Origin of the sequence: Flavobacterium cheonanense (assembly GCF_039539185.1) — a bacterium.
Lineage (GTDB): Bacteria > Bacteroidota > Bacteroidia > Flavobacteriales > Flavobacteriaceae > Flavobacterium > Flavobacterium cheonanense.
Genome location: NZ_BAABCT010000002.1, coordinates 57,672 through 115,342 on the forward strand (window position 1 = coordinate 57,672; position 57,671 = coordinate 115,342).

The following is a 57,671-nucleotide window of genomic DNA, read 5'->3' on the forward strand; positions in this document are numbered from 1 at the left end:
ATGTAATTTGCTCTTCTTCTCTTGCTACAACTTGTGGCTCAACAACTTTAATCTCGTTTACCGCTGGAGTTGTAAAAGTAAAATCGATATCTTTTATAGGCGAAACGATTTCGAAAGTTACATCTAAATTACGGATGAAGTCGTTCATCGCAATTAGTTCGTTTTCGTTAACTTTTGCTACAACTGGTTCTTGTTTTACTTCATCTTCGATTAATTCGAAAACAATTTTTTCTTCTTTAACTTCGGCAGTTACTTCAATTGGAGTCTCTACCTTCGGTTGAAAAAAATCAACTGGCTTTTGAGTTAAGTCATGAACTAACTTTTGCTCATCTTCTAGTGAATGAATGATTTTTTTAACTTCTGTATTTACGATTTCGTTTTGTTGTTCTACGTTGAAACCTGTTGCAATAATTGTAACTGCAATAGCATCACCATGAGCTTCATCTTCACCAACTCCCATAATAATATTGGCGTTGTGACCTGCTTCTGCTTGAATGTGGTCGTTGATTTCTCCGATTTCGTCAATAGTAATTTCGTTAGTACCCGAAACGATAAGCAACAATACGTTTTTAGCACCTGAAATTTTATTGTCATTCAATAACGGAGAATCCAAAGCAGAAATGATAGCGTCTTTAGCTCTATTTTCACCACTTGCAATTGCAGAACCCATAATAGCTGTTCCACTATTTGCCAATACCGTTTTAGCATCTTTTAAATCGATATTTTGTGTGTAGTGATGTGTAATTACTTCAGCAATTCCGCGTGATGCAGTTGCTAAAACTTCGTCAGCTTTAGAGAAACCAGCTTTGAAACCAAGATTTCCGTAAACTTCTCTTAATTTATTATTATTGATAACAATTAATGAATCTACTTGTTTTCTTAATCTTTCAACACCTGCTAATGCTTGGTCTTGACGTACCTTTCCTTCAAATTGAAAAGGAATTGTAACAATACCAACCGTTAGTATGTCTCTTTCTTTAGCTAATTGAGCAATTACTGGAGCTGCACCTGTTCCTGTTCCTCCACCCATTCCTGCGGTGATGAAAACCATCTTGGTGTTGCTATCCAACATTTTTTCGATATCATCGATACTTTCGATTGCTGATTGTTGTCCAACATCTGGATTTGCTCCTGCTCCTAAACCTTCTGTTAAGTTTACACCCAACTGAATTTTATTTGGCACAGGACTGTTTTGTAATGCCTGAGAATCAGTATTACAAACGATGAAATCTACACCTTTGATTCCTTGTTTGAACATGTGGTTGATTGCGTTGCTTCCACCGCCACCAACTCCGATAACTTTAATAACATTTGATTGATTTTTAGGTAAATCAAATGAGATGCTTCCAAATTCTGAGTTGCTTATCATACTATTTTGGTTTTGTTTGATTTTATTCTGTATTCTAGTTTTGTTTTTCTTTAAATCTAATATTTGATATTTTAAATCTAATATTAAATTACTCTGCGTTGTCTAAGAAATCTTTGATTTTATCAACATACTTATCAAAAAATGATTTTCTGATTTTTCCTTCTGTTGTTTCCACTTCTTTTTCAACTTTATTTTCAATTTGTTCTTCTTGTTGTTGCGTTACCTCTTGCACTTCTTCAACAACTGGTCTTGCAATTGGTCTTGGCTGCGGAATAGCTTGACTTACTTCTAATTTATAGGCACTTTGCGTATTGTTAGCTACACTATTCATTACTAATCCAACTGCTGTTGCAAATAATGGACTTGAAATATCTTCGCTAGAATTTCCTGCCAAATGTTCGTTAGGATAACCAATTCTAGTGTCCATTCCTGTAATGTATTCCACTAATTGTTTGATGTGTTGCAATTGCGCTCCACCACCTGTAAGAACAATTCCTGCAATCAATTTCTTTCTTGGATCTTCGTGACCGTAAACTTTGATTTCTGTAAAAACTTGCTCAATAATTTCAACCACACGTGCATGAATGATTTTAGATAAGTTTTTCAAAGAAATTTCTTTTGGTTCTCTACCACGTAATCCTGGAATTGAAACAATTTCGTTGTCTTTATTTTCTCCTGGCCAAGCCGAACCAAATTTTACTTTTAATAACTCTGCTTGTTTTTCGATAATAGAACAACCTTCTTTAATATCTTCTGTAATCACATTTCCTCCGAAAGGAATTACAGCTGTGTGACGAATGATTCCGTCTTTAAAAATGGCTAAATCTGTTGTTCCACCACCAATATCTATTAAAGCAACACCTGCTTCTTTTTCTTCTTGACTTAAAACCGCATCTGCTGAAGCTAAAGGTTCCAATGTTAATCCTGACAATTCAATTCCGGAACTTTGGATGCATCTTCCTACATTTCTGATAGAAGCTGCTTGTCCAACAACAACGTGAAAACTTGCTTCCAATCGTCCACCATACATACCAATTGGTTCTTTGATTTCTGATTGTCCGTCGATTTTAAATTCTTGTGGCAACACATGAATAATTTCTTCACCCGGCAACATCGCTAATTTATTCACTTGATCAATTAACAATTGAATGTCTTTACCACTAATTACTTCTTCTGGATTACTTCTGCTGATGTAATCTGTGTGTTGAATACTACGAATGTGTTGTCCGGCAATACCAACAACGCAATCATTGATTTTGTATCCTGAGTTTTCTTCCGCTTCTAAAACTGCTTGTTGGATGGATTGAATGGTTTGTGTAATATTATTTACAACACCACGAGCCACACCTAAACTTTTGGCTTTTCCAAGACCTAAAATTTCAAGTTTGCCGTATTCATTTTTCTTACCAATCATCGCTACGATTTTCGTAGTTCCGATGTCTAAACCAACTGCAATGTTTTCTCTGTTCTCCATATTGTCAACTAATTTGCCCCACACAATATTAACTTTATCTCCGTTTTTTGAAATTTTACTATTGTTATTTTGTACAAACAACTTGATGTGTAAATCTCAAATTTATTTTCTTGTAATTATTTAGCATCGTATCTGAAACTGCTTTCTGAAAAAATGCTTTATAATTTTTAAATTTCTTTTCTTCATTCATCATTTTGCCAAACTCGATTTTAAAATCATAGTTCCTGTTGGTCATCATTAAGCTCGCATCAGGCAAAACTTGCACACCAATGATATTTTTTTTCAAAAATTCATCGTTGTAAATCATCTTCAAAACTTCGGATAATTTCTTCTTGTTTTTGTTGTCAATAACCCCCGAAATTAGCGGTACTCTAGCTGTACTTATATCAGAAAGTGGCATTCTATTTCCCTCATAATCAATATAGAACGAACCTTCCTCACTAAACACTCTTGCTATGGGTGTTTTTTGTTTCACCACCGCCTTTAGAACACCATCAACACTTACAAAAACTTCTGATTTTTCAACCATAGGATGTTTGTTGATAGAATTTTCCAATTTGTTCAAATTTAAGTCCGATTTTTCAATGGTTTTTACATCTGAACTATTTTCTATTAACAATTTATTAACCGATTCTTGTTTAACGAAATTGTTATTATCTCCAACAAAAATCACTTCTGATTTCTTTAATTTACGATGTGAATTTCTATTTGACGTAAACGAATACAGAAAAACTACCAATGCAAACATTAGTATTAATCGGATATTGTTCCATTTTAGAAATTTCATAATTGTTTTAATTTTTTAATATTTCGTTTTTTGTTTTTCTATTTTTTATTTTTTTATTTTTTTTATTTTTTTTATTTTTTTCATCGGACTAAAGTCCGAAGCTATTCAGCTAAAGCAGTTTTTATTGATGGTACTAATTCGCCAATATCGCCTGCTCCTATCGTTACAATTATCTTTGCATCACTTTCCAAAATTGCGCCAATTAGTTCTTCTTTTGAAACTAATTTTTTATTATCATTTGTCATTTTAGACATTAACCAAGAAGTTGTAATTCCTTCCATTGGTAATTCTCTTGCAGGATAAATATCTAATAAAAGAACTTCGTCAAATTGAGATAAACTTTTAGCAAAATCGTCTGCAAAATCTTTTGTTCTACTAAACAAGTGAGGTTGAAAAATTGCCAAAACTTTTTGATTTGGATATAATTCTCTAACCGCTTGATGCACGGCATTAATTTCTGTTGGATGATGTGCATAATCATCTATATAAACGCGATTTTCTGATTTTATTTGATACGAAAATCTTCTTTGTACACCTTTAAATGTAGCTAAAGCATTAGCAATGGACACGGTTGGGGTTCCATAAGTTTTGGCCATTGCTAAAGCCATTAGCGCATTCATTAAATTATGATGTCCTGGTAAACCAAAAGCAATATCTTTTATTATTTCTGTTGGTGTTTGAACATCAAAAACATAAGCACTATTTTCTATTCGAATATTAAACGCTTTGAACGTTGCTTCTTCATTAATTGCTATGGTCAAACCCTCTAAATCCAATCCTTTAGGAACAAATATTTTGGTTTTATCTTGAACTTTATTTGCAAATTCTCTAAACGATTCTTCGATTGCAGAGGCATCACCATAAATATCTAAATGATCAGCATCCATTGAGGTTACGCAAGCAATATTCGGATGCAAATGCAAGAACGATCGATCAAATTCATCGGCTTCAACAACGGTAATTGTTTTTCCACTGCCGATTAAATTAGAATGATAATTTTCTACAATTCCACCAAGGAATGCTGTAACATCTGCTCCACTTTCATACATAATATGACCTAGAATACTTGATGTAGTTGTTTTTCCATGCGTTCCTGCTACTGCAAAACAGAACGTATCTTTTGTAATCAAGCCAAGAACTTCAGCTCTTTTTTTAATTACATAATCTCTTTCTACAAAATAATTCCATTCTGAATGCGAAACTGGAACCGCTGGCGTAACAATTACCAAAGTATTTTCTACAAAATAATCCGAAGGAATTGCAGCAATTGAATCTTCAAAATGAATGTTCATTCCGCCAGCAATCAATTCGTCGGTTAACATAGTTGGTGTTTTATCGTAACCCGAAACATTCTTTCCAATGTTCTGGAAATAGCGAGCCAAAGCACTCATTCCGATGCCTCCAATTCCGATGAAATAGACGTTATGTATTTGATTTAGATTCATTTTCTTTTTTTTGACACAAATTTCACGAATTTTCACGAATGATTTTGATTGCGAAAATTGCACGAATTTATTTTATCAATTTTACTATTTGTTCAACAATATCTTTTGTTGCGTTTGGCTTGGCTAATTTTTTCATGTTTTCGCTTAGACTTTTTTGCAAATTCTCATCATGAATTAGTTTATTGAAAACTGATTCGAATTTTTCGTCTAACTCACTTTCTTTTATTAGTAAAGCACCATTTTTATCTACAATTGCTTTCGCATTTTTGGTTTGATGATCTTCGGCTACGTTTGGTGAAGGAATAAAAATCGTTGGTTTTCCAACCAAACATAATTCTGAAACTGACGAAGCTCCGGCACGAGATATCACGAAATCTGCTGCAGCATAAATCAAATCCATTCTATCAATAAACGAAACTACTTGAACATTCTCTATCTCAGAAAAATGTTTGTAATCTGCCATATATAAATTACCACATTGCCAAAATATTTGCAAGTTATTGTTTCGTAAAAAATCAAGCTCTTTTGCAATTAATTGATTGATTCTTCTTGCACCTAAACTTCCGCCAATGATTAGTAATGTCTTTTTGTTTTCATCCAAATTGAAATAAGACAACGCTTCACTTCTTTTAGAATCAATATCTAAAATATCTTGACGGACAGGATTTCCTGTAAATACAATTTTATCTTTTGGAAAAAATCGTTCTAAATTTTCATAAGCAACACAAATGGCATTGGCTTTCTTACTCAATAATTTATTGGTAATTCCGGGATAGGAATTTTGCTCTTGAATTACTGTTGGAATATTCAAACTATTGGCAACTTGCAATAATGGTCCGCTTGCAAATCCGCCTGTTCCGATGACAACATCTGGCTTGAACTTCTTAATTATTTTTCTAGATTTCCATAAACTATTAACTAATTTTAATGGAAACATGGCATTCTGCAAAGTCAACTTTCTTTGTAAGCCTGCAATCCAAAGTCCTTCAATAGCATAACCTGATTGAGGTACTTTTTGCATTTCCATTTTATCTTGCGCACCTACAAAAAGGAACTCCGCATCTGGAAAACGCGATTTTAATTCGTTGGCAATAGCGATTGCAGGATAGATATGTCCACCTGTTCCGCCACCACTTAATATGAATTTTAATTTTTTCATTTTTATCTTATTGCCTTAAAAGGCAGTTCAATTTATTTTTTTCGCATTCCTTTTATGGCTAGCATTGGATTTTCTTCAATTGAAAAATCTTCCTCCATTATTTTGCCTTTGATGGATGCTTTCATTTGGTTAACCTTTTCTTGATTTTCATCAACTTCCTCTTCTACACCATTCAATTCTCTATCAATAATTCTTTGTAAAACTTCGTCTCTTTTTTTCTTTTCTTCGAGTTCTCTTTCGGCTTCTTCGAGTTCTTTTGCAATTTCTTCTTCTTTTTTGGTAACGCTTAGAATAATTCCGAGAGCGATACATGTCATCCAAACAGAACTTCCTCCTGAACTAATTAATGGTAAAGTTTGTCCAGTAACTGGCAACAATTCGACTGCCACTGCCATATTGATTAATGCCTGAAATATTATTGGAAAACCGAGCCCGACGACGACTAATTTTCCGAAAAGCGAATTGGCTTTGTGCGATGCTACCACAAATCGGAATAGCAACATTAAATAGAAAAACAAAACTGTTAGAGCTCCGAAAAGCCCAAACTCTTCCACAATAATGGCGAAAATAAAATCGGAAGATGACTGAGGTAAGAAATTCTTTTGAACACTTTTCCCTGGTCCAAGTCCGTATAGCTCACCTGATGCAATTGCGATTTTCGCTTTCTCAATTTGATAATCATCTTCATCTGGTTTGTCACTTGTAAAATTATCTATACGACTAATCCAAGTATCAACACGATTAGGAAAAGCATCTGGAAATTTTTTAGCTATTAGAATGAAAAACAATCCACAAAGCAATCCGGTTCCAAGAATAATTCCGATATATTTTAATGGGTATTTACCAATAAAAGTTAGCATAATAACCATTGAAAAAATCAATGCTGCTGTAGAAAAGTTCGCAGGAAAAATCAATCCGACAGTTACAAATACTGGCAACCAAAGTTCTAGAAGCGATTGCTTAAAATCGGGTGCAACTTCTCTTTTTTTGGACAAATATCTTGCTACAAAAATATACAACACAATTGCTGCAAATGTTGATGTTTGAAAGGATATTCCAATGAATGGAATTTGAATCCAACGACTGGCATTTGCTCCATCAATTACAGTTCCTTTTACCAAAGTATAAATTAACAAAACCCAAACAATTGGCAATGCAATTCGTGAAATTCCTCTAAAATAATGATACGGAATTTTGTGAACTTGATAAATTATAACGAAACCAATAGTAATGTGAATAGCATGCTTTAGCAAATAGGTCAAAGCATTTCCTGAGCCGTGACGCATGTAAGCCAAATTACTACTCGCACTAAAAACAGGCATAAAAGAGAACAGCGCCAAAAGAGCAACAAATGCCCAAATGACTTTATCTCCGTGTAGTCTGCTTATTAATTGTTTCATTTTTTAGTTTATAAGTTTAAAGGTTTAGGAGTTTAAAAGTTCTATAAATTTCTTACTTCTCTTTTAAATTGATTTCCTCTGTCTTCGTAGTTTTGAAATAAATCGAAACTTGCGCAAGCTGGAGATAATAGAACAGTATCACCTTTTTCTGCGATGTGTCTTGCTGTATTTACTGCATCGTGCATATTATCTACTTCAACCATCATATCTACAACATTTCCGAAAGCATCAATTATTTTCTTGTTATCAACACCAAGACAGATAATTGCTTTCACTTTTTCGTGAACCAAAGGCATTAACTCAGCATAATCATTTCCTTTATCAACACCTCCAACAATCCAAATGGTTGGCGTTGTCATGCTATCTAAAGCAAAAAAAGTTGCGTTAACATTGGTAGCTTTACTATCGTTAATGTATTGCACATTATGAATTTTTAGCACTTTTTCTAAACGATGTTCAACACCTTGAAAATTTGACAAACTCTCGCGAATGGTTTGTTTTCTGATGCGTAAAATATTCGCTACAGAAGTTGCAGCCATTGCATTTTTCATATTGTGCTTTCCTTCAAGTGCGATGTTTGCCGTTTCCATTAAAAACTCTTCTTGGTTGATGTTGATTTCCATAGTTTTGTTGTTTAAAAATGCTCCGTTTTCAATTGATTTTGATATCGAAAATGGAATTAATTGTGCTTTTACTTTGTTATTTTTTAACCAATTTCCGATGGCTTCATCATCTGCATCATAAATGAGATAATCCTCTTCGGTTTGATTCATTGTTATTCTGAACTTCGATGCGATATAATTTTCATATTTATATTCGTATCGATCTAAATGATCTGGACTTATGTTTGTAATTATGGCAATATGTGGCTTATAATTTATGATTCCGTCTAACTGAAAACTGCTTAATTCTAACACATAAGAATCATAATGTTCTTCGGCTACTTGCCATGCAAAACTTTTTCCAATATTTCCGCCCAATCCTACATTCAATCCTCCTTCTTTTAGCAAATGATACGTCAACATTGTTGTTGTTGTTTTACCATTACTTCCTGTGATTCCGATAGTCATTGCTTTTGTAAAATCATTAGCAAATTCAATTTCAGAAATCACTGGAATTCCTTTTTCGATAAGCTTTTTTACAATTGGAGCTTTTTCTGGAATTCCTGGACTTTTCATTACTACATCAGCATTTAGAATTTTATCTTCTGTATGCTGTTCGTCTTCCCATTGTATTTCATATTGATTAAGAACGTCTCTATAATTGTCTTTAATTTTTCCGAAATCAGATACAAAAACATCATATCCTTCTTTCTTTCCTAGAATTGCTGTTCCAACTCCACTTTCTCCTCCTCCAAGAATTACTAATCGTTTCATTATCTCAATTTCAATGTTACAATTGCTACAATCGCTAACAAGATGGTTACAATCCAAAAGCGAGTTACAATTTTACTTTCATGGTATCCTTTTTTCTGATAATGATGATGTAATGGCGACATTAAGAAAATTCTTCTTCCTTCGCCAAAACGTTTTTTGGTATATTTAAAATAAGATACCTGAATAATTACTGAGGCGCTTTCGGCAAAGAAAATGGCACATAAAACAGGAAGTAACATTTCTTTTCTAACAGAAATTGCTAAAACCGCTATAATTCCACCAATGGTTAAACTTCCTGTATCACCCATAAAAACTGATGCTGGATAAGAATTATACCAAAGAAATCCGATTAAAGCTCCAACGAAAGAAGCGATAAAAATGGTCATCTCTCCTGAATTTGGAATGTACATTACATTCAAGTAATTTGACAAAATGATATTACCTGAAATAAATGTAAAAATACCGAGCGCGAGTACTGATATTGCAGACGTTCCTGCGGCTAAACCATCAATTCCATCAGTAAGATTTGCACCATTTGAAACTGCTGTAATAATGAAGATTACAATTGGAATGAATACCAACCAAGCCCAATTTTGATAATCATCTGTAAATGGTTTTAGGATTTGAGCATAATCCAATTCGTTGTTTTTTGTAAACGGAATTGTTGTCGTAGTTGCCTTTATTTCTTTAGCAGGTTGTGAAATTGTATTTCCAGTTTGGTTGAAAGTGATAGGCGTAGCTGACTTTTCACGAACAGTAACTGCTGGACTAAAATACAATACTGAACCCACAATAATTCCCAAACCAACTTGACCTATAACTTTAAAAATTCCTTTTAAACCTTGTTTGTCTTTTTTGAATATTTTGATATAATCGTCAATAAAACCAATAGTTCCCATCCAAAGTGTGGTCACAATTAGAAGAATGATATAAATATTATTCAACTTAGTCAATAACAAAACAGGAATCAAGGTTGCAAAAATGATGATTAATCCACCCATTGTTGGAGTTCCTGCTTTTTGAGTTTGACCTTCCAAACCTAGCTCACGGACAGTTTCGCCAACTTGTTGATTTCTCAAAAAAGTGATGATTTTTTTTCCGTAAATAGTTGACAGTGTTAATGATAACATCAACGCTATAGCCGAACGAAACGTAATATATTGAAACACTCCAGCTCCAGGAATGTCTAGTGTTTTGTCTAAATATTCAAATAAGTAGTATAACATATTGGTTAGGTATATTGGGTTATTTGTTCATTTGTTCTAAAAATTCTTTTACAATTTTCATATCATCAAAATCATGGCGAACACCTTGAATTTCTTGATAGGTTTCGTGACCTTTTCCTGCAATTAGAATAATATCATTGGCGTTTGCTAATTGACAAGCAGTTTTTATAGCCTGTTTTCTATCTTCAATGGAAAGTGATTTTTTGAAATTTTGTGGTTCAACACCTGCTTCCATTTCGGCGATAATCGTTGACGGATTTTCAGTTCGTGGATTATCAGAAGTGATGATAACTTTATCGCTCATTTGTGTTGCGATGTTTGCCATTATTGGTCTTTTCGTTTTATCTCTATCACCACCACAACCTACAACGGTTATCAATTGTTCGTTTTTTGTACGAATATCATTAATGGTTTTTAGTACATTTTCTAAAGCATCCGGCGTATGTGCATAATCTACAATTGCGGTGATTTTATCGTTGGAAACAATAAACTGAAAACGACCTGAAACGCTTTCTAATTCGGATAGCAATCTCAAAACTTCAAGCGATTCTAATCCTAATTCAACTGCAGTTCCATAAATTGCTAGTAAATTATAAGCATTAAATGTTCCGATAAGTTTTACCCAAACTTCATTTTCATTAACTTTAAGCAACAATCCTGAAAGTTGATTTTCTAGAATTTGAGCTTTATAATTAGCGTATGATTTTAAAGCATAAGTCAATTTTCTTGCATTGGTATTTTGAAGCATTACCGCTCCATTTTTATCATCAACATTGGTCAATGCGAAAGCTGATTTTGGTAAATGATCAAAAAACGATTTTTTAACATCTCTATATTCTGCGAAAGTTGGATGATAATCTAAATGATCGTGCGATAAATTAGTGAAAACTCCACCTTCAAACTGCAATCCTTCTGTACGCTTTTGATGAACACCATGTGAACTCACTTCCATAAAACAATAGTCGCAACCGATTTCAATCATTTCATTTAAAAAATAATTGATGGTTAAAGAATCTGGTGTTGTGTGTGTTGCTTTGTGTTCAACATCATTAACCATAATTTTTACGGTAGAAAGCAAACCAACTTTGTATCCTGCTTTTTTGAATAATTGGTACAAAAGTGAAGCAATAGTTGTTTTACCATTGGTTCCTGTGATTCCAACTAAACGTAATTTTGACGATGGATTGTCATAATAATTAGAAGCCATAAAAGCCAAAGCCGAATTGGTATCTTTTACTTGAATATAAGTAATTCCGGTAATTATTACTTCTGGTAATGTGTCACAAACAACTACAACCGCACCAAGATTAATTGCTTTTTCGATAAAGTCGTGACCATTAGAAACTGTTCCACGGATGGCTACAAAAACGTCATTTTCTTGAATTTTTCTCGAATCGAATTCGATTTTATTCACAGCGATTTCCGTTGAACCTTTGACAGCTTCAATAGCAACTTTATATAATATGTCTTTTAAAACGATCACGATAATTCTAGTGTTATGATTGTATTTTTGATAATAGGTTGTCCGGCTTGAATCGACTGATTTTTTACCTTTCCAATACCTTTTACTTTTACTTTAATTCCTAAATTTTCTAAAAGTGCCACAGCATCCATTCCTGGCATTCCTTTTAGATTAGGTATTGTATTTTTTACGTTTTGAGCTTTTGTAAAATACTCTTGATATTTAGTTTCCTGCTTGGCTACTTTTTTATCAAGATTTTTAATTTCATTTGTTGATGGTGCGTCAGTGAAAATCTTTTGAGCTATTCTTTTAAAAACTGGTCCGGCAACATCTGCTCCATAATAATTATTCATTGAAGTATTTGGTTTGTGAACTACTACAATGCAAGAATATTTAGGATGTTCCGCTGGAAAAAATCCAACAAAAGAAGAAATATAATGTTTCTCACTTCCGCCATTTTTACCATAATTGGCTTGCGCTGTTCCTGTTTTTCCTGCCATTGAAAAATCTTTAGAATACAACTTTGCGCCAGTTCCTCTTTTTACAACATTCGATAAAAGTGCTTTTAATTTTTTGATTGTTGCATCAGAACAAATCTTCGGATTGATAATTTGTTTATCATATTTCTTGATGGTTTTATTCCATTCTTTAATTTCAGAAACGAATTGTGGTTTTACCATTTCTCCGTTATTTGCAACAGCATTGTACAATGTCAACGTTTGTAAAGGCGTCATGGCTACACTATATCCAAAAGCCATCCATGGTAAAATATTAGGATTCCAATTTTCATCAGTTGTTTGATGTACAATTGGTTTTCCTTCACCTTGAAATGGTAATCCAAGAGGTTTATTCAAACCTAAATTATTAACTCTATTGATAAATTCTTGCGGATTATTTTTATAATTTTCCACAACTGCTTGAACTAAAATGGTATTGGACGAAACCTCAAAACCTCTTCCAAGAGAAATTTTACCATAACCACCTTCGTGAGAATCACGAACTTTATCACCTCTGTAAGTTATAACTCCACCACGACTGTCATAAACTTTTGACGTATCTACTTTATTATCATCTAAAAGCGCAATCATATCAACCAATTTAAAGGTTGAACCTGGTTCGTGTGATTCCGCAACAGCATAATTTATAGTTTCATAATAATTACCTGATTTTTCGTCTCTTCCTAGGTTAGAAATCGCTTTAACTTGACCTGTTTTGGTTTCCATTACAACAACGCAACCGTGTTCAGCGCCATATTCTTCTAATTGTTTTAGCAAAGCGTGGTGTGCAATATCTTGAATGTAAACATCAATAGTTGAAATTACATCGTACCCATCTTGTGGATCTACTTCGTTTTGGTCACGAATAGGTTTCCATTGTCCTTTGGCAATTTTTTGTTTTAAAACTTTTCCGTCTTTTCCGTTAAGATATTTTCCGAAAGCACCTTCTATTCCAACTCTTTTTTGAACACCATTTTCATCAATTCTATCATAACCGATGGTTCTCTCTGCGATTTTACCGATTGGATGTTCACGAACTGTTTTTTGCTCCACAATAATTCCACCTTTGTATGCACCTTTGTTGAAAAGTGGAAATTTTTTAATTTTTGAATATTCCGTGTAACTTAAATCTTCTGCAATTAGAGTATATCTGCTTTTATTAGCGCGTGCTTTTCTCAATAATGATTGATAATGAGAAGTTGGTTTTCCTAATAATTTTGACAAACTCATTGCTAACGAATCGGCTTTGCTTTCGAAATCTTCTGATTTTGGCGCAACAGCATCGAAACGAATGGTATAATTAGGAATTGAAGTCGCCAACAAACTACCATCTGATGAATAAATATTTCCTTTATTCGCTGGAATTACAAAAGTTTTCACCGTTCTATCTTTAGCCAATTTTCTATAATAGTCGCCTTCTACCCACTGTATATTAGTAAGTTTTATGGTTATCGCCAACGCCATCAAAAAGATGATGAACGCCATCAGATAAATTCTGTAAGAGATATTTTTATCTTCTACTGCCATATTTTTTTAAAGAAACTTTTTTCTTCTGGTTGTTTAACTTTTATTTTTTGTGGTGGAACCTGAGATGGGAAAATATTTCTAGCTTCCATCTTTTTTGAAACTGTAGATTCCATTTTTAACTTCATTAATTCCGAACGTCTGTCAACAAATTCGGAACGTAATTCTTTTACTTCATTTGTTAAATCAGCGATTTTGAATATTTTTTGTTCAAATCGATGCGTGTTAGCAATCATGATTATGGCTAAAACAATTAAAAACACAATGAAACGCCAATTTTTAGTAGCGTCTTCATTGACAAGAAATCTTGCTTTTAATATGTTGTAAATTCCAATTTTCATTTCTCAGTTGTCTGTTTTCAGTTTTCAGTTTTCAGTTACTTTGCAGTCTGAATTCTGACATCTGAATACTATTTCTTCTCTGCTATTCTCAACTTTGCGCTTCTTGCTCGGTTGTTTATTTTTATTTCTTCTTCTGTTGGAACAATTAGTTTTCCAATTAACTTGAAAGGCACTGAAAAATTTCCAAAGAAATCTCGTTCTGGTTCGCCTTCAAAAATTCCGTTTTTCATGAATCTTTTTACCAATCTATCTTCTAAAGAATGATAGGAAATCACACTTAATCTTCCTTCGGGCTTTAAAACATCAAGAGATTGTTCTAAGAATTCTTTCAAAACATCCATTTCTTGATTCACCTCAATTCTAATAGCTTGATAGATTTGAGCCAAAATTTTATTTTTAAATTGTTCTGGCAAAAAACGTTGCAAAATCAATTTCAATTCATCGGTTGTATCAATAGATTTTATTTCTCTTGCCTCAATAATTGTTCTTGCTAATGCTGGAGCAATTTTTAACTCACCATAATCAAGAAAAACTCTTTTCAAGTTAACATCATCGTACTCATTGATTACTTTGTATGCATCCAAATCGTTTTTCTTACTCATTCTCATATCTAAATCGGCATCAAATCGAGTTGAAAAACCTCTTTCTGGAACATCAAATTGATGCGATGAAACTCCCAAATCAGCTAAAATTCCATCTACTTGCTTGATTCCATAAAATCTTAAAAAACGTTTGATGTATCTAAAATTTTCTTGAATCAATGTGAATCTTTGATCTGGCAATGCATTTTCCCAAGCATCTTCATCTTGATCAAACGCAAACAATTTTCCGTTTGGACCAAGGCGACTCAAAATTTCTCTTGAATGTCCGCCACCACCAAAAGTGACATCTACATAAACACCATCTGGAATACAATTCAAACCGTCAACTGTTTCTTTTAATAATACTGGATTATGATATTCCATTGTCGTCGTCATTTACATTTCCCATTACGTCTTCTGCCAAATCAGCAAAATCACCAACAGAATCATCTATAGCTTTTTCGTATAAATCTTTATCCCAAATCTCAACAATATTTACTGTTGAAGACAACACAATATCTTTAGTAATTTGAGCAAAATTGGTTAAATCTTTAGGAACTAGAAGACGTCCTAAAGCATCGATTTCAACCACTTTTACTCCGGCTTGAAAACGACGAATGAAGTCGTTATTTTTCTTTACAAATCGGTTGAGTTTGTTCACTTTTTGCATCATTAAATTCCACTCTGCCATTGGATAAAGTTCCAAACATGGCTGAAAAACAGAACGTTTCAAGACAAAACCGTCTTGAAGCGAAGCCGCAAGTTGTTTCTTCAAAGGCGCAGGCAAAAGCAGCCTTCCTTTGACGTCAACTTTACATTCGTATGTTCCGATTAATGAGTTCAACTAATTAATTTTTAATGATAATGAGCAAAAATATAAAATAATTCTCCACATTTTACCACATAACTCCACTTTGTTAATAAGTTTTACCACTTTTAGATTTTTGTTAATTACTTTAAAACCAAACCAACTTTGAATAATAATTAACAAAACATTTGGAATCGTTGATTTAACGCAATAAATTGACAGTCAAACAGATTTAGTTGCGAAATATTTAATAAAAAGTTAGTTTTATAAAATTTGAAAAGGACATAAAATGATTTGTTGAAATGTTGATAATTGTAAAAATTCATGAAGAGAAAGAGCATTAAGAAATTGACAAATTCTTCCAAATAAAAGAGGATTAGTTTTGAATTAATATTTAAAAACTTATATTTGTAACAATTGAAAAAATGAGCCAAAGAATATGGATTTAAACGCAGTAAAAGACAAAAAATACAATTACATTGAAGTTGGAGAAGGAACTCCAATTGTTATTTTGCATGGCTTAATGGGTGGATTGAGTAACTTTGAAGGAGTTGCCAAACATTTTTCACAAAAAGGATATAAAATCGTTATTCCTGAATTACCACTTTACACACAAAATATTTTAAAAACTAATGTTAAGGCTTTCGCCAAATATGTGAAAGACTTCATTACTTACAAAGGTTTTGACCGAGTAATTCTTTTAGGAAATTCACTTGGTGGACACATTGCCTTATATCATACAAAAATGTATCCTGAAAAAGTTGCCGGACTTGTAATAACAGGAAGTTCAGGACTTTATGAAAGCGCAATGGGTGATAGTTACCCAAAAAGAGGTGATTATGAATACATTAAAAAGAAAGCAGAAGCTGTTTTTTATGATCCAAAAGTGGCTACAAAAGAAATGGTTGACGAAGTTTTTGGCGTTGTAAATGACAGAATTAAAGTAATAAAAACACTTACCATTGCCAAAAGTGCTATTCGTCACAACATGGCAAAAGATTTACCAAAAATGCATGTAAAAACCTGTTTAATTTGGGGTAAAAATGATGCTGTAACTCCACCAGAAGTAGCTGAAGAATTCCATAAATTAATGCCAAATTCAGATTTATATTGGATTGATAAATGTGGACATGCTGCTATGATGGAACATCCTGATGAGTTCAATAGATTACTTGAAATTTGGTTGACAAAAGAGCATTTGTAAGATTAAAATGATTCAGATTGAATCAAAAAAAATATCATGAAAATTAATACCGCCGAATTTATAATTAGTAATTCAGATGTGAGTAAATGTCCTTTAGAACGTTTGCCTGAATATGCTTTTATTGGTCGTTCCAATGTTGGGAAATCATCATTGATTAACATGTTGACCAATCATAAAAATTTGGCAAAAACATCAGGAAAACCAGGAAAAACTCAGTTGATAAATCACTTTAAAATTAATTCTAATTGGTTTTTGGTTGATTTACCTGGATATGGTTATGCAAGAGTTTCTAAAAAAACAAAAGAAGTTTTTCAGGAATTTATTACCGATTATTTTGAACAAAGAGAACAATTAGTTTGCGCTTTTGTATTAATAGACATTAGACTTGAAGCACAAAAAATTGATTTAGAATTTATAGAATATTTAGGCGAAACAGAAGTTCCGTTTTGTATTATTTTTACTAAAGCAGACAAAATTAGTAAAGGAAAAGTCGCTGCTCATATTGCTGCTTATCGTAAAGAATTGCTAGCAAACAATTGGGAGGAAATGCCACAACATTTTGTAACCTCATCTACAGAAGGAACCGGAAAAGAGGAACTTTTACAATTTATTGATGGTGTAAATCAAGATGTTTTTAAAGAAATGAATGAGTTTTAGATAAACAAAAAATGGTTCGCAATTGCGAACCATTTTTTATCCTTTTAATTCTAATTTCTCAGCAAAATAATCAGTGAAATCTCTCATGGTTGATGCCATTTTTTCATCTTGTGTAGCTCTTTCAAAAGTATCAGCCATTGCTACTAGCGTTTGATGGAAAAAGATTTTCATCTCATCAACAGGCATGTCTTTTGTCCATAAATCAATACGCAAAGTTTCTTTGGCGTTGCTATCCCAAATTGACAAAAGCATAGCTTTAGCTTCTTCAAGCTCTACGCCACCATCTTGCGCTGTCCAAGTTAGTTTATCTGGAACACGATTTTCATCAAGTTCGACTACAAATTTTATTTCTGATGTGATTTTATTACTCATTCTTTTTTGGTTTGTATTTTGATAATTCGAAAATATCTTTTTCGTTCATTTTAATTAAATCTTGGACGGTTACTTTTGGATTGTTCTCCATAAAAGATCGAACAATTTGCCATCCAACCCATTGCCCAATTCTACCTGGCGATTCGTTATCTATTTCTAAATAAAACTTAGAAAATGGAGCCACATTTATAAAACGATTAGCCAATTTAGAATCGGTGCTGTATAACAACTTATCGTTTACAAAATATTCCCAAATGTAACTTTCATTTTCTTTACTCCATTTTATTTGGTCTTCAGAATAGCCAATTCTTTCGGCATCTGAATATTCTGGAAGTAAAATATCTTTTAAGTAAAGTTCTTTTCCAGAGCTTATCATCATTGAAAGCAAATCTTTATCTTTTGGATTAGGCAAAACGCCAAAAGCAAAGCTAGAAACAATATCTGGAAGCATTTGTCTTTGTTCGAAATTTTGTCTCAAGTAAGCTGGAAACTCACTATAAAACTTATGGTCTTTTCCTAAATATAATTCTAAAGCAATTACTAATTTATCATTTGCATAAATCGCTTTACTATTATTATCCATTTCAGAAATAACCGTATAGATTGTTGGCGTTTTAATTGTTGGAAAATAATATTTGATATGTTTAAATAAATCTTCAATTTCAGATTGCTGCGAACTAAAATTTTTATATTTTTTCTTTACTTCTTGATACAATTCTCTCCATTGTGGATGTTGCATCTTATCAATCCAAACCGCATCTGGTGTGCCTTCAGGGAAAAATTCTGGATATTCAGCTTTTACATCAGCCAAATTTTCAGGTTTTGTATCAAAGAAAGCCTGTTCGAAACGAACTACTTTCATTTCGACTGGAATTTCTTCAACAGCTCTTTCGATTTTACTTTTTTTATCGCAAGAGAAAAATAAAACTCCAATTAAGGTGATATAAATATATCTTTTCATTTTTTTATTTAATATTTTTGCAAATATACATTACGAATTCTTAATTCATCTCCAAACTATGCCTAAAAAAAGTACAATTCAGGTAGAAAAAGTAAACGAACACATTGTTAGTTGGTTAAAAACTTATGCTAATAACGCAAAAGTAAATGGTTTTGTTGTAGGAATTTCTGGTGGAGTTGATTCTGCGGTAACTTCTACTCTATGCGCGCAAACTGGCTTAACAACATTATGTATTGAAATGCCAATTCATCAAGCTCAAAATCAAGTAAGTAGAGGACGTGAACACATTGAGCAATTGATGGAACGTTTTCCAAATGTGAGTCGTGCTGAAGCAAATTTAACTCCGATTTATGATAGCTTTAAAACAGAAATGCCAGTCAGTGAAAATGAAATAAAGTATAATTTATCTTTAGCCAATACTAGAGCAAGATTAAGAATGACCACTTTATATTATTTTGCTGGAATTCATGGTTTATTGGTTGCTGGAACAGGAAATAAAGTAGAAGATTTTGGTGTTGGTTTTTATACAAAATATGGCGATGGTGGCGTTGACTTGAGTCCGATAGCCGATTTGATGAAAAGTGATGTTTATGCACTTGGAAGCTATTTAGAAATCCCAAAGTCTATACAAAATGCAGCTCCGACAGATGGTTTATTTGGTGATAATCGAACTGATGAAGACCAACTTGGCGCAAGTTATGACGAATTGGAATGGGCAATGCTTGAGGACGAAAAAGGAAGTAAATCGGAAGACTTTACTGGTCGAGAAAAAGAAGCCTTTGACATCTATAAACGTTTAAATTTCTTAAACCAGCACAAGATGAACCCAATACCAGTTTGTGAGGTTCCAAATGACTTGAAATAATATTTTAACATTGATTCACAATTGTTTGCATTTTTTTTGTAACTTTACAGTAAGATTTTAAATCTTTTATAAAAAAATTAAAATTATGATAAATGTTTGTCTTGCCGATAATTATCCAGTGGTTCATTATGGCGTAAAATCATATTTTAAAGATCATCCAGAAATTAGTGTGGTCTCAAATGTTGGAAATTTCTTTATGGTTCCGGATGCTTTGAGGAATAAAGAAATTAATGTTTTGGTAATAGATCTAGAACTTGACGGATTGAAAAGTATCTACGAATTAAAAGCTATTATAAAAAATTTTCCTAATACTAAAGTTTTAGTTTTTACAAGCTTAAACGAGCAAATTTATGCTCCCAACGCTATAAAAGCTGGAGTTGCTGGATTTGTGCACAAATCTTCCAAATTAGAAACTCTAGGAACTACAATTATTAGAGTTCACCAAGGAATTGTAATGCTTAGTGATAGTATTAAAAGAAATTTAGCTTTGATTGCTAAACAAAATAAAAGCGAACGTCTTTACAGAAAATTATCTAACAGAGAAATTGAAGTACTGCGTTACTTGTGTGACGGAAAGAAAAATAATGAAATTTCGAAGGTTTTAGGACTAAACGAAAAAACAATTTCAACTTACAAATTAAGACTTTTACAAAAACTAAATGTTACTAATTTAGTAGATTTAGTTAATAAAGCGAAAACGTTAGATATCGTATAAAGAAATTCCAATATTTTAAATTCCAAATTCCAATTGATTGTTCGTTGGTATTTGGAATTTTTATTTTGAATACTTACTTAGTTATGTCTAGAAATTACTCTTCCTAATTTTTTGGAGAACATATTGGTTAATCCTAAATAGTCAACTACCATAGATAGTGTTTCTGAATTATCAACTTCGGTTTCTTGCGTTACAGATGATTTTAATTCGTCTATAATTTTATTTACTAAAAACCATCTTAAGGTTAGAATAGTTTCGGAAACGTATTGACTTATGGTTTTGTCTTTTGCTTTTACAAAAATGTTTTTAGCTTCCCAATTGTGCAATGCTTCTCGCTCATCATTCATAAGAATTGACGTTACTTCTTGCGATAATTCTGGCGGTAATTGTGATAAATATTTCTCCAATTCAAAGGTTTCATTCTGATTAAAATAGGTAATCAAATCATCATAAATACTTTTGAATAATGGATTGGCAAGTTCGGTTTCATCTTCTTGTAAACTAAGAAAAATGCGTTGATACACTTTATATCTGTTCATTTCTTTTACCTCAACCATTTCACCTTTCTCATTTGCTTTAAGCAAAACATCTTCAAATTCATCTTCTACATTGCCATAAATTAAAAGAATTTCGATGATTTTGTGTTCCAATTCATATTGAATATCAATGTTAGCAGCAACGACAGGATTTTCATTTTTTACGACTTCAAAAGCGGTTTGTTCTTCTTTTAGTTTTTTGCCTAAATCGGAAATGTCTTTTTTTACTAATTGTGCCAAAGTATTAAAAAGTACATCTTCTGAAATATCCATGATTCTAGAAGTTTCTTTAATGTAAACTTCTCTTTTAATTCTATCTGGAATTTTAGAAATACTGGCTACCATATCGCGAATTAAATCAGCTTTCTTGATAGGATCATTCTTGGCATCTTTCATTAAAAGTGATGCTTTGAATTGGATGAAATCCATAGCATTGTCTTCAAAATACTGAATCAAATCTTGTAAAGGCGTTTTTTTGGCAAAACTATCTGGGTCTTCGCCATCTGGAAAAGTACAAACTCTAACGTTCATTCCTTCCTCCAAAATCAAATCAATTCCACGAATAGAAGCGCGCAAACCTGCTGCATCACCATCAAAAAGAACAGTAACATTTTTCGTCAAACGATTAATTAATCGAATCTGGTCAGGAGTTAAAGCTGTTCCAGAAGAAGAAACTACATTTTCAATTCCGGCTTGATGCATTTGAATTACATCGGTGTAACCTTCTACTAAATAGCAATTATCTTGTTTGGCAATGGCTTGTTTGGCGTGAAATATTCCGTACAAAACTTTACTCTTATGGTACAAATCACTTTCTGGTGAATTTAGATATTTGGCTGCTTTTTTGTCGTTAGTTAAAATTCGACCACCAAAACCCAAAACTCTTCCACTCATGGATTGAATTGGAAACATCACACGACCTTTGAATCGATCAAATTGCTTGTCTTCACCTACAATTGTTAGTCCAGTTTTTTCTAGAAATTCTAATTTGTAGCCTTTTCCGAGAGCTTCTTTTGTAAGCGCATCCCATTGATTTGGAGAATATCCTAAGCTGAATTTCTTTATAGTATCATTAGTAAACCCACGTTCTTTAAAATAAGAAAGCGCAATTGCTTTTCCTTCTTCGGAATTGAGCAACATGTCTTGAAAATATTTAGAAGCAAATTCTGAAACTAGAAATAAACTTTCTTTTTCGTTTGCAACGACTTTATCTTCTTCAGATAGTTCTGTTTCTTCAACTTCAATATTGTATTTTTTTGCTAAAAATCGGATAGCTTCTGGATAGGTAAACTGCGAATGCTCCATCAAAAAAGCTATGGCATTTCCACCTTTTCCTGACGAAAAATCTTTCCAAATTCCTTTGGCAGGCGAAACCATGAACGAAGGTGAACGCTCATCAGAAAACGGACTCAATCCTTTAAAGTTACTTCCGGCGCGTTTTAATTGTACAAAATCGCCAATAACTTCCTCTACTCGAGCAGCTTCGTAAACTTTATCTATGGTTTCTTTGGTTATCAATTTTGGATTTTTAGATTTTTAGATTTTGGGAAATCATAAAAATTGTATTGTGTAAAAATACATATTTTTTTAAATAAAAGAGACGCGATAAATCGCGCCTCTACAAATATAACTAACCCAACAAATTTTTAATTAAAATCGAAACGTACTCCTAAAGAAATATTATTTTGTTTTACAACATTATCCTGAAATATTGGATTCAAATCGTATTTTAAATATAAACTTGTTTCTCCATAACCTAAATATGTACTCAATCCGTAGATGAAATTTGAGGCATTGAAATCACCTTTTGCTTTTTCATCATAATCAATATCGTCGATTTTATATTCTGTTTTTTGTTTTGATTTAATTCTAACTCCTGCATAACCTCCAATTCCAAAACGAAGCCTTTCATGAGTTCTAAAATAAGTTTTTCCATCTTTTTCTTTTTTCTTAGTAAAATCAAATTCTAAATGCAATGGCGCTACTAAATACACATTTCTAAATCGAGAACTTTTTAAATCAATTGTGCTGGTTTGCAATGTTGTTTGATTTCCATTTACAGCAAAAACTCTATTTTCTGTTGGTCTCAAATCGTTATACATTACTGATGCTCCATATTTTAAATGTAATAAGTTGTCATTTTTAAATAATCTTGAATTATAAGAGAAACCCCATTCGTAAAAACGTGAACCAGCAAATTTAAAATCTGAATTCTCTACAGAACCATCAGTAACTACATTGTTTAAACCTAGAGCAAAAACAAATTGTGAAGTTGTTCTTCGTTCTCTATATTCATAATGTTTCTTTCTTTTAACAGAATCGTTTTCATAAGTTAGAACCAATCTTTTACCTATTCTTACAGTTGATGAATCAGTAGTCTTAGAATCTGCTATTTTCCCATTTACTTTTTGCTGAACTAAATCTTTTAATTCTTCTTGAGCAACAGCAATACGGTTTTCAATAATTGTTGCTCTAGCTTGTGCTAAATCTTTCTTTTTTGCATCTGCTTGTTCTTTGGTAATTGAACCATTTTCTAATTGAACGTTGACTGCTTCAACCTCTGATTTAAGAGTTGCTTTTTCTTCTTTTGTAATGTTTTCGATTTTGTCAGCAATAGCTTTTGCTTTGCTTTCAAAAGAATTATCTACATATTTAGCTACGACTTCTTTTCTCTTCTCCTTAATTTGTTCTTTTCTTTCTTTAATTTGTTCTTTTCTTTCATTAATTTGTTCTTTTCTTTCATTAATTTGTTCCTTTCGGTCTTCTTGAGCTACCATTTTGCTCGCAAAAAGGCATAGTAATAGTGCTAAGTAAATTGTAAAATTTTTACTCACGCGATAATAATTGTCTTTTTTGTATTCGTGAATCTTCGATTTCATGATTTCTAATTTGTTAAGTGATTAATTGATGATTTTATTCTTGATTTCTATTGGCAAGTGCCACTTTTACTTCTTGGTAATTTTTACCGATTCTATTGATTACTTTTTGTCTGAATGTTTGTTCTAATTCTCCGTCGACTTGAGACAACAAACTGTTGGCGTTTACTTTAACTTTTGCGTTAGCTTCTTTTTTTGAAGTTTTTTCTACTGATGCCAATAAATCATCCACATTGACAGCGACTTTTTTTGGCATTTCAATTTTCTCTTGAGAAATGATTCTTGGCATATCTTTCTGAGCGATGACTTCAGTAGCTTGATATTCGATTTCTTTCTCTTTGTTGATGATTGGATTAACTCCTGTTTTTTGATTATTTTGATTGAAACTCTCTGATGATTTTTTGTTAATTATTTGTGGTTTATTATTTATTGCTGCAACTTGTTCTTCTTGTTGATTTGTTATCTCGTTAGTGAAATTTTGCTTTGTGATTACTGAATCGTTTTGTTCTTTATTGTTTTCAACTTCTTTAGTAACAATTTGGTTGTCAGTTCCAGAAACTTCTTCTTTTTGATTTATAAAAAACAAACCAACTGACAGAAAAACCAAAATGCTTGCAGCAATGTATAACCAGCCAAAAGAACGCTTTGTTTTTTTTTCTTCTGCAACAGAAAGCATAGCGTCTAGTCTATCCCAAGACATTACGCTGGGCTGTATTTCTCGAGAATTTAACTTCTCTTTTATTTGGGTTTCTAATTTATTCTGTGCCATTTTCATAATTTTTTAATTTGCTTATGCTGTTTTGCAACATTTTTCTAGCATGTGATAATTGCGATTTTGATGTTCCTTCATTAATTCCAAGCATTTCTGCAATTTCTTGGTGCTTATATCCTTCAATCGCATAAAGGTTGAACACCATTTTATATCCGTCAGGTAAATTGTCTATCAAAAATTGAATGTCTTCAACAGAAAACTGACTTTCTATGTTATTGAAACTTTCTTCGAAATAATTCTCATCCTCAATGAACTTTACTTTTTTCTGAACTCTGATATAAGAAATGCATTCATTTATCATTATTCTTCTTATCCAACCTTCAAAACTTCCTTCATGTTTGAAATTTTTTAAATTGGTGAAGACTTTCATAAAAGCAGTAATCATTATATCTTCAGCTTGATGTAAATCTTTAATATACTGCCTACATACACTTAACATTTTTGGAGAAAATTTAGAATAAATCTTGTGTTGTGCATGACGATTATTCTCGACAGCCAATTCGATTAATTCTTTTTCTTCTTGATGTAAGTTGATCACTTTCATTATTTAGTATTCAGTCTCAGTTTTCAGTTTTCAGTTATTTGCTTTAAAACAGTCTTCTATTAGCATAGACGAATGTAGTTGCAAAATGGTTGCATGATAATGTGAAAATTTATCAATTATTTAATGTAGCAATTAATTATTTGAAAAAACTTCATTTAAATTTCCATTTTCTAAATCAAAAATCATTATTTTTTGAACTTCACCCGATAAATCTTTTATTCCGTTTTCTTGTTCAATGAAAACAATTTTTTTTGTTTCATTATTGATTTCCCAATCTCTAATTGTAAAATTGGAACTTGAAATTTTAACTAATTTAAAATCATTAAGTGAGATTAAATATAACTCATTTACAGAATTTGAAGCTTTAGGGAGTGTTTTTTCAACTTCAGAATAACATTCTAAAACAACAAATTTAGAACCTAAATAATTGACCTCAATATTTGAAATAATTTTTCTCAAATTGGTGGTTTTAGGAAGAATTACTTCTTTAGTTTGACTGGATTTGGTATTAATGAATATAATTTTGGCATTTTCCTTTTTTATTGCAACTTTAGAGAAATTTGCAGTGTAAGTGACTAAAAAATCTGTTGATTCGATATTTTGTAATGTTCCAAAATTTGCTCTGTCTAACTTTTGAGCTTCAACAAAAACTGATACTAATAAAACCATTAAAGTGACTTTTTTCATGATGTTAAAGTTTAATTTCTATTAGCATAGACGAATGTAGTTGCAAAAAGGTTGCATGATAATGTTAAAATTTATCAATTATTTAATGTAGCAATTGTAAAACACTCAATTACAAATAATTAAATAGTTACATCAATCAATTGTTACATTAATTAATTATTACATTATTTCTTTCTTTCAATAACGTAGTTTACCATTAAGGTCAAACTATCTTTATAGGTAGAATTTGGGAAGTTTTGTATTAAAGCAAGAGCTTCTTGTTGGAATTGTGCCATTTTTTGTTCTGCATAAGTAAGTCCGTTTTTGTCTTTTACAAATTGGATGACTTCTTTCACTCGCTTTTTGTCTTTATTGTGATTTTTAATTGAATTGATGCACCAACTTTTTTCTTTATTAGAACAATTGTTCAATGCATAAATTAGTGGCAACGTCATTTTTTGCTCTTTAATATCAATTCCTGTTGGTTTTCCTATGGCTTCATCAGTATAATCAAACAAGTCGTCTTTTATTTGAAAAGCCATTCCGATAAGTTCACCAAACTTACGCATGGTTTCAACTTGAGCTTCATCTTCTGAAACCGAACGAGCTCCAAGTGCACAGCAAGCTGCAATAAGTGTAGCTGTTTTTTGGCGAATGATTTCATAATAAATATCTTCAGTAATATCGAGACGTCTTGCTTTTTCAATTTGAAGCAATTCGCCTTCACTCATTTCGCGAACTGCAACAGAAATTATTCGAAGTAAATCAAAATCACCATGGTCAATGGAAAGCAATAAACCTTTTGAAAGTAAATAATCTCCAACAAGGACTGCAATTTTGTTTTTCCAAAGTGCATTTATTGAGAAAAAACCTCTTCTACGATTACTATCATCAACGACATCATCGTGAACCAAAGTTGCGGTGTGAATCAATTCAATTACACATGCGCCACGATAGGTTCTTTCTTCAACACTTCCGCCAGAAATCATTTTTGCAGTTAAAAAAACAAACATTGGTCGCATTTGTTTTCCTTTTCTATTTACAATATAATAGGTGATTCTATTTAACAACGCTACTTTAGAAGACATCGATTCGTAGAACTTTTTCTCGAAAAGCTCCATTTCTTGCAGAATAGGTTGTTTTATTTGTGAAGTAATATTCATTGGTTTCAAAGGTAGTTAAATTGAAAATACTTCACAAAAGATGGTGTTAAGCTTATAAAAAATTTATGATTTGTTGGCTAATTGACCACAAGCGGCATCTATATCTTTACCGCGACTTCTTCTTACTTTTGCAACAATATCATATTTAGAAAGCTCTTTGATGTAAAGATTTATAGCTTCATCTGATGCTTGTTGGAATTTGCCATCGTCAATAGGATTGTATTCGATAAGATTGACCTTACAAGGAACGTACTTACAGAATTTTACTAAAGCATCAACTGCTTCTTTATTGTCGTTTATTCCTTTCCAAACTACATATTCGTAGGTGATTTTGCTTTTGGTTTTTTTGTACCAATATTCTAAAGATTCGCGTAAATCAGCTAATGGAAAATTTTTACTAAAAGGCATGATTCGCGCACGAACCTCATCAATTGCTGAATGTAAAGAAACTGCCAATTTGAATTTCACTTCGTCATCAGCCATTTTCTTAATCATTTTAGGAATTCCTGATGTTGAAACCGTGATTCTCTTTGGTGACATTCCTAAACCTTCATCAGAAGTAATCATGTCTATGGCTTTGATTACATTATTGTAATTCATCAAAGGCTCTCCCATTCCCATAAAAACTATATTTGAAAGAGGTCTGTTATGATAAATTTTACTTTCATTATCAATAGCTAGAACTTGGTCGTAAATCTCACCTGGTTCAAGATTTCGCATTCTTTTTAATCGAGCAGTCGCACAAAAATTACAATCCAAACTACAACCAACTTGCGATGAAACACAAGCCGTAGTTCTGGTATTTGTTGGAATCAAAACCGACTCTACAATTAAACCATCGTGAAGTCGGACGGCATTTTTAACTGTTCCATCTTCACTGCGTTGCATAGTATCCACTTTGATATGATTGATTACAAAATTTGCTTCAAGCATAGCCCTTGTTTCTTTGGAAACATTAGTCATATCTTCAAATGAATGTGCTCCTTTGCTCCAAAGCCATTCATAAACTTGATTTCCACGAAAAGCTTTATCGCCATTAGCAACAAAAAAATCACGAAGTTGTTCTTTAGAAAGTGTTCGAATGTCTTTTTTCTCAATCATGGTGCAAAGGTAAAACAATTTACGGAATAAGAAATTTGCTAGTATAGATTGAATGCTTTACTTTTAAATTTTATTTTGAATATATGAAACAACTTTCATTTTTACTTATAATCATACTGTTAATTAGTTGCAAGTCAACAGAAAAAACAAATGGTTATGGAGAACAAGACACAACTTGCAGAAAGTATGAAAACAATATTACCTTTGTTCACAATCGATTCAATCCTATTTTGAAAGTTGTAGGCAAATGGAGAGAGCTTTCTATGAATTCAGAATTTTATGTAAATTCAAAAAACAAGATTGCTATTTCTAATGAAAAAAATGAAGTTTTACATCTCATTGTAGCTAAACATCATTCTTGTAAACTTTGTAAAGAAGGAAATAAAGATATGCTTCACAAACATGATCCATTTTTATCGAGTCTCAAAAGAAAAATAGCTTTTTGGAAAAACTATGAAAAATATTCAATCGAATTGTTAGAAACAAATGATGAAAATTACGCAATTTATTTACTTTCGAATGAAAACGAAAAAAGAACAGTCCTTTTTGGGTTGAAAAACGAAACGTTTTATGATTTTATATTATTAAACTCTAAACTAGAAAAACAATCACAAGCTAAATTATTAATGGACTCTTACATATTAAATTAAAATCATGCATTTCATATCAGAAGAATTAGAAAATTACGTTGAGCAACATTCACAAAATGAGCCTGAATTATTGGTGAAATTATTTAAAGAAACACATCAAAAAATATTACAACCTAGAATGTTGAGTGGGCATTTTCAAGGAAGAGTCTTGAGCATGTTGTCAAAAATCATTAATCCAAAAAACATTCTAGAAATTGGAACTTATACTGGTTATGCAGCATTATGTTTAGCTGAAGGAATGCAAAAAGAAGGCACATTAGACACAATAGACGTAAAAGAGGAATTGGTGTCTATACAACAAAAATACTTTGATTTATCACCTTGGAAAGGACAAATCTTTGCACATCTAGGTGATGCTTTAGAAATTATTCCTACGTTAAATAAGAAATATGATTTGGTTTTTATTGATGCTGACAAAGAAAACTACATCAATTATTTCAACATGATTGTTCCAATAATGAACAAAGGAGGAATTATTTTATCTGATAATGTACTTTGGAGTGGAAAAGTTTTGGAAGAATTGAATCCGAAAGATATGAGTACCAAAATACTTTTGGAATACAATCAATTAGTTAATAAAGATGCAAGAGTTGAAACCGTTTTACTTCCTATACGCGATGGATTGACTGTTTCTAGAGTACTTTAATCCTTTAGAATATACTTCTGATATATTTTATAGAAAACAAATCCGAATGTAGCTCCAAAAGCGTATCCTGTTAGAATGTCTGTTGGAAAATGTAGTCCAAGATAAATTCTACTGAATGCAAATATTAGCGGAAATAAGAATAGTAACAAGGCATATTTGTAATATCTTCTAATTATTAAAAATACAAAAACAGTTGTAGCCATTGAATTCGTAGCATGACCTGAAAAGAAACTATAGGAATCACTTGGTTTAACAATTCTAATAATATTTTTCAAATCTAAGTCATTACAAGGACGTAATCTTTGAAAATGATTTTTAAATAAATTGGATGTTTGATCGCTTACTAAAATCAACAATGTGATGAATACCAATGCGATTAGAAAGTTTTTCCAGCCAATTTTCTTTGCTAAAAAATAAAAAACTAGAAGAAAATAAGGCGTCCAATAGACTTGTTTAGTTATTATCAACCAAAATCCATCAAACGATTCGGAGCCTAATCCATTTAAGAAAACCAATAAATCTTTGTCTATCGCAATGATTTTTTCGAGCATTACCTTTGTCTTTTTATAGGTCCGGTTAGACTTTCTAAATCTTCTTTAATTTCATTGATACCCGAAGTGGCATCAGTTAGTGCATTGGACGTAAAATCTGGTGAAGTAACCGAAACGCTTTCTTTTACTTTATCTACTTCTTCTGTGAAGGAAGAAGTTACTTGCTTAAAAGAGGAATTTATTTCTTCAACATCGGCACTCTTTTGAATTTCAGTTTTAATTTCATTCGTAGCGTGCTTTAAATTGGCCATAACTTTTCCAAAGGTTCTTGCTGCTTCTGGTATTTTGTCTGTTCCAAAAAGCATAAGAGCTATAAAAATGATGAAAATTAATTCGCCTCCACCTATTCCAAACATATTCTTTTCTTTTTATTGATTTGCAAAGTTACAAAGTTCTTAGTCAAATTTAGATTTTACTTCTGCTTTTGGCCAAGTATTATTTGCTGTATCAACATCTGCGGTTTCTAATTTTGGATCAAGAACAATTTTAGTAATTACTTTTTGTGTTGCAAAAGTTCTACTTACTTCTTTATCATTCATTCTCCAAATCTGTGCTGGGAATTTTTGAATTTCAGTTGTACCATCTTCAAAAGTTAATTCAACGATAATTGGCATAACTAATCCTCCTGGTTTATCAAAAGTTACTTGATAGAAATACTTTGGATCTTTCAATTTTGCTTTCTCTTCTGCAGAAAAAGTTTTATTTACATATTCATCAAGAGCTTGAAAATCTTTAATTTGAAAAGGTTTGTTCATTTCTGGCTTGTAATCTTCACTTCCATCAGCAACCATATAAACCATTGGTCCAGAATTTGAATTTCTACGACGTCTTTTCTTCATGAACTCTTCTACTTCTTTAGTTGGTTCATTGCTAACAAAGAATTTTTTAACTTCTTTTATTCCGATATCATTATTATCGGTTGTGTAGAACCATCCTCTCCAAAACCAATCTAAATCAAACGCCGAAGCATCTTCCATAGTTCTAAAGAAATCTTCTGGTGTTGGATGCTTAAACTTCCATCTGTTTGCGTAAGTTTTAAAAGCATAATCAAATAATTCTCTACCCATAATTGTTTCACGAAGAATGTTCAATCCAGCAGCTGGTTTTCCGTAAGCGTTATTTCCAAATTGGCGAATACTTTCAGAATTTGACATAATTGGTTCAAGACCTTTTTGATCGCCACTCATGTAAGGAACGATATTTTTTGCTGGACCTCTATCTGCTGGAAAGTTTGGATCCCATTCCATTAAAGCCATATATTCCATAAAAGAATTTAAACCTTCATCCATCCAAGTCCATTGACGCTCATCAGAATTTACAATCATTGGAAAGAAATTATGTCCAACTTCATGCACAATTACACTTATCATTCCGTTTTTAACTCTATCAGAATATTTACCATCTGCATCTGGTCTTCCCCAGTTCCAACAAATCATTGGATACTCCATTCCTTGATCTTGTGCGTGAACAGAAACCGCTTTTGGATAAGGATAATCAAACGTATGATTAGAATAACTTTTTAAGGTATGTGCCACTGCTTTAGTAGAATATTCACCCCAAAGTGGATTTCCTTCTTTTGGATAAACCGAAACTGCCATTGCTGTTTTAGAATTTAATTTGACAGCCATTGCATCATAGATGAACTTTCTAGAAGTTGCAATTCCGAAATCACGAACGTTTTCTGCTTTGAATTTCCATGTTTTTTTCTTGTCAGAGAAACCTTTTTCTGCTGCTTCAGCTTCTTCTTGAGTAACTACTACAACTGGTTTGTCAAAAGTTTTTTCTGCAATTGCTAATCTTGCAAGTTGAGCTGTAGTAAAAACTTCTTGTCTATTTAATAAAGTTCCAGTTGCTTCCATTATGTGGTCTGCCGGAACAGTTATATTAACTTCAAAATTTCCAAAAGGAAGTGTGAATTCTCCTGAACCCCAAAATTGTTGATTTTGCCATCCTTCTACATCATTATACACTGCCATTCTTGGATAAAACTGAGCTAGAATGTACAAGTTGTTTCCATCTTTATCGAAATGCTCGTATCCTGAACGTCCGCCATCTAACAAATAGTTATTGATATTGTACCACCATTTTATTGAAAAGGTAATTTTCTCTTTATGCTTTAAAACTTTTGGTAATTCAATACGCATCATCGTTTGATTGATGGTGTATTGCATTGGTTTGCCAGTAGCATCTTTTACAAATTCAATATTGAAACCGCCATCAAATTTTTCTTCTAAGTATTTTCTTGAAAATCCTTGAACTCCTATTGCAGGATCTGTTTTTTCTCCATTGACAAGTGGCGAAAGCGATTTTCTAGATTGTTGATTTTGATCCAATTGTAACCATAAATAATCTAATGATTCTTTGGCGTTATTGGTGTAAGTGATAGTTTCTTCACCATATAGTTTGGTGTTTTTATCATCCAATTCAATATTGATTTTATAATCGGCTTGTTGCTGATAATATTCTGGACCTGGTGCTCCAGATGCTGTTCTGTACATATTGGGAGTTGCCAATAAATCATACATTTGTTTGAATTTATCTGGATTTCTCTCAGAAGATGGAGTTGCTTTTGGTGCTTCTTGAGCAAAGCTACCTACTGTGAACAACAATAAACCAACATTTAAAATAGCATAATTAAATCTCATACCTAAAATAATTTAAGGTATAAAAGTAACTTTTTTTGATATAACTATAAGGTATTGGAATTATTTTAACATTCCTTTAAAGTTTTCTGAAGTTAGAAGCAAACTTTGCTTTTCTCCGTTGATGTTGGCTTGAATAATATTTTGTTGCTCCTCATTCAATTCCATTAAAGCACTATTTTCAATCGCTACTGAAGAAATTTTCGGTAAATCTTTTATACTAAAATAACATATTACAACATTGCCATCAATGTCTTTGCTTAGATAATTTAGAGTTTTAGAAACTCCATTTACTTTAATTATAAACTTTTCTGCAAAGTATTTTTTTAAGAAAACCTCATCTTCAGGAGTTTCGTTTTCTAAAGCAAAATAGGTTCTTTTTTTAAATTTTTTCTCCAAAGCATCGTTTACATCATCGATAAATAATCTACTTGTAATTTGAATCATTTTCTTTTTTGGAGCATAATTCACTTGATATATGGATACGTAAAATTTGTGCATTGCCATCGAAGACAAACCAAAGAATAAAGCCAAAAATAATATAGTCCTAAATGCTTTTATCATAATTCAAAAGTAGTGATTTTATCGTTCTATTTTTCTGAATGCTTCACTTTTTACAATCATAAAGTCTAATAATGATAACGAATTGCTAATTTCAAAAAGTTGCTTTTCATTAACTTCCTCTGAGAAGCAAAAATCTATAAATAGTTGTTTATCTGTTTTGGCAATTTTTAAAGTTTTTTCAAAAAAATCATCAGAAAATCTTTTCTTGATTTCGATTTGAAACTCCTCCAAATCTACTTTATGAACTTCAATTTTCTTTTTAGAACTTCCTCCAAATAAATCTGCTATAGCTTTTCCAACCTTAATCAAATCAACAGAAGCAACATTACTTGAAGTTGGAATAAACATATTGTCAACTCTAGGTTTCACTCCTGTAATTTCAACATTTGACCAATCAATCGGTTCTAATTCAACTTTAAAAGCAGGTTTAACCTTTATTCTCTTGGCATCATAAACCAAATCACCTGAAAGTTTGTATGGACCAATTTTTACTTCATCTAATTGATTTACTTTTTCTGTAATATGAATTTTCAAAATCATTTCTTCAAAATCGGAAGATTTCACAACAATTTGTTTAGTTTCAAAAGCTACACCAGTAATCATAATAACATCGTCTTCTTTTGCAAAAATGGTAAACTGTCCTAAATCGTCTGTAATTACAACTGTTTCGGCAGTAATATTGGTAACAGTTACTCTTTCTACTGGAATTGAATCAGAAACAACTAAGGCTCTCAATATTTTAACCCTTTCTTTTTGCGAAAAAGAAACTAATGAAAATAAAAAAAATACAATTAGTAATTTATTTCTCATAAGCAGAAATTATGGTTTCACAGCTATCAATTCTTTATAGGTAACGGCTAATTCATTCATAATAAAAGTAGCCATTGTTTTATTTTTAGCTTTTAATGCTTCTACAAATTTAGCATCTTCAACTATATAATATTGAAATCCTTTGACAAAATCTTTAGGAATCTTTAGCGTTTCTGTAAAATATTCTGCTTCATACAAATTTTCAATTTTTGATAACATTGTCTCTTTTTTCTCCACATCAACTTCCTTTTTAAGTTGTTTGGTTCTTCCTGTTATAGCATTCAATATTGGATTCAGCGGAACTAATCCTGAACCTGTTGTGGCTTCATGCAATTTTCTTTCTGCTGGAGTATAATGTTTAGTTTTAGAAGAAATTATACCAAGCGAAACTGCATTGATATCTTTATATTCATTGATCTTAACTTCATCTAAAACTCTAATAAAAGTTTCCATTTTAACAAATAAGAGCTCTTTATTGAAATCCTCTTCTTTCAAAGCAATTTTCACACTTTTAAACTGAACAGCAGTAAACATTAAAGTATCACCAACACTTGCATTAATTGAAAAATAACCGCCGCGTTCTGTTAAAGTTGATTTTTCTGTCTTCAAATTAACAATGTAAATGCTTTCCAAATCGTTATAATCCGCGGTAACTTTTCCATTGATTTTTTTAGACGCAGGAGTAACTTGCCCATTTGACAATTGCATCATTAACAAAAAGAGAAACAGTATTCTTATTTTCGACAAAACTATTATTTAACGTGAAAATCTTGGGTAAAAGTATTTTAAAGTCATCCAAAAAATTAGCCAACACAATTGTAAATTTATGTTAATTATTAATTTGAAAATTTGAAGAAAAAAAATAAAAACTAACCCAGCTCCGCAAAGTGTTCTAATTAAAATAATTGTTTTTATGAAAAGCTCCGCTAACATCTCCTGACTTTGCGGAATTTTTCTTATTTTTGATAATACTTTAATGTCTGAAAGAAGGATATGTTATAAGAGACCAAACATTGCCTCATTTTTTGACAGCTACCGTTGTTGATTGGGTTGATGTTTTTTCTATAAAAAATTATCGTGACGCAGTTAAGTTCTAAATTAAATTTTGAAATATATTAGTTATGATGATTAACTTAGCGCAAAGTCAGGAGACGTTTGCGCAGCGCAGTGCTAGAAAGAACTCTTTGCGGAGCTGGAGCAAAAACAAATTATGAGCAACAATAAAATGAAATATTTAAACAATTTAGTCGTATTTATGATGTTTATGTTTTTTCCCTATTATAGTTTTGGGCAAAGCAAAAAATCAAGCATTGAAGCCATTAAGGTTGAAAGTAAAATTCGCTTGTTTTCTTTTCAAGAAGTGGAATATGCGATATTAAAAATTTCATACCAAAACATAAGTGAAGATACGCTATATCTCTGGACTCAAAATTGGCGTGTGCATTGTTTAAAAGAGCAAGATTCGAGTATGTTTAATAATTGCTCTTTTGATATTAATGCAGGGTTTTTAAATGCAATAGTTTTTTTTAAAAGTGAAAATGTTAAAGCATTTAATTCAAAGTCTGCTAGATTTGATTATTTTGATGCTGGTGATACAATATTAAATTGTAGTTATGTTAAAAAAATATTGCCAGGAGAAACTTTTTGTACGAATATAATTTTTTCGGATATGGAATTTGTTTCATACATGAAAAAACACATGCCTGATACTCTTATTCTATACTATTCTTACGCGAGTAATTTTAAACCAAATATAGAATTAGAAAATAATTTTTATTACCAAGAAGATGAAATTTTTATTAACTATCTGCAAAATCCTGAATCCATAAATTGTCAAACAAATAATGTGGTTTCTAAAAATGGAATTCAAGAGAAAACTAATAGAAACAAGTATCAAGCTGTTTTTAACCCAAAGCGAGTAGGTTTAAAGTTGAATTGGTAAGTTTGTTGACCTGCTGTTTATAGTAGTACTTATAAGTATAAGTTTGGTGGAAAGGAACTGCAAGACGAACTAGGGCTTGGTAATGCTTCAAAGTTAGTGATGAGTTCTTTTCGAACATATAACAAATTGATAATCAATAAAAATTAAAAATAATTATAAAAAAGATGAGCTATATAGTTCATTTTTTTTTATGTTTAAAGCTTTTAAATCTAATAAAATGGTTATACCACGTTATAAAGCAAAAGTGTACTTTTTCATAGCAAATATAATAACCCAGCTCCGCATTCTATAATAAAACCAGCTGGCAAAATCAGGAGCTAGATCAACTAGCAAATGCAACTTTGTTGTTTATAAAAATTAGAGAAAAAATCTTTAGAACAGCAATAATTCTAAAGCTAAGTACTAATTTCTAGAGACTTTTACAACATAGATTATAGTCAAGAAAAAGAAAATTACGCTAATGTGCATTGATTTTAACTATTTTTGAGGTCAAAATATACTTTCTAAATATGAAAAATCTTATTATTGCAAGTACTTCAACGCTTCATGGAGGAGAATATCTAGACTATTTACTCCCAACTTTAGAAAATCATTTTAAAAATTGTGATACAATCATTTTCATACCTTATGCTCGTCCTGGTGGCATGACACATGATGAATATACAGAAAGAGTAGCAATTGCCTTTTCAAAAATTAATAAGAAAATTATAGGATTACATATTTTCAAAAATCCAATAGAAGCACTTGAAAAAGCTGGAGGAATTTTTACTGGTGGCGGAAATACATTTCTTTTGGTTACGCAATTATATGAAAACGATGTTATGCAAACTCTTTCCAATGTTATTGAAAGCGGAACACCTTATTTAGGCTCAAGTGCTGGTAGCAACATAACAGGAATATCTATGCAAACTACAAATGATATGCCTATTATATATCCACCAAGCTTTAAAACATTAGGAGCTATTCCATTTAATTTAAATCCACATTATTTAGATCCAAATTTACAAAGTAAGCACATGGGTGAAACTCGTGAAACACGTATAAAAGAATTTCATGCTTTCAACACAACTCCAGTCTTAGGATTAAGAGAAGGTAGTTGGCTTGATGTAAAAGGTGAAAAGATACTATTGAAAGGGAATTTAACTGCTAGATTATTTAGACAAAACCAAGTTCCTGAAGAAATAAATCCTGAAACAGATTTGGCTTTTTTAGGAAATTAAAAGAATAAAAAAAACCTCTAACGTTAATTAGAGGTTTTACAGAGCGGAAGACGAGGCTCGAACTCGCGACAACCAGCTTGGAAGGCTGGAGCTCTACCAACTGAGCTACTTCCGCATTACAAAAACAGAATATGATGTTCTTATTTTGTGAGTGCAAATATATAGCATTTGTTTGTTTTGATGCAAATTTTTTTTGAAAAATTTTTGTGTAGAAAAAATTTTACAAATCTAAGCTAGTCTAAAAGTTTTATTATTAATTTGTTATCATTTAATTTGCATTGAAATTTTTTATGAAAGAGATTAAAAAAATCAGCTCAAGAGACACTTTTTTGGTTCGCCATCCTATTTTAAGAGAAGGAAAACCAATTGAAAGTTGTCAATTTGATGGAGATGATTTAGAAACAACAACTCATTTTGGATTATTTATTGACAAAAATATAACAGGAGTACTATCTGTTTTTAAAAATAATAATGTTATATTTAGTTCTGAAAATCAATACCAAATAAGAGGAATGGCTATTCTAAAGGATTTTCAAAGGAAAGGCTTTGGTGATGAACTAATAAAACATGCTGAAGAGTATGTTAAAAGTCAGTTTGGAAAATTAATCTGGTTTAATGCTCGTGAAAGTGCTGTTCCGTTTTATGAAAAATTGGGTTACATTAAAATTGGAAAGCCATTTTTTATTGCCGATATTGGAATCCATTATAATATGAAAAAAGAAATTGGCTAATGCCTATGAATAAATTTTACATTTTAATTCTACTTATCGTTTTTTCAAGTTGCAAAAGAAACATTTCAAATGAATCTTCTGCAGAGGCCTCTTTTATTGACTTTTCTCTTTTTGGAGATGATAGAATTAAAATTGACTCCACTTTAATTAATACTTCTAAAGACGAAGATTTTAAGGCTTTTTATAAAAAATTCAACTACGAAACTGCTTGGAATACAAAAGAACACAGAGATTTCATTATTAATGAAATTAGCAAAGCCGAAAATGAAGGTTTAGAATCAAAAGACTATAATTATGAAACTTTAAAATCATTTGAAACTAAATTTGAAGACCTTCCAGATTCCACAATTGTAAAATATGATTTACTTCTAACTTCTAGCACACAACTTTATGTAAATCACATCAGTAAAGGAAAGTTAAATCCGAAAAAGCTTTATAAAGATTGGGATTTAGAAGAAAAAAAAATAAATATAAATGAGATACTTTATGATTGTATTGACAACAACAACTTCAGTAAAGCCATCGAAAACTGCAAACCCAATCACATCATTTATAAAAAACTTAAAAACTGCTTAAAATTATTACAACAATTTCCAGAGGAAACAACCTATGAATTGATTGATCTTAGAGAAAGAATTGTACCTAATAAAAAAAGCAAATACGTACCTATCGTAAAGAAAAGATTAATGTATTGGGGTGATATGGTTGAAAAAGACACAATATTATCAACTGTTTATGATAAGAAAACACAAGAAGCAGTAAAAATATTTCAAGCTAGACATGGGCTAAGACCTGACGCAGTAATTGGAAGAAGCACTATTGATGCCTTAAATTATTCTAGAAATCAAAGAATAGAACAAGTTGTAGTAAATATGGAGCGCTGGAGATGGTTTGCTCACGATTTTGGAAATCATTATCTCTTGATAAATATTCCTGATTATAGTATTGTTGCTGTAAAAGATAATGATACTACTCAAAGTCAAAAAGTTGTAGTTGGAAAAGACACTAGACCAACACCAATATTAGAATCTAAAATATCCAATATCAATTTAAATCCAAATTGGACAGTTCCTCCTACAATTCTAAAAGAAGATATTTATCCTGAAGCCGAAAAAGATAGAAGTGTTTTCAGAAAAAAAGGATTGAAAATTATTGACAGAAAAAATAATGAAGTAAGTCCTTGGTCCTGGAAAAAAGAAGACGCAAACAAATATAAATATGTTCAAGATCCTGGTAGAAACAACTCACTTGGATCAATGAAAATTAATTTCCCAAATAGATATTCTGTTTATCTTCATGATACTAACCATAGAGATTACTTTGCTTTCTCATATCGTTCTTTAAGTTCTGGATGTGTGCGTTTAGAGAAACCATTAGAAATGGCAAGTTACATAATAAATGACACTACAAAATGGTCGTTAAAAAGAATTAAAGACACTACAGATATTAAATATTACTATAAACTACAAAAAGCTAAACAAAAAGAAATTGACAAAATCAATTCTAAAATAATGGCTAAAAATCCAAATTTTGTAATTGAAAAGAAAAACCTTCCAAAACCAGAATTAAAAACCATTGTTATTAAAATTGATGAAGATATTTTTATTCATCAACTATATTGGACTGCATGGGAAACAGATGGAATTTTAAATTTTAGAGAGGATATTTATTGTCTTGATGCTAATTTGTACTCCAAATTAAGATATTAATTTAGAATTGTTTACATAACTTCTAGAAGGATGATAAATAAACAGACACGATTTGTTCTTTATTGTCTGAATAATTTTTTTACTCAATTCAACAGGAACTGCTGGACAACCCTGGCTTCTACCTAACCTTTTGTGATTTCTAATAAAAGTTTTAGACACATAATCTGCGCCATGAATTACTACAGCTCTTTTTCTTGCATTGTCATTTATTCCTTTTTCTAAACCATCTAATTTTAAGGACAAGCCGTGTTTTCCTCTATAAACTTCTCCAGTTGAAAAAAAACCTAAACTACTTCTGTAAGATTCATTCTTATTTGAAAATTTTCTAGCATAATCATTTCCTGAATTCTTACCATGCGCTACCAATGTATTTAGTAAAATTTCGTTAGTGCTCATATCAATAATCCACAATCTCTTTTCCTTTGAACTAAGACTAAAGTCAATAATAGTTAAGATATCTTTTTTGATCATTCCTTTATTTTTCAAAAGTTGATATCCTTCAAAAGCCTTAGAAAAACTTTCTAAATTTGGTAACTTAAAATTATTTGTTTCTAGAGAATTATAGACACTGACAACCTTATTGACTCTAGAAATTTTTGCATACCTTTTGGGTGCGATTTCTTTTTTATGGGGCGATAAAAAAGAAACAACAACAAACAATGCTGTGTAAAAAGCAGTAATAAAATTCATTCTTAAGTAGGTTATTTAAAAAGCAAACATACTAAACCTAATTTCTATTATCAAATTAATTTGACAAAAAATACCGATTAAATACATTTTTTTTCGATTAAAATATATTTTAATAATAATTTGTAGTAATTTTCTTTTATTTATGAATTTTTCAAAATTAATATTTAATTAGATAAGAATTCTATTACAATTAGTATTGCGTAACAATTATAAAGATTTATATTTGCCTAATTAACAAGAATATAATGTTTAAAGAAAAACTTACTTTTTCCTTTATATGTTTACTAGCAACTTTTTTAAGTTTTTCACAAGCTCAAAAAAAGACTTTGCAAACAAAATTTTGTTCTGAAAAAATTACCATTGACGGAAAATTTGACGAACCAATTTGGAAAACTGCAGCAATTGCTACAGATTTTATAATGATTGCACCCAATAATGGTGATCCAGAAAAAAATAATAGACGGTCAGAAGTTAAAATAGTTTATGACAATGAAGCTATTTATGTGGCTGCTACAATGTACGACGACGAACCTAAAAAAATTTTAAGAGAGCTCACAACAAGAGATGAGTTTGGATCTGCTGACCATTTCGGAATATTTTTCAATGGTTATAATGATGGTCAACAAGAATTTCGTTTTTATGTAAGTGCTGCCGGAGTTCAGCAAGATTGTGTTTATACAGAAGCAAATGGCGAAGATTTTAGTTTGAATTCTATTTGGGATAGTAAAACAAGTATTACAGATTACGGATGGACTATAGAATTAAAGATTCCTTATGCTGCGGTTCGTTTTTCTGATGAAAAAAAACAAACTTGGGGATTAAACATGTATCGTGAGGTATATAGAGATCGTTTTCAATATTCTTGGAATTTAATTGATATTAATTTACAAACAGAAGCCAACCAAGCAGGAATTCTTGAAGGCATTGAAAACATTAAAACTCCTACCAGATTATTTTTAATTCCATACACTTCTTATTATTTAAGCGGAAATGATTCTAACAAAACCAAAGGTGAATTTAAAGGTGGCTTAGATGTAAAATACGGTATCAACGATGCTTTTACACTTGATGCAATTCTTGTACCTGACTTTGGTCAAGCTGCTTTTGACAGAGTAGAACTTAACCTTGGACCTTTCGAACAGCAATTTGCAGAAAATAGACCTTTTTTTACCGAAGGAACTGATTTATTTAATAAAGGAAATCTATTTTATTCTAGAAGAATTGGAGGCGAACCATCGGTACAACCAACATTATCATCTGACGAAGATTTTATCGAATATCCTTCAACAGTAAATTTATTAAATGCTTTAAAAGTATCAGGTAGAACCAAAGGCGGATTAGGAATTGGAATTCTTAATGCTGTTACAGAAAAAACAGATGCTATCATAAGAAATAATATCACAGGAGAAACAAGAAATGAATTGATAGAGCCACTAGCAAACTTTAATCTTTTTGTATTAGACCAACGTTTTAGACAAAATTCGTCTGTTTCATTTATCAATACCAATGTTACAAGAAATGGTGAATATAGAGATGCAAATGTGTCTGCATTAATATATGATTTAAATACTAAGAAAAACACTTTTAATTTATCTGGTGATTATAAATTTAGCCATGTAAACGATTACCTTCTCGACAATAGAAACGGTTACAACACCTCAATAAACCTAGGAAAAACCAAAGGAAAGTACCGCTATAGTGTTGGCAGCCAGTATTTTTCCGAAAAATGGGACAACAACGATTTGGGAATAAACTTTCAAACCAATTATCATGCTGTTTATGGTAATGCAAGTTATAGAATTATAAAACCTACAAAGACATTTAACACCTTAAATGTTCAGACAAACTTATATTCTGAATTCAACAATACAACAGGTAGTATTCAAGAAGCTAGTATTAATATAAATTTTAATTCTACCAATAAAAGAAATGATTATCATGGATTTGGTTTAAATACTAGACCAGTTGCGGTCTATGATTATTACGAACCTCGTTCTGAAGATAATAGTAAATTCTTAATCGTTCCAAGAAGAATTGGAGGAAATTACTTTTTTTCATCAAATTATGCTAAAAAATTCGCTTTAGATTTTGGTCCGTCAATATCTTTTTTTGACGAAAAAGACCGACTAAACTTTAATTTACTTGTAAGTCCAAGATATCGCTTTTCAGATAAATTATTACTAATATATAGTTCTAGATTTTCAAGACAAGTAAACGATATTGGTTGGATAGATTTTGATAATTCGGATAACGCTATACTAGCAAAACGAAATAGAAATACCTATACTAACACATTGTCAGGAAAATATGCAATCAATGATTTAATAACTTTTAATCTTTCTATTCGCCATTATTGGAGTTACGCAATTAATAAAGAGATTTTAACTCTTAAAGACGACGGTACTTTTGAAACCAATACCAATTATAACAAAAACAGAAACTCCAATTTTAACACTTGGAATATGGACTTGTCTTTTTCTTGGTGGTTTGCTCCCGGTAGTCAAATGTCAATACTATATCGAAATAACTCTTCTTTATTTGCAAGAGAATTTAATAAAAAAATTGGTAGTAATTTTAGAGATTCCGTTAATCAAGAAAATCTTAATCATATTTTATCTGTCAGTATTCGCTATTTTATTGATTACAACTCTGCTAAAAACTGGTTTTCTAAAAAATAATTTCTTCTGAAAACACTAAATCGTTTTCGTTATTTTTCAAATAAATTTACCTCCAACTTTTCATTTCAGCTATTGCAAATGCATATCTTTGTGTAAAATACTATCACAATGAACAAAAAAGTAATACTGATGATTCTTGATGGTTGGGGAAAATCTCCAGACCCAAAAGTATCGGCAATCGACAATGCCAATGTACCTTTTATAAACAGTTTATATGCAAAATATCCAAACGCACAGCTAAGAACTGATGGATTAAACGTTGGCTTACCAGAAGGTCAAATGGGAAATTCTGAAGTTGGTCACATGAATCTTGGTGCTGGTCGAATTGTATATCAAGATTTGGCTAAAATAAATTTGGCTGTACAAAACAAAACTATGAATCAAGAAAAACCGCTTCTTGATGCTTTCAAATATGCTAAAGAAAACAATAAAAAAGTACATTTTTTAGGTTTGGTATCTAATGGTGGCGTTCATTCGCATACATCACATTTATTCGGATTATTAGATGCTGCACAAGATTATGGATTAGAAAAAGTGTTTGTCCATGCTTTTACAGATGGTCGAGATGTTGATCCAAAATCGGCAATTACAGATATAGCAAATCTTGAAAATCATATAAAAAACACTACTGCAAAAATCGCTACTATTATTGGTAGATATTATGCAATGGATAGAGATAAGCGTTGGGAACGTGTAAAATTAGCTTATGATTTATTAGTGAATTCTGAAGGTGAAAAATCTACAAATGCTTTAGAAAGTATCAAAAAAAGTTATGTTAATGATGTTACCGATGAATTCATACAACCTATTGTGATGACGGATGAAAATGGAAATCCATTAGCGAAAATTGAAGAAGATGATGTTGTAATTTTCTTCAACTTTAGAACCGATAGAGGTCGTGAATTGACAGAAACCTTATCTCAAAAAGATTTTCACGAGTTCAATATGCACAAAATGAATTTGTATTATGTTACCATGACCAACTATGATGATACATATAACAATGTTCATGTAATTTACGACAAAGACAACATCACTGAAACACTTGGAGAAGTACTAGAAAAAGCAGGTAAAAAGCAAATTAGAATTGCCGAAACTGAGAAATATCCTCACGTAACCTTCTTCTTTTCTGGTGGAAGAGAAATTCCATTTGTTGGTGAAACTAGAATTTTAAGAAATTCACCAAAAGTTGCCACCTACGATTTGCAACCCGAAATGAGTGCTTTCGAATTAAAAGATGCTTTAGTTCCAGAACTTAAAAAAGGTGAAGTTGATTTTGTATGCTTGAATTTTGCAAATGGTGACATGGTTGGACATACAGGTGTAATGGAAGCTGCTATAAAAGCTTGCGAAGCTGTTGATGCTTGTGTAAAAGAAGTGGTTGAAACTGCTTTAGAAAACAACTACACTACTATTATCATTGCAGACCACGGAAATTGTGAAACTATGATTAATCCTGATGGTTCTCCAAACACAGCTCATACAACGAATCCGGTTCCAATTATTTTAGTTGATAAAGAATTAAAAACTATTAATAATGGCGTTTTAGGTGACATCGCTCCTACCATTTTAGAGTTGATGGGAATTGAAAAACCTGCAGTTATGACACAGCATTCGTTACTATAACAATAAAAAAACAAAACTTGTTTTAATTAAGAGATTCATTTTTTGAGTCTCTTTTTTTTATGCCAAATATTATAAATAAAAGTTAAAATTTCATAATCAATAGTATTACTATTACATTTGTATATATTTGTATTAATATTAAATGCAAAACTTTTAAAATTTAGAATCATGAAAAAAATTGTAATTATTGGCTTGTCTTGTATTGCGGTATTATTAAGTTCATGCAATCAAAACAAAAAAACAGAAGAAAAAACTCAGGCAACTCCTGAGCAAAACAAAGAGGTTCAAAAAGTTATTAATGAACTAGGATTGATTTATGTAGAAGAAGGTGCACAAACAGTCATTACTTATGATGAAGTAAACAAAGCCCAACAAGATTGGTGTGATGCCTTGGTAAAAATTGGAAAACTTAAAGAAGAAGGTGGTGATTACAAAACATTTGCAAAGCAAGTTTTATCAGAAGCTTACAACTATGACAATGGTAAAGTTTTTTTCAAACCTACTTTGGCTTATGGCGATCAAACCTTTAGAAATGACAAAAAAGGAGCATTAGCTTATTTCATTGGAGGTGATCCCGACTATCCAAACGACAAAGGTTTTGCAATAACTCCATGGGTAAAAGCTAGATATGACAATGCAGGAAAAAATAATGAAGGCATACAGATTTATGGATCTATCGCAATAACCATGGGAAATGTTTGGGTAACCGATAAAAATGGAAAAGAAGTAATGGTTGATAAAACCTGGGTTTTCAAAAAAGGAGAAGATGGTAAATTGAGAATTATTGTTCACAAATCATCTCTACCATTTTCACCAACTAAATAGTAATTAACTTGGGCTGGTTCTTAAATGGGTCAGCCCAAAATTTTTAATATTATGAAATCGCCACAAACAAAAAGTTTGTTGAAAACAAAAACCAATGATTAAAAAGGCGATACTATATGTTACCTCTAACAAATAATATTTAAACATATGAATCTAAAATTTACATTTCTAATCATTATAATTTTCTCAATTAACAGTTCTTACGCTCAAAACACAAGAGTAAATGAGAACAACAATATTGGTTGGTACAATTATTTTGGAACATTTAAATTAAATGATAAATACAGTATTCATAGCGAATATCAACTTCGAAGAGATAATTTTATTACAGACAAACAACAAGGATTACTTCGACTTGGCTTAAATTATCAGCTAAATCCAAAGGTGCAATTTCGATTAGGATATGCTTGGATAGAAACTTACCCATATGGCGAAACTCCAATTAATGGTATGGGAAAAGATTTTACTGAACATCGAGCTTTTCAAATGATTACCATTACTGATAAAATTTCAAAAATTGATATCTCTCATCGATTTATGCTTGAACAAAGATGGGTTGGTCGCTATTCAAACGCTGCATTAACCAACGAAGATGAATTCCCTTTCTTAAACAGAATAAGATACATGTTTAGAATGCAAATGCCATTAAAAGGAGATAAGATAGAAAACAAAACACCATATATTGCTGCTTATGACGAACTATTTATAGGTTTTGGAAAAAATGTAAATGAAAATATTTTTGATCAAAATAGAATTGGACTGGTACTAGGATATAGATTTAGTAATAGTTTGCGCATTGAAGCAGGCTATCTAAACCAAACACTTCAATTAGGAAGAGAAATTAACAACAGAAATGTGTTTCAAAACAATAACGGTTTTATAATCAACACAAACTTCAACTTTGATTCAACATCAAAAAAAGAATAAAAATAAAAATAATCAATAACAAAATGAAAACAATCACCATTCAAATTATTGAAACAAGTATAGTATTATTTTGCTACCTACTATCCTATTTTGCAACTAAAACCATAATAAACAACGCTTTAAAAAACACTCAGTTACAAAGAGGTAGAAGAAAAATAATGATTAAAACTATTAATCTATTACTTTCATTAACGGCTATAATTCTACTTTCTGCAATTTGGGGTTTAAAACAAAATGAAATTGCCATTTTTGCTACATCGATCTTAACAGCTTTTGGAATTGCATTTTTTGCACAATGGTCATTGCTATCAAATATTACTTCTGGAATAATATTATTTTTTAATCATCCATTAAAAATCGGAGATTACATCGAGGTACTAGATAAAGATTATCCTTTTTCTGGCGAAATATCTGACTTAACCTATTTTTTTATTCATTTAAAAACAGAAAATGATAGAATTATTACCATACCAAATTCACTAATTCTGCAAAAATCAATCTCAGTTACTGAGAAAGTAAAAGGTTAAAAAAAAGTGAAAAATAATAGTTAAAATACAATTGTTGATAGTTTTACTATTATATTTGCAATTGAAAATTATTTCAAAATTAAAAAATGCATTATGAAAAAAATTAATCTACTCAAAATTGTATTGCTACTCTGTTCATATGCAGTATTTTCTCAAAATAACGATAAGATAAAAGAATATACATCTTTGTCTGAAGCGCTAAGAGAACCAGAAAAAGTATTAAGATTAAATCTTAGTAATCAAAATATAAATTTATCTAATGAGAATTGGTCAAAATTTATCAACTTAGAATATTTAAGTTTAAAAAATGATCATTTAAAAGAAATTCCATCAGCAATATCAAATATTAAATCACTAAAAACAATTGATTTAAGTAATAACGATTTTACAAACTTACCAGAAGGATTTTCTAATTTAACCAATTTAGAAGAAATCTATTTGAATGAGGAAAAGAATATGAATCTTCCTAAAACACTTTCTATTCTATCTAAATTACCAAAATTAAAATCGCTTCATCTTGAAAACGACAACCTATCTGTCTTACCAAATGAATTACTAAAGTTTAAAAATTTAGAATCATTGTATTTAAACAACAATAAATTTAAAGAAATTCCAAAGTTGGAAGCTTTAGACCATTTGAAATATCTAGATTTAAAAGACAACAACATAAACCCTGAATTACAGGACATGAAAAACCTAAACTTCGGATTTAAAATTAATTTCTAAAATTCAACAATATGATAGACGCTTTAATACCTTTAATTTCATTAATTGCTCTCGAAGTAATACTAGGAATAGACAACATTATTTTCATTTCTATTCTTGCCGATAAACTCCCAGAAAGCCAAAGAAACAAATTGCGCTATTGGGGAATTGGACTAGCGATGGTAATGCGATTAGCACTCTTAGGTTTTATTTCTTGGATACTAAAACTTGATAAAACATTATTTTCGCTTTTTGAAATTGACTTCACAGGAAAAGGTATTATTTTAATACTTGGAGGTTTATTTTTAATATATAAAAGTACCAAAGAGATTTATCACAAAACAGAAATCGCTAATTCACACGAAGCAGAACTTCCAAAAAAAGGAAATTTTAGAAAACTTCTAGGTGAAGTAATTCTGTTAGATTTAGTTTTTTCAGTAGATTCAATTATCACTGCGGTTGGAATGGTCGATGAGCTTTGGGTAATGTACACAGCAGTAATTGTAACAGTAATAATTATGCTATTTGCAGCAAAACCAATTAGTGAATTTATTTCTAAACATCCGTCTTTTAAAGTTTTAGCTCTTTGTTTTTTAATGATGATTGGAGTATCACTTATTGCAGAAGGGTTTCATTTCGAAATTCCTAAAGGATACATCTATTTTTCAATGGCATTTGCCTTTTTAGTAGATATCATTCAAATGAAAACCGTAACAAAAAAACATGTAAATTTACCTTAGTATTGTAATGAAAAAAATTAGTTTTTTATTATTTTTATTTACAAGTATTAGTTATTCTCAAAATGAAATTGGTTCATGGAATATTGTTAATTTCAATATTAAACTAAATTCTAAATGGAATACTTTTTTTGAGGCACAATTAAGAAGTCTATCTTTTTACGATCAATTTCATTATTACGAATATAAAGGTGGAGCAACTTATTTAATCAAAAAAAACTTTTCTGTAACAACAGGTATTGGTTCATATAATACCTATAGTGAAGGAGGAAACTTTGAACTGCCTGCAAAAAATCTAGAAACTAGAACATGGCTTCAAATAAATATGAAAAACCCTTTAGAGTTTGTTACATTTGAACATCGATATAGAGCAGAACAACGATTTACTTCAAACGGATACAGAAATAGATTTAGATATAGATTAGGAGCATTAGTGCCAATAAATAATAAAACTATAATGCCTAAAACTTTTTATTTAACGGCATGGAATGAAATATTTTTTACTGATAACGAACCATTTTTTGAAAGAAACAGATTTTTTATGGGTTGCGGATATGAGTTTTCAAAAGAGTTAACTGTTCAAACAGGTTATATTTATCAATTTGATTACCGTATTAATGATGAAACAGGAAAAAATTTTTTAAACCTTGCCATTTTGTATACTCTTGACTTAAATAAAAAAAACAAAGACTTTACACCAATAACAACAGATTAGTAATGCAAAATATACTTTCTAACATAATCATTTCTGTAAATGATAAATTATATGTCAAAAATCCTGAAACATCAGATTTAGGAAAGAAAATCATTGAACAAAGTATTCTATTAATAGATGAAATTGGATTTGAAAATTTTACTTTCAAAAAATTGGGTGAAAAAATAAGCTCGAATGAAAGTTCTATTTATCGTTATTTTGAAAGCAAACACAAATTATTGTTATACCTTTCCTCTTGGTATTGGGGCTGGATAGAATATAAGTTAGCATTTGCAACAACAAATGTTTCCAATCCTATGGAACGCTTGAAAAAAGGTATCACCATAGTTACAGAAAAAGTTGAAGATGATTCAACAACATTACATATAAATGAAGCAATATTAAACAAAATAATCATTCAAGAATTTACAAAAACTTTGCTTACAAAAGAAGTTGATGAAGAAAATAAAGAAGGTTTTTTTCTAGTTTATAAAAGAGTCATCAACCGAATTATTGAAATGATTAATGAAGTAAACCCTAACTATGCTTTTGCAAAAAGTTTAGCTTCGTCTATTGTAGAAGGTGCTTTACATCAACATTTTCTAAAAGACCATTTAAAAACAATTACAAATTGTAACGCTTCTATTTCACCAACCGATTTTTATATCAATTTAGTTGAAAATACATTAAAATAATAGTTATGAGTCAAACGCCTTTACAACGGTTTTATAATTTATTAAAATTAGACAAAAGAGATATTTCTCAAATCATTTTCTACGCCATTTTTGCCGGATTAGTAAGTTTATCATTACCACTAGGAATCCAAGCTATTATTAATTTAATTCAAGCAGGACAAGTAAGCATTTCATGGATAGTTCTTGTAGTAATTGTTGTCATTGGTGTAGCTCTAGTTGGAATATTATCCTTAATGCAATTACGTATTACTGAAAACTTACAACAAAAAATATTTGTACGTTCTTCATTCGAATTCAGCTATCGTTTGCCTAAAATTAAATTTGAAGAACTGTACAACCAATATCCACCAGAATTAGCCAATCGCTTTTTCGATACTATTTCTATTCAAAAAGGAACTTCAAAATTATTAATTGATTTTTCTACAGCTTTATTACAAATCCTTTTCGGAATAATTCTGTTGTCATTGTATCATCCTTTCTTTATTTTCTTCGGAATTTTATTGATAGTACTACTTTATTCTATTTTTAAATTTTCATACAATCCAGGACTTTCTTCAAGTATGAAAGAATCAAAATACAAATATAAAGTTGCAAGTTGGCTTCAAGAAATTGCCAGAAACAATTTCAGTTTTAGAAAACAAGACAACTTTGATTTTGCTTTAAATAAAAATAACATTTTAGTAGATGAATATTTAAATTATCGAGAAAAACATTTCAAAGTAATCAAAAGACAATTTTCGCAACTAATTGTTTTTAAAGTAATTATTACTGCTTGTTTGTTGTTTATCGGTGGATATTTAGTTTTGAATCAAAAGATGAATATTGGACAATTCGTTGCTGCTGAAATTATAATTTTATTAGTATTAAATTCTGTTGAAAAATTAATTGTTGGTTTAGAAAGTCTATATGATGTATTGACATCTGTTGAAAAAATTGGTCAAATCGTAGATTTGAATATCGAAGAACCGCAAACAAAAAATCAAGATTACTGTTTTACTAATATTACCTTAGAAGCAGAAAATCTTAGATTCAAATTTCCAGATTCTATGGATGATGTTTTGGACAAAATAAATTTAAAAATTGATCAATCAGAAAAAATATACCTTGAAGGTAGTAATGGTTCAGGAAAAACAACATTAATACGAGTTTTGTCAGGTGGAATGCAACCAACTTCAGGCTCATTTTTTATAAATGACGATACCTATCGTAAAATAGATTTGGCACAATATCGTTCTCAAATAGGAACTATCACTCAAGGTGAAACACCATTTGAAGGAACTATTTTAGAAAATATAACGTTCAACAATCCATTAGTTTCGCATGATGACATAAAATGGGCAATTGAAAGCGTAAAATTAGGAACGTTTATCAAAACATTACCAAACGGATTAGATACTCACATTTTCCCTGATGGACGACAATTATCATCATCAAATGCACAGAAAATTATATTAGCTAGAAGTATTGTAAATAAACCAAAAATATTGTTTTTCGAGGATCCTTTAGACAAAATGGATGAAGAAGCAACCAAAGAAATCATCGATTTTATTACAGATTCCAAAAACAAATGGACTGTAATTGTCTCTTCTAAAAATGAATATTGGAAACAAAAATGCAATAGAAAAATAAAAATGAAAGACGGAAAAATAATTGCTGACACAAAACAATAATTGCCATGCTAAATATTTCTAAAAAAAATCCGATAACCGAAAATATTGATCAGTATAGTACTGTAAAAAGTCTTGCCAATAGACCGCATTACAAAATATTGAACAAAATAATCCTATATGTATCCTTACTTGGAGTTGTAATTTTATTTCTTCCATGGACGCAAAATATCTCAGGTTCTGGTGCGGTAACAACGTTAAAACCAAATCAACGACCACAAACTATTCAATCGGCAATTGCTGGTAGAATAGAAAAATGGTACGTTCAAGAAGGTGATTTTGTAAAAAAAGGCGACACTATTCTTTTCATTTCCGAAATTAAAGAAGATTATTTCGATCCCAATTTAGTTGAAAATACTAAAAGTCAAGTTGATGCTAAAAAAATGGCAGGACAATCCTATGGTGGAAAAGTAACTTCGCTTTCGGCACAAATCAATGCCATTGAAAACGAAAGAATCTTAAAATTACAACAAGCCCAAAATAAAATCCGTCAAGGAGTTTTGAAAGTTCAAAGTGATAGTATGGATTTGGAAGCTGTAAAAACACAAATAAAAATTGCCAACACACAATTTAATCGTTCGGTAACATTGAACAAAGAAGGTCTAAAACCTTTAACCGATGTCGAAGAAAAAAGATTGAAATTACAAGAAGTAGAAGCTAAAATCATTACACAAGAAAACAAACTTCTAGCGAGTAAAAACGAATTAATAAACGCAAAAGTTGAAATAAATAGAATCAGTGCTGAATATGCTGAGAAAGCTTCCAAGGCTAGAAGTGACCAATTTACCGCTTTAAGCAGCCAATACGACACCGAAGCTCAAGTTAATAAATTACAAAATCAATATGTAAATTATCAAATTCGTAATGGAATGTATTACATAAAAGCCCCACAAGATGGCTATGTAAACCGCGCTATTCAATCGGGAATTGGGGAAACTATTAAGGAAGGAACTCAAATTGTAAGCATCATGCCTGCAAAATATGATATTGCAGTAGAAACTTATGTTTCACCAACCGATTTACCTTTAATTCACAAAGGCGAAAAAGTAAGAATTTGGTTTGATGGTTGGCCTACAATTGTATTTTCAGGTTGGCCAAATATGAGTTATGGAACTTTTGGTGGAAAAATTGTTGCCATTGAAAATTTTATTTCTCCAAATGGAAAATTTAGAGTTTTAATTGCTCCTGATGAAAAAGAAGAAGCTTGGCCAAAACAAGTCAGTATTGGTTCTGGAGCGCAAACATTGGCTTTATTAGACAATGTGCCTATTTGGTTTGAATTATGGCGAACATTAAATGGTTTTCCGCCAAATTATTACAAACCAAAAGGTGAAACATCAAAAGAGAAAAAGTAATGAAACAAGTTCAAATTATAGTCTTTCTATTTTTCTATAGCTTTGTTTTTGGTCAAGATAAAAACCTTCAAGAACTCACTTACAATGAGTATTTGGGATATGTAAAAAAATACCATCCAATGGTAAAAAGTGCTAATCTTGAAGTCAATAGCGCTCAAGCCAATTTAATGATGGCACGTGGTGGATTTGACCCAAAAATTGAAGTAGATTTTGACAAAAAACAATTCAAAGACAGCCAATATTATTCACTTTTAAACAGTAGTTTCAAAATCCCAACTTGGTATGGTATCGAAGTAAAAGCAGGTTTTGACAATAGCGAAGGCGTTTATTTAAATCCACAAAATACACTTCCTAATCAAGGACTGACTTCACTTGGCATCAATATTCCACTTGGTCAGGGATTATTGATAAACCAAAGAATGGCCGATTTGCGAAAAGCTAAAATCCAAATCCAATTAAGTCAAGCCGAACGAAAATTACAAGCTATTGAAGTTTTATACAATGCCTCGGTTGCCTATTTTAATTGGAAAAGAAATTATAGCGAAGTACAACTTTATACTGAGTATTTAAAAAATGCTGAAATACGTTTTAATGGTGTAGCAAGTTTAATAAAAAATGGCGACAAACCAGCAATAGATAGTGTTGAAGCAGGAATTATTGTAAGAAACCGAAAATTGAGTCTAGAAGATTCACAATTGAAATTAGCCAAATCTAAATTAGAATTGTCAAATTATTTATGGTTAGAAAATAATGTTCCTTTGGAATTACAAGACACTATTATTCCAGAGATAAAACTTGAAAACACTATCAAAGAAACCTTAAAAACTAACGAACTTTTGGTGGAAAACATTTCGATAGAAAACCATCCAAAAATTAATTCACTTCAAAGTAAATTGGATATTCTAGAAGTAGAACGCAAACTAAAAGCCAACAGTTTGTTGCCAAAAATTGATTTGGGCTATCATTACTTATCTGAACAAAGTGCTTGGAATAACACCAACTTCAATAACTATAAAGTAGGCATGAATTTTAGTTTTCCTATTTTTTTAAGAAAAGAACGTGGCGGATTGCAATTGGCAAAATTCAAAATTCAAGACACCCAATATTCACTTGATTTAGAACGTGTTCAACTTAAAAACAAAATCAACGCTCAACAAACCGAAATCAATTCGTTAGAAAAACAACGAAAACTAATCTCAGATTTAGTAAAAGATTACAACACCATGTTGACGTCAGAAGAGCGATTATTTTCTTTTGGAGAAAGTTCTATTTTCTTAATTAATTCACGAGAAAATAATTTGGTTAGCTCACAATTATCTGAATTGAGTTTGGAAAATCGTTATTTAATTTCAAATGCCGAATTGTTTAAAATTATGGCCAATCCAGATTGATAACTAAACAAAAGACATAACCTAACTAGCCCTGATAGTAGAGAAAATATAAAAAGCTTCCATCGTTTGGAAGCTTTTTATATTGAAACGAAAAGCAGGAAAATGGAAACCAAGAATTCCCAAACGATTCGCTCCTACTACATTTTATTAAATAATTCATAGTATTCTCTCTCGATACTTTCTTGGTGATTTGGATGCGCAATTCTTACCAATTCGGCAGCACGTTGTTTTAACGTTTTTCCATATAAATCGGCTATTCCGTTTTCTGTAATTACATAGTGAATGTGAGCTCTTGTTGTTACAACTCCAGCACCTTGTTTTAAGAATGGAACTATTCTGCTCAATCCTTTTTTAGTAGTTGATGGTAAAGCAATAATTGCTTTTCCACCAGGACTTAATGAAGCACCACGAATAAAATCCATTTGTCCTCCAACTCCAGAATACATTTGTGGACCAATTGAATCAGCACAAACTTGACCTGTTAAATCTACTTCGATTGCTGAATTTATAGCAACCATTTTTGGATTTTTTCTAATACGAGCTGTATCATTTACCATAGAAGATTCTTTCATTTCAATAAATGGATTGTCGTTTACAAAATCATACAAGCGTTTTGAACCCATTAAAAATGTAGCTAAAACTCTACCTCTTAAAGTTCCTTTATAATTACAATTGATAACGTCATTTTCAATTAAATCAATAACACCATCGGAAAACATTTCGGTGTGTAAACCTAAATCTTTATGATTAGTCAATTTGCTTAAAGCAGCATTTGGAATAGAACCAATTCCCATTTGAAGTGTGCTTTTGTCTTCAATTAATGAAGCAATGTAAGAACCTATTTTTTCTTCTTCTATTGAAAATGGAACAGGATCATGACCATAAATTGGCACATCAACCTCAACTAAATAATCAATTTCAGAAACATGAAGAATTCCGTCACCAAAAGTTCTTGGCATCTGCGGATTTACTTGTGCAATTACAATTTTAGCGTTTTCAATGGCTGCAACAGTGGCTTCTACAGAAACTCCTAGCGAACAATAACCATGTCTGTCTGGTGGTGAAACGTGAATAAACGCAACATCTAATGGCAAAACATTTTTACGAAACAAATGAGGTAGCTCACTTAGAAAAACTGGTGTATAAGAACCATTTCCTGCTTTTAAAGTGTGACGAACATTGGCTCCAATAAAAAACGAATTTACATGAAAACTTTCTGCTAATTCAGGGTTTGCGTAGCGCGCTTCTCCTTCTATATGAAGATGACAAATCTCGACATTTCTTAATTCCGATGCTCTTTCAGTTAGTGCGTTGGCTAATATAGTTGGTGCTGCAGCGGCAGCTTGAAGATAGACTCTATCTCCAGATTTTACGACTTTTACAGCTTCTGCTGCGGTAACATATTTACTCATACCTAATAAATTTTGTACAAAGTTAAAATTGGAATTTTTTAAAAAATATGATAAAACTCATAAAAGATGAAATTCCAAAAAAACAAAATCCAAATTCCAATACTTACAAAATGAAATACTAAACACTTTTCATTACTTTTGCAGTCACAAAATTTGAAAAATGATTATTCCAAAAACAAGAGAAGAAATTGAATTAATGCGCGAAAGTGCGTTATTAGTTTCTAAAACATTGGGCGAAATTGCAAAAGTGATTAAACCAGGTGTAACTACTTTACAATTAGATAAATTAGCCGAAGAATTCATTCGAGATAATGGTGGAGTTCCAGGATTTCTTGGACTTTATGGTTTCCCAAATTCTTTATGTATGAGTCCGAATGCTCAAGTTGTTCATGGAATTCCAAACGCAAAACCTTTGGAAGAAGGCGATGTAATTTCAGTAGATTGTGGTGTTTTGATGAATGAATTTTATGGAGACCACGCTTATAGTTTTGAAATTGGTGAAGTTGCTCCTGAAGTAAAAAAACTTCTTAAAGTGACTAAAGAAAGTCTTTATGTTGGAATAAGAGAATTTCGTGCAGGAAATAGAGTTGAAGATGTAGGAAATGCAATTCAAAAATATTGTGAAGGTCACGGATACGGTGTCGTTCGCGAACTTGTAGGTCACGGATTAGGAAGAAAAATGCACGAAGACCCAGAAATGCCAAATTACGGAAAACGTGGTCGAGGAAAAATGTTTGTGGAAGGCATGGTTGTTGCTATTGAACCAATGATAAACATGGGTACAAAAAACATAAAACAACTAAAAGATGGTTGGACAATTTTAACAGCCGACGGAAAACCAAGTGCGCATTTTGAACATGATGTAGCTTTAATAGACGGAAAACCAGAAATTTTATCGACTTTCAAATACATTTATGATGCTTTGGGAATTGTAAGTGATGAAGAAAAGGAGTTTAGAAATCATTATACATTATAAAGTTTATACAAATTTGCATCCAAAATAAATGAAAAAAATATTCAAGTTCATATTAAATACCATTCCTCGTCCGATATTGATTCGTTTGAGTATTGTGGTGCGTCCAATTTTGGCTTTTTTATTAAAAGGAAGTCGTTTCACAGATCCTATTGACGGAAAAAGTTTTCGAATGTTTTTACCTTATGGATATGGAAATCAGAGAAATAATGTGCTTTCTCCGAGCACTTTGTCATTAGAAAGACATCGTTTATTGTGGTTGTATTTACAAAATGAAACTGATTTTTTTACTTCAAAAGAAAAGAAAAAAGTCCTTCATTTTGCACCAGAACAAGAATTCTACAAACGTTTCAAAAAGCAAACTAACATCGATTATACTACAACCGATTTACTTTCGCCGTTGGCAGATGTTAAAGCAGATATTTGCAATTTGCCGTTTGAAGATAATCAATATGATTTAATTTTTTGCAACCACGTTCTAGAACACATTCCAGATGACACTAAAGCCATGCAAGAATTGTACAGAGTTTTAAAACCTGGCGGAATGGGAATCTTTCAAATTCCACAGGATTTATCAAGAGCAATTACTTTTTCTGATGATACTATTGTTGACCAAAAAGAAAGAGCCAAAATCTTCGGCCAATACGATCACGTTCGTGTTTACGGAAGAGATTATTTTGACAAATTAAGAAGCATTGGTTTTAAAGTTATAGAAGAAGATTATACTTCAAAACTTTCACCAGAATTAGTAGAAAAATATTGTTTGGCAAAAGGCGAAATTATTCCAGTTTGTTTTAAATAATTCCGACATAAAAAACAAAACCCTGTTAACTTTTACATTAACAGGGTTTTTTAATTTTTAAAGAAATCTATTATTTACTTTCTGGCATTAGAATTCCAATAACTTTATCTTTCGTTAGATATTTTTTAGCAACATCTTGAATTTCTTTAGCTGTTACACTATTGATTCTTTCTTCCATTGATAAAATTTCTTCAGCAGAAGATGAAAACGTATAGGCTTTTGTGAAATTACTCAACCAAAATCTGTTTTCTTTACTGTCTTTTTTAAAGTCGGCAATTTCACCTTCTTTAAATTTGGCTACATCTTTTTCATCTGGACCATTATCAATAATTTTTTGCAATTCATTTAAAGCAGAAGCTGTTAACTTCTCAGTGTTTTCTGGTCCGCATGGGAAACCTATACTAAAATTATACGACCCGTTTGGTACTTTATTAAGACTTCCTCTTGCAGAAACTCCGTAAACACCACTTTCATTTTCTCTTAACTCTTCAATTAATTTTATTGTAAGAACTTCACCCAAAGCTTGCATTGCCATTGCTTCTTTTGGCGAATAGGTTGCATCACCATAATACATAATTGTAACATTACTTTTAGGATCTGAACCTTTATTTACGACTTTTT

Annotated in this window: 55 protein-coding genes and 1 tRNA gene (2 of these 56 cut by a window edge); 24 read left to right on the forward strand and 32 right to left on the reverse strand. The window is 31.1% G+C overall.

Going from position 1 to position 57,671, the window contains the following annotated elements; translation table 11 throughout:
• The 13 genes from ftsZ to mraZ all read right to left on the reverse strand — a co-directional run.
• Window positions 1–1,369, reverse strand: partial view of a cell division protein FtsZ gene (gene ftsZ, locus ABD766_RS03720; RefSeq protein ID WP_344815436.1) — the 5' portion only. The gene continues 575 nt to the left of window position 1, outside the view; the window shows 1,369 of its 1,944 coding nt (coding positions 1–1,369); the start codon lies at window positions 1,367–1,369; the stop codon falls past the left edge of the window.
• An 88-nt stretch (window positions 1,370–1,457) separates the two neighbouring features.
• Window positions 1,458–2,843, reverse strand: coding sequence for a cell division protein FtsA (ftsA, locus tag ABD766_RS03725; RefSeq protein WP_344815437.1), 1,386 nt, complete (start codon window positions 2,841–2,843; stop codon window positions 1,458–1,460).
• A gap of 64 nt (window positions 2,844–2,907) precedes the next feature.
• A complete protein-coding gene (locus ABD766_RS03730) occupies window positions 2,908–3,630 on the reverse strand; it encodes a cell division protein FtsQ/DivIB (protein WP_344815438.1) in 723 nt (240 codons plus the stop codon).
• Between the two features lie 101 nt (window positions 3,631–3,731).
• Window positions 3,732–5,075, reverse strand: coding sequence for a UDP-N-acetylmuramate--L-alanine ligase (gene murC / locus ABD766_RS03735; protein ID WP_344815439.1), 1,344 nt, complete (start codon window positions 5,073–5,075; stop codon window positions 3,732–3,734).
• A gap of 67 nt (window positions 5,076–5,142) precedes the next feature.
• A complete protein-coding gene (gene murG, locus ABD766_RS03740) occupies window positions 5,143–6,234 on the reverse strand; it encodes an undecaprenyldiphospho-muramoylpentapeptide beta-N-acetylglucosaminyltransferase (protein ID WP_344815441.1) in 1,092 nt (363 codons plus the stop codon).
• A 32-nt stretch (window positions 6,235–6,266) separates the two neighbouring features.
• Window positions 6,267–7,634, reverse strand: coding sequence for an FtsW/RodA/SpoVE family cell cycle protein (locus ABD766_RS03745; protein WP_344815442.1), 1,368 nt, complete (start codon window positions 7,632–7,634; stop codon window positions 6,267–6,269).
• Between the two features lie 41 nt (window positions 7,635–7,675).
• The gene (murD, locus tag ABD766_RS03750; RefSeq protein WP_344815443.1) at window positions 7,676–9,010 is read right to left on the reverse strand and encodes a UDP-N-acetylmuramoyl-L-alanine--D-glutamate ligase; all 1,335 of its coding nucleotides are present in this window, start codon (window positions 9,008–9,010) and stop codon (window positions 7,676–7,678) included.
• The gene (gene mraY / locus ABD766_RS03755) at window positions 9,010–10,236 is read right to left on the reverse strand and encodes a phospho-N-acetylmuramoyl-pentapeptide-transferase (protein ID WP_298304707.1); all 1,227 of its coding nucleotides are present in this window, start codon (window positions 10,234–10,236) and stop codon (window positions 9,010–9,012) included. The genes murD and mraY overlap by 1 nt, the downstream gene beginning before the upstream one ends.
• Before the next feature lie 19 nt (window positions 10,237–10,255).
• Entirely contained in the window at window positions 10,256–11,719 is a 1,464-nt protein-coding gene (locus ABD766_RS03760) for a UDP-N-acetylmuramoyl-L-alanyl-D-glutamate--2,6-diaminopimelate ligase (RefSeq protein ID WP_344815444.1), read from the reverse strand.
• Window positions 11,716–13,722 (reverse strand): penicillin-binding protein, encoded by a 2,007-nt coding sequence (locus ABD766_RS03765; protein ID WP_344815445.1) that lies wholly within the window; start codon window positions 13,720–13,722, stop codon window positions 11,716–11,718. Before ABD766_RS03765 ends, ABD766_RS03760 begins: the two co-directional genes overlap by 4 nt.
• Window positions 13,713–14,060: an FtsL-like putative cell division protein gene (locus ABD766_RS03770; protein ID WP_298120636.1), complete on the reverse strand. Its 348-nt coding sequence runs from the start codon at window positions 14,058–14,060 to the stop codon at window positions 13,713–13,715. The genes ABD766_RS03765 and ABD766_RS03770 overlap by 10 nt, the downstream gene beginning before the upstream one ends.
• A gap of 68 nt (window positions 14,061–14,128) precedes the next feature.
• Window positions 14,129–15,037, reverse strand: a complete 909-nt coding sequence (gene rsmH, locus ABD766_RS03775) for a 16S rRNA (cytosine(1402)-N(4))-methyltransferase RsmH (RefSeq protein WP_344815446.1) — start codon at window positions 15,035–15,037, stop codon at window positions 14,129–14,131.
• Window positions 15,012–15,485, reverse strand: coding sequence for a division/cell wall cluster transcriptional repressor MraZ (gene mraZ, locus ABD766_RS03780; RefSeq protein ID WP_344815447.1), 474 nt, complete (start codon window positions 15,483–15,485; stop codon window positions 15,012–15,014). The genes rsmH and mraZ overlap by 26 nt, the downstream gene beginning before the upstream one ends.
• Window positions 15,486–15,888: 403 nt before the next feature.
• Here mraZ and ABD766_RS03785 point away from each other — a divergent pair, with 403 nt between their 5' ends.
• Entirely contained in the window at window positions 15,889–16,653 is a 765-nt protein-coding gene (locus tag ABD766_RS03785) for an alpha/beta fold hydrolase (RefSeq protein WP_344815448.1), read from the forward strand.
• A gap of 36 nt (window positions 16,654–16,689) precedes the next feature.
• Window positions 16,690–17,310, forward strand: coding sequence for a ribosome biogenesis GTP-binding protein YihA/YsxC (yihA, locus tag ABD766_RS03790; RefSeq protein WP_344815449.1), 621 nt, complete (start codon window positions 16,690–16,692; stop codon window positions 17,308–17,310).
• Between the two features lie 36 nt (window positions 17,311–17,346).
• Here yihA and gldC read toward each other — a convergent pair whose 3' ends face one another.
• Complete coding sequence (gldC, locus tag ABD766_RS03795) at window positions 17,347–17,682, reverse strand: gliding motility protein GldC (RefSeq protein ID WP_298304690.1); 336 nt, start codon at window positions 17,680–17,682, stop codon at window positions 17,347–17,349.
• Window positions 17,675–18,643 carry a gliding motility lipoprotein GldB gene (gene gldB, locus ABD766_RS03800; RefSeq protein ID WP_344815450.1) on the reverse strand — a complete coding sequence of 323 codons (969 nt, stop codon included), beginning with the start codon at window positions 18,641–18,643 and terminating at the stop codon, window positions 17,675–17,677. Before gldB ends, gldC begins: the two co-directional genes overlap by 8 nt.
• 58 nt (window positions 18,644–18,701) lie before the next feature.
• On the opposite strand from gldB, the gene nadE reads away from it, so the two are divergent.
• Window positions 18,702–19,508: an NAD(+) synthase gene (nadE, locus tag ABD766_RS03805; protein WP_344815451.1), complete on the forward strand. Its 807-nt coding sequence runs from the start codon at window positions 18,702–18,704 to the stop codon at window positions 19,506–19,508.
• Between the two features lie 85 nt (window positions 19,509–19,593).
• Window positions 19,594–20,223, forward strand: a complete 630-nt coding sequence (locus tag ABD766_RS03810) for a response regulator transcription factor (protein WP_298304682.1) — start codon at window positions 19,594–19,596, stop codon at window positions 20,221–20,223.
• A 77-nt stretch (window positions 20,224–20,300) separates the two neighbouring features.
• Here ABD766_RS03810 and dnaG read toward each other — a convergent pair whose 3' ends face one another.
• The 7 genes from dnaG to rlmN form a co-directional block, all read right to left on the reverse strand.
• Window positions 20,301–22,277, reverse strand: coding sequence for a DNA primase (gene dnaG / locus ABD766_RS03815; RefSeq protein WP_344815452.1), 1,977 nt, complete (start codon window positions 22,275–22,277; stop codon window positions 20,301–20,303).
• Between the two features lie 128 nt (window positions 22,278–22,405).
• The gene (locus tag ABD766_RS03820; protein ID WP_344815453.1) at window positions 22,406–23,638 is read right to left on the reverse strand and encodes a hypothetical protein; all 1,233 of its coding nucleotides are present in this window, start codon (window positions 23,636–23,638) and stop codon (window positions 22,406–22,408) included.
• A gap of 34 nt (window positions 23,639–23,672) precedes the next feature.
• Window positions 23,673–24,404, reverse strand: a complete 732-nt coding sequence (locus tag ABD766_RS03825; RefSeq protein ID WP_344815454.1) for a hypothetical protein — start codon at window positions 24,402–24,404, stop codon at window positions 23,673–23,675.
• A complete protein-coding gene (locus ABD766_RS03830; protein ID WP_344815455.1) occupies window positions 24,391–24,951 on the reverse strand; it encodes an RNA polymerase sigma factor in 561 nt (186 codons plus the stop codon). The genes ABD766_RS03825 and ABD766_RS03830 overlap by 14 nt, the downstream gene beginning before the upstream one ends.
• Window positions 24,952–25,083: 132 nt before the next feature.
• Window positions 25,084–25,638 carry a hypothetical protein gene (locus ABD766_RS03835; protein WP_344815456.1) on the reverse strand — a complete coding sequence of 185 codons (555 nt, stop codon included), beginning with the start codon at window positions 25,636–25,638 and terminating at the stop codon, window positions 25,084–25,086.
• Window positions 25,639–25,802: 164 nt separating this feature from the next.
• A complete protein-coding gene (locus ABD766_RS03840; protein ID WP_344815457.1) occupies window positions 25,803–26,780 on the reverse strand; it encodes a polyprenyl synthetase family protein in 978 nt (325 codons plus the stop codon).
• Between the two features lie 63 nt (window positions 26,781–26,843).
• Window positions 26,844–27,881: a dual-specificity RNA methyltransferase RlmN gene (rlmN, locus tag ABD766_RS03845; protein ID WP_344815458.1), complete on the reverse strand. Its 1,038-nt coding sequence runs from the start codon at window positions 27,879–27,881 to the stop codon at window positions 26,844–26,846.
• 83 nt (window positions 27,882–27,964) lie between these two features.
• Here rlmN and ABD766_RS03850 point away from each other — a divergent pair, with 83 nt between their 5' ends.
• Window positions 27,965–28,531, forward strand: a complete 567-nt coding sequence (locus ABD766_RS03850) for a hypothetical protein (RefSeq protein ID WP_344815459.1) — start codon at window positions 27,965–27,967, stop codon at window positions 28,529–28,531.
• A 4-nt stretch (window positions 28,532–28,535) separates the two neighbouring features.
• Window positions 28,536–29,177, forward strand: coding sequence for an O-methyltransferase (locus ABD766_RS03855; RefSeq protein WP_344815460.1), 642 nt, complete (start codon window positions 28,536–28,538; stop codon window positions 29,175–29,177).
• Here the strand turns inward: ABD766_RS03855 and ABD766_RS03860 are convergent.
• The 6 genes from ABD766_RS03860 to ABD766_RS03885 are packed head-to-tail and all read right to left on the reverse strand — an operon-like array spanning window position 29,174 to window position 34,491.
• Window positions 29,174–29,728, reverse strand: coding sequence for a phosphatase PAP2 family protein (locus tag ABD766_RS03860; RefSeq protein WP_344815461.1), 555 nt, complete (start codon window positions 29,726–29,728; stop codon window positions 29,174–29,176). The genes ABD766_RS03855 and ABD766_RS03860 overlap by 4 nt on opposite strands.
• Window positions 29,728–30,084: a Sec-independent protein translocase subunit TatA/TatB gene (locus ABD766_RS03865; protein WP_344815462.1), complete on the reverse strand. Its 357-nt coding sequence runs from the start codon at window positions 30,082–30,084 to the stop codon at window positions 29,728–29,730. The genes ABD766_RS03860 and ABD766_RS03865 overlap by 1 nt, the downstream gene beginning before the upstream one ends.
• A gap of 39 nt (window positions 30,085–30,123) precedes the next feature.
• Window positions 30,124–32,373 (reverse strand): M1 family metallopeptidase, encoded by a 2,250-nt coding sequence (locus ABD766_RS03870; RefSeq protein WP_344815463.1) that lies wholly within the window; start codon window positions 32,371–32,373, stop codon window positions 30,124–30,126.
• A gap of 60 nt (window positions 32,374–32,433) precedes the next feature.
• Complete coding sequence (locus ABD766_RS03875) at window positions 32,434–32,934, reverse strand: DUF6702 family protein (RefSeq protein ID WP_298304646.1); 501 nt, start codon at window positions 32,932–32,934, stop codon at window positions 32,434–32,436.
• Window positions 32,935–32,952: 18 nt separating this feature from the next.
• On the reverse strand, window positions 32,953–33,744 hold the full coding sequence (locus ABD766_RS03880) for a hypothetical protein (RefSeq protein WP_344815464.1): 792 nt from the start codon (window positions 33,742–33,744) through the stop codon (window positions 32,953–32,955).
• A 9-nt stretch (window positions 33,745–33,753) separates the two neighbouring features.
• On the reverse strand, window positions 33,754–34,491 hold the full coding sequence (locus tag ABD766_RS03885) for a hypothetical protein (RefSeq protein WP_344815465.1): 738 nt from the start codon (window positions 34,489–34,491) through the stop codon (window positions 33,754–33,756).
• A 463-nt stretch (window positions 34,492–34,954) separates the two neighbouring features.
• On the opposite strand from ABD766_RS03885, the gene ABD766_RS03890 reads away from it, so the two are divergent.
• Complete coding sequence (locus ABD766_RS03890; protein WP_344815466.1) at window positions 34,955–35,686, forward strand: hypothetical protein; 732 nt, start codon at window positions 34,955–34,957, stop codon at window positions 35,684–35,686.
• A 509-nt stretch (window positions 35,687–36,195) separates the two neighbouring features.
• The gene (pepE, locus tag ABD766_RS03895; RefSeq protein WP_344815467.1) at window positions 36,196–36,906 is read left to right on the forward strand and encodes a dipeptidase PepE; all 711 of its coding nucleotides are present in this window, start codon (window positions 36,196–36,198) and stop codon (window positions 36,904–36,906) included.
• Between the two features lie 42 nt (window positions 36,907–36,948).
• Here pepE and ABD766_RS03900 read toward each other — a convergent pair.
• A tRNA-Gly gene (locus ABD766_RS03900) sits at window positions 36,949–37,021 on the reverse strand.
• A gap of 175 nt (window positions 37,022–37,196) precedes the next feature.
• On the opposite strand from ABD766_RS03900, the gene ABD766_RS03905 reads away from it, so the two are divergent.
• Both ABD766_RS03905 and ABD766_RS03910 read left to right on the forward strand, forming a co-directional pair.
• On the forward strand, window positions 37,197–37,637 hold the full coding sequence (locus ABD766_RS03905) for a GNAT family N-acetyltransferase (protein ID WP_344815468.1): 441 nt from the start codon (window positions 37,197–37,199) through the stop codon (window positions 37,635–37,637).
• Window positions 37,638–37,642: 5 nt separating this feature from the next.
• Window positions 37,643–39,346, forward strand: coding sequence for a L,D-transpeptidase family protein (locus ABD766_RS03910; protein ID WP_344815469.1), 1,704 nt, complete (start codon window positions 37,643–37,645; stop codon window positions 39,344–39,346).
• On the opposite strand, the gene ABD766_RS03915 is transcribed toward ABD766_RS03910, so the two are convergent.
• Entirely contained in the window at window positions 39,335–40,036 is a 702-nt protein-coding gene (locus tag ABD766_RS03915; protein ID WP_344815470.1) for a murein L,D-transpeptidase catalytic domain family protein, read from the reverse strand. The genes ABD766_RS03910 and ABD766_RS03915 overlap by 12 nt on opposite strands.
• A gap of 326 nt (window positions 40,037–40,362) precedes the next feature.
• Here ABD766_RS03915 and ABD766_RS03920 point away from each other — a divergent pair, with 326 nt between their 5' ends.
• The 12 genes from ABD766_RS03920 (at window position 40,363) to ABD766_RS03975 (ending at window position 53,863) form a co-directional block, all read left to right on the forward strand.
• Window positions 40,363–42,714, forward strand: a complete 2,352-nt coding sequence (locus tag ABD766_RS03920; protein WP_344815471.1) for a DUF5916 domain-containing protein — start codon at window positions 40,363–40,365, stop codon at window positions 42,712–42,714.
• Window positions 42,715–42,822: 108 nt separating this feature from the next.
• Window positions 42,823–44,340: a 2,3-bisphosphoglycerate-independent phosphoglycerate mutase gene (gpmI, locus tag ABD766_RS03925; protein WP_344815472.1), complete on the forward strand. Its 1,518-nt coding sequence runs from the start codon at window positions 42,823–42,825 to the stop codon at window positions 44,338–44,340.
• A gap of 168 nt (window positions 44,341–44,508) precedes the next feature.
• Window positions 44,509–45,165 (forward strand): hypothetical protein, encoded by a 657-nt coding sequence (locus ABD766_RS03930; RefSeq protein ID WP_344815473.1) that lies wholly within the window; start codon window positions 44,509–44,511, stop codon window positions 45,163–45,165.
• Window positions 45,166–45,312: 147 nt separating this feature from the next.
• A complete protein-coding gene (locus ABD766_RS03935) occupies window positions 45,313–46,092 on the forward strand; it encodes a DUF2490 domain-containing protein (RefSeq protein WP_344815474.1) in 780 nt (259 codons plus the stop codon).
• Between the two features lie 23 nt (window positions 46,093–46,115).
• On the forward strand, window positions 46,116–46,619 hold the full coding sequence (locus ABD766_RS03940) for a mechanosensitive ion channel domain-containing protein (RefSeq protein ID WP_344815475.1): 504 nt from the start codon (window positions 46,116–46,118) through the stop codon (window positions 46,617–46,619).
• Between the two features lie 93 nt (window positions 46,620–46,712).
• Entirely contained in the window at window positions 46,713–47,345 is a 633-nt protein-coding gene (locus ABD766_RS03945; RefSeq protein WP_344815476.1) for a leucine-rich repeat domain-containing protein, read from the forward strand.
• 11 nt (window positions 47,346–47,356) lie between these two features.
• Window positions 47,357–48,064, forward strand: coding sequence for a TerC family protein (locus ABD766_RS03950; RefSeq protein WP_344815477.1), 708 nt, complete (start codon window positions 47,357–47,359; stop codon window positions 48,062–48,064).
• A gap of 7 nt (window positions 48,065–48,071) precedes the next feature.
• Window positions 48,072–48,776: a DUF2490 domain-containing protein gene (locus tag ABD766_RS03955; RefSeq protein ID WP_344815478.1), complete on the forward strand. Its 705-nt coding sequence runs from the start codon at window positions 48,072–48,074 to the stop codon at window positions 48,774–48,776.
• A gap of 2 nt (window positions 48,777–48,778) precedes the next feature.
• On the forward strand, window positions 48,779–49,450 hold the full coding sequence (locus ABD766_RS03960; protein ID WP_344815479.1) for a TetR/AcrR family transcriptional regulator: 672 nt from the start codon (window positions 48,779–48,781) through the stop codon (window positions 49,448–49,450).
• A gap of 5 nt (window positions 49,451–49,455) precedes the next feature.
• Window positions 49,456–51,120, forward strand: coding sequence for a peptidase domain-containing ABC transporter (locus ABD766_RS03965; protein ID WP_344815480.1), 1,665 nt, complete (start codon window positions 49,456–49,458; stop codon window positions 51,118–51,120).
• 5 nt (window positions 51,121–51,125) lie between these two features.
• Window positions 51,126–52,472 (forward strand): HlyD family secretion protein, encoded by a 1,347-nt coding sequence (locus ABD766_RS03970; protein ID WP_298304599.1) that lies wholly within the window; start codon window positions 51,126–51,128, stop codon window positions 52,470–52,472.
• A complete protein-coding gene (locus ABD766_RS03975) occupies window positions 52,472–53,863 on the forward strand; it encodes a TolC family protein (RefSeq protein ID WP_344815481.1) in 1,392 nt (463 codons plus the stop codon). Before ABD766_RS03970 ends, ABD766_RS03975 begins: the two co-directional genes overlap by 1 nt.
• Window positions 53,864–54,000: 137 nt before the next feature.
• On the opposite strand, the gene ABD766_RS03980 is transcribed toward ABD766_RS03975, so the two are convergent.
• Window positions 54,001–55,275, reverse strand: coding sequence for an acetyl-CoA hydrolase/transferase family protein (locus tag ABD766_RS03980; protein ID WP_344815482.1), 1,275 nt, complete (start codon window positions 55,273–55,275; stop codon window positions 54,001–54,003).
• Between the two features lie 160 nt (window positions 55,276–55,435).
• Between ABD766_RS03980 and map the strand changes: the two genes are divergently transcribed.
• Both map and ABD766_RS03990 read left to right on the forward strand, forming a co-directional pair.
• The gene (gene map / locus ABD766_RS03985) at window positions 55,436–56,251 is read left to right on the forward strand and encodes a type I methionyl aminopeptidase (RefSeq protein ID WP_298304590.1); all 816 of its coding nucleotides are present in this window, start codon (window positions 55,436–55,438) and stop codon (window positions 56,249–56,251) included.
• Between the two features lie 28 nt (window positions 56,252–56,279).
• The gene (locus ABD766_RS03990; RefSeq protein ID WP_344815483.1) at window positions 56,280–57,050 is read left to right on the forward strand and encodes a class I SAM-dependent methyltransferase; all 771 of its coding nucleotides are present in this window, start codon (window positions 56,280–56,282) and stop codon (window positions 57,048–57,050) included.
• 70 nt (window positions 57,051–57,120) lie between these two features.
• Here the strand turns inward: ABD766_RS03990 and ABD766_RS03995 are convergent, their stop codons facing one another.
• Window positions 57,121–57,671 carry the 3' portion of a M16 family metallopeptidase gene (locus tag ABD766_RS03995; protein ID WP_344815484.1) on the reverse strand. 2,260 nt of this gene lie beyond the right edge of the window, so 551 of the gene's 2,811 nt are visible here — the last part of the coding sequence; the start codon falls outside the window, past its right edge — the gene reads right to left on this strand; its stop codon occupies window positions 57,121–57,123.

Coding starts and splice junctions, on each gene's coding strand:
- ABD766_RS03905 (WP_344815468.1), top strand. CDS start 37,197: ATGAAAGAGATTAAAAAAATCAGCTCAAGAGACACTTTTTTGGTTCGC.
- murG (WP_344815441.1), bottom strand. CDS start 6,234: ATGAAAAAATTAAAATTCATATTAAGTGGTGGCGGAACAGGTGGACAT.
- gpmI (WP_344815472.1), top strand. CDS start 42,823: ATGAACAAAAAAGTAATACTGATGATTCTTGATGGTTGGGGAAAATCT.
- ABD766_RS03865 (WP_344815462.1), bottom strand. CDS start 30,084: ATGTTTGGAATAGGTGGAGGCGAATTAATTTTCATCATTTTTATAGCT.
- ABD766_RS03990 (WP_344815483.1), top strand. CDS start 56,280: ATGAAAAAAATATTCAAGTTCATATTAAATACCATTCCTCGTCCGATA.
- ABD766_RS03765 (WP_344815445.1), bottom strand. CDS start 13,722: ATGGCAGTAGAAGATAAAAATATCTCTTACAGAATTTATCTGATGGCG.
- ABD766_RS03875 (WP_298304646.1), bottom strand. CDS start 32,934: ATGATAAAAGCATTTAGGACTATATTATTTTTGGCTTTATTCTTTGGT.
- ABD766_RS03960 (WP_344815479.1), top strand. CDS start 48,779: ATGCAAAATATACTTTCTAACATAATCATTTCTGTAAATGATAAATTA.
- ABD766_RS03915 (WP_344815470.1), bottom strand. CDS start 40,036: ATGAATTTTATTACTGCTTTTTACACAGCATTGTTTGTTGTTGTTTCT.
- ABD766_RS03825 (WP_344815454.1), bottom strand. CDS start 24,404: ATGGCACAGAATAAATTAGAAACCCAAATAAAAGAGAAGTTAAATTCT.
- rlmN (WP_344815458.1), bottom strand. CDS start 27,881: ATGATTGAGAAAAAAGACATTCGAACACTTTCTAAAGAACAACTTCGT.
- murC (WP_344815439.1), bottom strand. CDS start 5,075: ATGAATCTAAATCAAATACATAACGTCTATTTCATCGGAATTGGAGGC.
- ABD766_RS03965 (WP_344815480.1), top strand. CDS start 49,456: ATGAGTCAAACGCCTTTACAACGGTTTTATAATTTATTAAAATTAGAC.
- ABD766_RS03785 (WP_344815448.1), top strand. CDS start 15,889: ATGGATTTAAACGCAGTAAAAGACAAAAAATACAATTACATTGAAGTT.
- ftsA (WP_344815437.1), bottom strand. CDS start 2,843: ATGGAGAACAGAGAAAACATTGCAGTTGGTTTAGACATCGGAACTACG.
- pepE (WP_344815467.1), top strand. CDS start 36,196: ATGAAAAATCTTATTATTGCAAGTACTTCAACGCTTCATGGAGGAGAA.
- ABD766_RS03840 (WP_344815457.1), bottom strand. CDS start 26,780: ATGAATATTACTTCACAAATAAAACAACCTATTCTGCAAGAAATGGAG.
- ABD766_RS03980 (WP_344815482.1), bottom strand. CDS start 55,275: ATGAGTAAATATGTTACCGCAGCAGAAGCTGTAAAAGTCGTAAAATCT.
- ABD766_RS03870 (WP_344815463.1), bottom strand. CDS start 32,373: ATGAGATTTAATTATGCTATTTTAAATGTTGGTTTATTGTTGTTCACA.
- ABD766_RS03940 (WP_344815475.1), top strand. CDS start 46,116: ATGAAAACAATCACCATTCAAATTATTGAAACAAGTATAGTATTATTT.
- ABD766_RS03810 (WP_298304682.1), top strand. CDS start 19,594: ATGATAAATGTTTGTCTTGCCGATAATTATCCAGTGGTTCATTATGGC.
- ABD766_RS03890 (WP_344815466.1), top strand. CDS start 34,955: ATGAGCAACAATAAAATGAAATATTTAAACAATTTAGTCGTATTTATG.
- yihA (WP_344815449.1), top strand. CDS start 16,690: ATGAAAATTAATACCGCCGAATTTATAATTAGTAATTCAGATGTGAGT.
- ABD766_RS03855 (WP_344815460.1), top strand. CDS start 28,536: ATGCATTTCATATCAGAAGAATTAGAAAATTACGTTGAGCAACATTCA.
- ABD766_RS03820 (WP_344815453.1), bottom strand. CDS start 23,638: ATGAAATCGAAGATTCACGAATACAAAAAAGACAATTATTATCGCGTG.
- murD (WP_344815443.1), bottom strand. CDS start 9,010: ATGAAACGATTAGTAATTCTTGGAGGAGGAGAAAGTGGAGTTGGAACA.
- mraY (WP_298304707.1), bottom strand. CDS start 10,236: ATGTTATACTACTTATTTGAATATTTAGACAAAACACTAGACATTCCT.
- ABD766_RS03850 (WP_344815459.1), top strand. CDS start 27,965: ATGAAACAACTTTCATTTTTACTTATAATCATACTGTTAATTAGTTGC.
- ABD766_RS03770 (WP_298120636.1), bottom strand. CDS start 14,060: ATGAAAATTGGAATTTACAACATATTAAAAGCAAGATTTCTTGTCAAT.
- ABD766_RS03730 (WP_344815438.1), bottom strand. CDS start 3,630: ATGAAATTTCTAAAATGGAACAATATCCGATTAATACTAATGTTTGCA.
- ABD766_RS03935 (WP_344815474.1), top strand. CDS start 45,313: ATGAATCTAAAATTTACATTTCTAATCATTATAATTTTCTCAATTAAC.
- ABD766_RS03860 (WP_344815461.1), bottom strand. CDS start 29,728: ATGCTCGAAAAAATCATTGCGATAGACAAAGATTTATTGGTTTTCTTA.
- ABD766_RS03830 (WP_344815455.1), bottom strand. CDS start 24,951: ATGAAAGTGATCAACTTACATCAAGAAGAAAAAGAATTAATCGAATTG.
- ABD766_RS03835 (WP_344815456.1), bottom strand. CDS start 25,638: ATGAAAAAAGTCACTTTAATGGTTTTATTAGTATCAGTTTTTGTTGAA.
- ABD766_RS03955 (WP_344815478.1), top strand. CDS start 48,072: ATGAAAAAAATTAGTTTTTTATTATTTTTATTTACAAGTATTAGTTAT.
- gldC (WP_298304690.1), bottom strand. CDS start 17,682: ATGAGTAATAAAATCACATCAGAAATAAAATTTGTAGTCGAACTTGAT.
- rsmH (WP_344815446.1), bottom strand. CDS start 15,037: ATGACGACGACAATGGAATATCATAATCCAGTATTATTAAAAGAAACA.
- nadE (WP_344815451.1), top strand. CDS start 18,702: ATGCCTAAAAAAAGTACAATTCAGGTAGAAAAAGTAAACGAACACATT.
- ABD766_RS03880 (WP_344815464.1), bottom strand. CDS start 33,744: ATGAGAAATAAATTACTAATTGTATTTTTTTTATTTTCATTAGTTTCT.
- ABD766_RS03975 (WP_344815481.1), top strand. CDS start 52,472: ATGAAACAAGTTCAAATTATAGTCTTTCTATTTTTCTATAGCTTTGTT.
- ABD766_RS03970 (WP_298304599.1), top strand. CDS start 51,126: ATGCTAAATATTTCTAAAAAAAATCCGATAACCGAAAATATTGATCAG.
- map (WP_298304590.1), top strand. CDS start 55,436: ATGATTATTCCAAAAACAAGAGAAGAAATTGAATTAATGCGCGAAAGT.
- gldB (WP_344815450.1), bottom strand. CDS start 18,643: ATGAAAAGATATATTTATATCACCTTAATTGGAGTTTTATTTTTCTCT.
- ABD766_RS03945 (WP_344815476.1), top strand. CDS start 46,713: ATGAAAAAAATTAATCTACTCAAAATTGTATTGCTACTCTGTTCATAT.
- ABD766_RS03910 (WP_344815469.1), top strand. CDS start 37,643: ATGAATAAATTTTACATTTTAATTCTACTTATCGTTTTTTCAAGTTGC.
- ABD766_RS03745 (WP_344815442.1), bottom strand. CDS start 7,634: ATGAAACAATTAATAAGCAGACTACACGGAGATAAAGTCATTTGGGCA.
- ABD766_RS03950 (WP_344815477.1), top strand. CDS start 47,357: ATGATAGACGCTTTAATACCTTTAATTTCATTAATTGCTCTCGAAGTA.
- ABD766_RS03930 (WP_344815473.1), top strand. CDS start 44,509: ATGAAAAAAATTGTAATTATTGGCTTGTCTTGTATTGCGGTATTATTA.